Source organism: Massilia agrisoli (genome assembly GCF_020831365.1).
Classification (GTDB): domain Bacteria; phylum Pseudomonadota; class Gammaproteobacteria; order Burkholderiales; family Burkholderiaceae_D; genus Telluria_A; species Telluria_A agrisoli.
Genome location: NZ_JAJHPV010000014.1, coordinates 1 through 57,100, shown reverse-complemented (window position 1 = coordinate 57,100; position 57,100 = coordinate 1). Strand labels below are relative to the sequence as shown.

The window sequence follows — 57,100 nt, the reverse complement described above, 5'->3', positions numbered from 1 at the left end:
CTACACCGGCGCGCGCCACTGCATCACGGTAGCCTCCGGCACGGAAGCGCTGCTGATTTCGTTGATGGCAATCGGCATCAAGCCGGGCGACGAGGTGATCACCACGCCGTTCTCCTTCATCGCCACCGCCGAGGCCATCGTGCTGCTGGGCGCGCGTCCGGTCTTCGCCGACATCGATCCGGCCACCTGCAACATCGACCCTGGCCTGGTCGAAGCGAAGATCACTGCGCGCACCCGGGCCATCATGCCGGTGTCGCTGTACGGGCAGCCGGCCGACATGGACGAGATCAACGGCATCGCCAGCCGCCACGGGCTGACCGTCATCGAGGACGCGGCCCAGAGTTTTGGCGCGACCTACCGCGGCAAGAAAAGCTGCAACTTGTCGGCCATCGGCTGCACCAGTTTTTTCCCCAGCAAGCCACTGGGCTGCTACGGCGATGGCGGCGCCATCTTTACCAGCGACGATGATTTCGCCAGGGCGATGCGCGAAATCCGCGTGCATGGCCAGTCGCGCCGCTACGTCCACACGCGCATCGGCGTGGGCGGACGCATGGACACGCTGCAATGCGCGGTGGTGCTGGCCAAGCTCGAACGCTTTGAATGGGAGCTCGGGCAGCGCGCCAAAGTCGCCGCGCGTTACGACGCCCTGTTCTCGGGACGGCTCGGCAAAATCGGGCGCACCCGTGACCGCAGCAGCGTATACGCCCAGTACACGGTGGTGCTCGATGAACGCGAGCGCCTGCAGGCCGTACTGCACGCCGCCGGCATCCCGACCGCCGTCCACTACCCGGTCCCGATGCACATGCAGCCCGCTTACGCCAGCTACACCGAGCCTGATGCCTGCCCGGTCGCGCTCGACATGGCCGGCAAGGTCATGAGCCTGCCGATGGGGCCTTACCTCGATCCGGCTGCCACCACCCATGTTGCCGCCACCTTGCTGGCTGCGATCGGCGAACAGATGCCGTCGCGCGGCGACCTGCTGGCCTCGTCCCCATGAAAGTGGCGCTGCCGACATTCTGGAAGCACGTTATCACCGTGCTGTCCGGGGCGCTCGGCGCGCAGGCGCTGCCCCTGTTAATGGCGCCGCTAATCACCCGCATGTGCACGCCGGCACAGCTGGGCGCGTTCAGCGTGTGGTTCGGTATTGTGGCGGTGGCCGCCATTGGCGCCACCCTGCGGCTGGAAGCGGCAATGGTGCTCGATCACGGCGAGCGGCAACAGCGCACCTGTTTCCGCGTCGTGGCCTGGTCTGCGACCTTGCTGGCAATTGCCATTACCGCGGCCGCCGCCGGTGGCCGCGCGCTCGACCTGCCCTTCCTGCGCCAGCTGTCCTGGCTGGCCGTCCTCACGATCGGCCTGGGTGCATGGCTGACGGCGACAATGCAAACCACCCTCGCCTACGCCACTTCGCACAACGCATTCGGGAAAGCGGCGCGCGCCAAGGTCTGGGGCGCCAGCACCATCGCCCTCGGCCAGGTCGGCCTGCTGTATGGCGGCGCAGGCGGCGCCGCCCTGATTACCGGGCACCTGATCGGGCTGTGCGCCGGGCTGGCTGCGGCACGCCTGCTGCTGTCCCCGCCTGACGCGGCGACCGGCTGGCGGCTCGACGACGAGCAGCGCCGCTACCTTCGCCGGCACGAGAAATTCTGGCGCTTTTCGCTGCCGTCCAACCTGCTCAACGTCATGGTCGGACAGCTGCCGCTGTTCCTGATCGGCCTGCGCCACGGCGCAGTCGCCGCCGGCCTGTTTGCCCTGACCCAGCGCGTGCTCGCCGCCCCCGTCGCCCTGCTGGCGGCATCGGTGCTGGAAGTGTTCAAACGCCAGTCGGTGCACGACTTCCAGACGCTGGGCAACTGCAAGCAGGCCTATCGTTACACCTTCAAGGCCCTGCTGCTGCTCGGTCTTGGGCCGTCGGTGGTACTGTTCCTGTTCTCGCCGTCGCTGTTTGCCTGGGTCTTCGGCGAGCCGTGGCGCGCGGCCGGCGAACTGGCGCGCATCCTGGCGCCGCTGTACTTCCTGAACTTTATCGCCAGCCCGCTCAGCTACGTATTCTTCGTGGCGGGCAAGCAGAAGATGGACCTGGCATGGCAAGTGGCGCTATTCATGATGACGGTCAGCGTCTTCCTGCTGCCCTTGCCGCTGCACCAGAGCGTGCTCTGGTACGCAATCGGGTATTCGCTGCTGTACCTGGTGTACCTGCACATGTCTTACCAGTGCGCGCAAAACCGGTTGGAGGCGGCATGAACCATGCCGGCATGGTGCGTGGGCCCAGGGGCGAACAGGCAGTGGCTATCCTCGCGTTCTTCCTGCTGTTCCCAGGCTTTTTCTTTTATCACACGCTGCTCGGGCTCGGCGTCATGGGCGCATTCCTCGGCGGCTTCTTTGCCCCTGCATCGCTGCTGGTGGTGCTGCCGCTGATCTACATGTACCTGATGCGCATCCGGCGCGAGCCGAACCGCCTGGCCAAACCCGATATCGCGTTCGGCATTTACCTGGCGTATTTTTCCATGGTGGTGGCGGCGAACGCCGCGCTGGGCGGCAAGATGGTCCACGTGGTCCACCACATCCTGGGCATCCTGTTCCTGCTGAACGTGTTCCTGATCTACAAGGCCATCGATTTCAGCGGGCGACAGTTCCGCCGCATCGCGCTGCTGAGCTTGCTGGCGATGTCGGCCATCGTTTTCTGGTTCTCGATCGACGGCGTGTTCTACCTGGGCGCCCTTGGCATTGCCAAGGATGCGGACAGCCTGGCGACCTACCAGGGTTTCTCGCGCTCGTACCTGTTTACTTTTGTGCCCGTCATCGCCTATACCCGCTCACCCTGGCTGCGGATACTGTTGTATTGCATCGGCGCCCCTACCCTGTTCTTCAATACCGCGCGCAGCGAATTTATTGCCTTGCTATTCCTCATTCCGATTATCGAGTTCTATCATTCGAAGAACAAGCTGGTAGTCGCCTTTATCTTCCTCGTGCTCGCCGTTGCGGTAAAGATCTATCTCGAAGACATAATTGCCCTGTTACCCCACAACCGGATCCTTGAGCTGCTTGACCTATCACAATCAACCTCTGCCAACAAACGGCACCATTTAACCGTATATGCGATCCAAACGATTAACGAACACCCTTTCCTTGGGGATTTCGGAAGCTATCCGCCCGGGCTATATGCACATAACGTGCTATCCGCCTGGGTGGACCTGGGCATCGTGGGCATCGTGTTTTTGCTGGGAATGATTACGATCCCTGCGATCATGATGTTTATCCGGGAATATTTTAGCAGCCGCAACTATTACGAATTCTTGCTGCCGTTCTCACTTGCCAGCATCACTTTACTGCTGTTACTGACATCGCATTTTTTTACTGACATGTTAATCGGCGCCACGTTGGGGTGCTATTCAACGTATTGGTACGGGCGCAAGCATGACAAGCGGCAGCCATGGCCGGCAGGCATTGCATTGCAACGCGAAAAGCCCGTGCACCAAGCGTTATTTACCCCAGCGCGCCCGGCGCCACCGGGTTAGCCTTTCGTGACAAGGCCGCCTTGGTGACTGTTCCTGCCAAGTCAACCTCAACGATAGGCAACCATGAAATTAACGGATATTGCAAAGGAAATCGTGCGGCTAATACGGGCCGGCGCAGAAATACCCCGACTGCCCCGCGCACAGCTCGAATTCCATTCAAAAATACATCCAGAAAATATCGGCGAGACGCACCAGGTATTTACCAAGCCTCATCCGCGTTATCGACTGATCAAAAACAAGACGGTAGGAATAGCATTGATCGATTTACGCAAATTCAAAACCGCTGAAGATTATCTCGATACAGTAAGAAAAAAGGATTACGCCGCATATCATGCGCGTCGTGCAACAACGCGCGGTTACCAAGTGCGGAAAATCGAGCGCAATCTTTTTATCGACGATATTCACGATATTAATAATTCGGCGGAAATCCGCCAGGGGCGCCCGATGGACGACGCCTACCGCATCAAGGAGACATCGTTCGAGGATCACCCGCATTTCGCCTATTTCGGGGTCCTGGACAAACAGGGAAAGCTGGCCGGTTATTGCAACGTGGCCGTTCTCGGCAATTTCGCCGCCACCCAACGCCTGCTTGGCTATAAAAATAACGACGGCTTCATGTACCTACTTCTGACGGAGATCGTATGCAGTCTGATCGAGCAAAAAACAGTGAGCTTCCTGATGTACGACACCTATCTGGGCGCCCAGCCGGGACTGCGGGAATTCAAGCGCAAGGTGGGTTTCACGCCTTATCTCGTCCGCTACTCGCTGGCATGAGCACCGTGGCCAGCCTGCACAAATACTGCAGCACGCTGGCAGAGCTTATCCGCCTGCCGGTGGCGCCCCTGCGTTTCAACGCCAGCCTGGAGCCACGCCATGTTCCCCAGGTCTATGCCCAGTTCACCAGGCGCCATCCGCGCTACAAGTTCATCCGCAGCAAAACCGTGGGCGCGGCCCTGATCGATATCGGCACCCTGGGCACGCGCGAAAAATATCTCGACGACATCAAGGGAAAGAACAATGGCGCCTACCACGCCGCCCGCGCGCGCAAGCGCGGCTATGTGTGCAGGGAGATCGACCGCAACGCCTATGTCGACGACATCCACGACATCAATATCTCGCAGGACTCACGCCAGGGCCGGCCGATGGACAAGGCCTACACCGAAAAGCGCGAGCATTTCGACGTGCTGGAGAACTTCCGCTATTACGGCGTGCTTAACCCGGCGGGCAAGCTGGTGGCCTACGCCACCTTTGGCGTGTACGGTAATTTTGGCGCCTTCTCCCAGCTGATGGGACACCGCAACAACGACGGCATCATGCACCTGCTGATCGTTGACGTGGTGTGCCGGCAAATCGACGAAGGCACACTGCAGTACATCATGTACGACACCTACTTCGGCGCCCAGCCCGGGCTGCGGCAGTTCAAGACCATCCTCGGCTTCCGGCCGTACCGCGCGAAGTACAGCCTGCAATGAAAACGACACCCACCCTGGCCGGCCGAGCGAGGCCGGCGCTCCGCACAAAAGGCCTGCAAGGCATCTCCGTGCCTTGCGCCATGCTGAGCTGCCGAGGGATGCCCCGATGAACATCCTGCTGATCAACCACTACGCGGGCTCGCTCCAGCACGGAATGGAATACCGGCCCTACTACCTGGCGCGCGAATGGGTGCGGCTTGGCCACCGCGTCCGTATCGCCGCCTCCTCGCGCTCGCACATCCGCGCCCAGGCGCCGCAGATGCGCGGCCAGGCACGGCTCGATGAAACCATCGACGGCATCGAATACACCTGGTTCGATACGCCAGCCTATGCCGGCAACGGCAGCGCGCGGGCGCTGAACATGGCGGCCTTCATCATGCGGCTCACGCGCGACGCCCGCCAGCTGGCACAGTCGTTCAGGCCCGACGTGGTGATCGCGTCAAGCACCTACCCGCTCGATATCTGGCCGGCCCGCCGCATCGCCCGGCTGGCGCGCGCCCGCCTGCTGTTCGAGGTGCACGACCTGTGGCCGCTGTCGCCCATGGAACTGGGCAACTACTCGCGCTGGCACCCGTTCATCATGCTGCTGCAGGCGGCCGAAAACTACGCCTGCCGCCACGCCGACGCGGTGGTGTCGATCCTGCCGAAGGTGCGCGACCACCTGGAAGCGCACGGCATGGCGCGCCACAAGCTGCACATTGTGCCCAACGGCGCCGACCCGGCCGAATGGCTGGCCGACCCGCCCCAGCTGCAGGGCGAGGTGGCCGCCGCACTGGCCGACCTGCGCGACCGGGGCAAGTTTATTGTCGGCTACGCGGGCACCCACGGGATGGCCAATTCGCTCGGCACCCTGCTTGGCGCGGCCGCGCAGCTGGCCGGCGAACGGGTTGCATTCGTGCTGGTTGGCGGCGGCCCGGACAAAGCAAGGCTGCAAGCCCGCGCGCGTGACATGGGCCTGTCCAACGTCTACTTCTTCGACCCGGTCGCCAAGCAGCAGGTTCCGGCATTACTGCAGTGCTTTGACGTGGCGTATATCGGCTGGCCGCGCCAGCCTTTGTACCGCTTCGGCATCTCGCCCAACAAGCTGATCGACTACATGATGGCGGCGCGCCCGATCCTGCATGCTGTCGATGCCGGCAACGACCCGGTCGCCGACGCCGGCTGCGGCCTGACGGTGGCGCCGGAGGATCCCTCGGCCGTCGCGCGCGGCGTGCTCAGCCTGATGTCGATGCCCGCCGCCGAGCGCGCGGCCCTCGGGCAGCGCGGAAAGCTCTACGCATTGCGCAACCTGAGCTATCCGGTGCTGGGCGAGCGCTTCCTCAACATCCTGGCCGGCTTGCGCCCCACCACATTCTGACTCTGCCCTAAAGGTTACGATCATGGCCGAACACACCACCAATGAGAACGGCGCCCAGGTGCAGCCGCAAGCCCCCTTCCTGCCGTTCGCGTTGCCCGACATCGGCGAGGAAGAAATCAGCGAGGTGGTCGAGTGCCTGCGCTCCGGGTGGGTGACCACGGGCCCCAAGACGCGCCAGTTCGAACAGGCATTTTGCGCTTACCTCGGCGGCGGCGTCGAGGCCATCTCGGTCAATTCGGCGACGGCGGGGCTGCACCTGGCGCTTGAAGCGCTCGGCATCGGGCCCGGCGACGAAGTGATCGTGCCGACCCTGACCTTCACCGCGACCGCTGAAGTGGTGCGCTACCTGGGCGCGCAGCCCGTGTTCGCCGATTCCGACCCGCGCACCTTGTGCATCGACCCCGCGGCCGTTGAAGCGGCCATTACCGCGCGCACCCGCGCCATCGTACCGGTCCATTATGCGGGACTGGCCTGCGACATGGAGGCGATCCTGGCGCTGGCCGCACGCCATGGCCTGCGCGTGGTGGAAGACGCGGCGCACGCCTTCCCCACCCTCTACCAGGGCCAGCTGGTCGGAACGCTGGGCAGCGACATCACTGTGTTCAGCTTCTACGCCAACAAGACAATGACGACAGGCGAAGGCGGCATGGTGGTCACGCGCGACGCGGCGCTGGCCAAACGGGTGCGGCTGATGCGCATCCATGGCATCAGCCAGGATGCGTTTGCACGCTACACCTCGCGCACGCCGGCCTGGTTCTACGAGGTGGTTGCAGCAGGCTACAAATACAACCTGACCGACATCGCCTCGGCGATCGGACTGGGCCAGCTGCGCAAGATCGACCGCTTCCTGGCCCGGCGCCAGCAGCTGGCGGCCCGCTACACCAGCGCGCTCGCGGGCCTGCCCTTGCAGCTGCCCGCCGACGCCGCGCCCGGCAGCACCCACGCCTGGCACCTGTACGTGGTGCGCCTGACCGACGGCGCCCACATCGGCCGCGACGAGCTGATCGGCGAATTGTCGGCGCGCGGCATCGGCACCAGCGTGCACTTCATTCCGCTGCACCGCCAGCCCTACTGGCGCGATACCTGCGCCCTGGCGCCGCAGCAGTTTCCGGTGGCCGAGGCCAGCTACCACGCGATGGTGACCTTGCCCCTGTACACCAAGATGACCGACGCCGACCAGTTGCGCGTCATCGACGCCGTTCGCGAGCTGGTGTCATGAGCAAGCGCGCCTTCGACCTGGCTGCGTCGCTGTGCGGCTTGCTGATGCTGGCGCCGCTGCTGGGCTTGATCGCGCTGTGGATCCGCCTCGACTCCGGGGGCCCGGTGTTCTACCGCCAGTTGCGCATTGGCCGCTACGGGGTGCCGTTCAGCATTTTCAAGTTCCGTACGATGCGTGTGCAGGCGGGCGCAGGCGGTCAGCTCACCGTCGGCCAGGATGCCCGCATCACGCGCGCCGGGCGCTTTTTGCGGCACTACAAGCTCGACGAGCTGCCGCAGCTGATCAACGTGCTGCAAGGATCGATGAGCCTGGTCGGGCCGCGGCCTGAAGTGCCGCGCTACGTGGCCTGTTATCCGCCCGACGTACGCCGCATCGTGCTGTCGGTCGCGCCGGGCATCACCGACTGGGCGTCGATCCATTACAAGGATGAAAACGCCATCCTCGGCCATGCCGCCGATCCGGAGCAGGCCTACATCGACACCATCCTGCCTGTAAAGCTCGAGTATTACGTGCGCTATGTGCAGGAGCGCAGTTTCTGGACCGACCTGCGGATCATTGCTAACACCCTCACCGCGATCGCGCGCTAGCCATGGACCCGGGCATGACGCTGGTGCGCCTGGGCGACCTAGATATGACCTTGCCGCTGGCGGCGGCGGCGTTTTGCTGGATGGCCGCCGCGCGCGCCTGGCGCACAGCGATGCTGTGGGGTTTGCTGTTCGGTGGCGGCGTGATGCTGGTCGGCGCCAGCAAGATCGCGTTCATGGCCTGGGGTTCCGGGTTGCCCGCGCTCGGTTTCAAGGCAGTCAGCGGCCACGCAACAGGCGTGACGGCCGTGTTCCCGACCGTGTTCTATCTCATGCTGCAGGGCGGCGGCCCCGCCTTGCGCCGCAGCGCGGTGGTGGCCGGCGTCGGCCTGGGCCTGCTGGTCGGGGTGCTGCTGGTGGTGTATGGCTTCCATACCGCTGCCGAAGCGATGGCCGGGTGCCTGCTGGGCGCGGCCATCAGCCTGGCATGGATCCGCCTGGCGGGCGCCAGCGCCGTGGCGCCGTCGCTGGCCAGGCTCGGCTGGTTCGCCCTGGCCTTCCTGGCAGGCGCCTGGCTGATGAGCTTTGCCCATGTCGGCTGGTGGATGATCCGGGTCGCCACCTTCTTGTCCGGTAACGACAGGCCCTTTCCGCTGGGCGGCGCCGACAGTCTTTGCTGACCTTTATCCCGTCTGAAAAGGAGTAACCATCATGGCTTCCATCGCCAAGCCTGGCATCCGGCTCCGTGAGCCCGAACTGGGGGAAGATTCATGCCAGTCGCTGCTCATCGCGCTGCTGCGCGGGCTGTGCGCCGTCGAGGTCGCGGCCGCGCACCTGCGCGCCGAGTTCTTTCCCGGCTTGCGCGCGATGGCCGACCCGCCGCTGGCCTACCAGGCGCTGGCCTTCTTCACCGGCTTTGCGCACCAGGCCGTCGTGCTGTTCTTCCTGATCAGCGGATGGCTGGTCGGCGGCAGCCTGCTGGGCAAGATCGGGCGTCCGCAAGCGCTGCAAGCCTACGCCATCGACCGCCTGTCGCGCCTGTGGACGGTGCTGGTTCCAACCTTCCTCCTGATGCTGCTGTTCGGCGTGCTGGCCGGTCAACTGATTCCCAACACCATCGATTACTCGCGCTCGAACAGCTATTCGCTGCTGTCCTTCGCGGGCAACCTGGTCGGCCTGCAGACGGTAACGCTGGAACCGTTCGGCGGCAACTTCCCCCTGTGGAGCCTGGCGAACGAAACCTGGTACTACCTGATGTTCCCGCTACTCCTGGTGCTGGTCACCGGGTCGACGCCGGCGCGCCGTTTGCTGGCGATGCTGACCCTGGTCGCCATCGCCCTCGCGCTCCCGTATGACATGACCCTGTATTTCCTGGTCTGGCTGCTGGGCGCGATCTTCTCGCGCGTACGGGTCGATTGCAGTAACACGGTGCGCTGGCTGATGCTGGCGATGTTCGGCGTGCTGGCCGTGTATTTACGCCTGACCGGCTACAACGACGACATGACCGCCGCGTCCTTCGTCCAGGACCTGGTCTACAGCCTGGCGTTCCTGCTCTTCCTGTGCAGCATGCACATCAAGGCCGATCCGGCATCGCGCCCGATAGCCCGCCTGCGTAGCGGCGCCACCTTCTTTGCCGAGTTTTCGTTCACCCTGTATGTCTTCCATATTCCGCTGATCCGGCTGATGCAGCACGTCGGACTGAACTTCGGGGGCACGTACCGCCTGTCGCCAGCCAACTGGATCGACTATGGAATCTACTTCTCGCTGCTGGGCGTAGTGCTGGTGCTGTCCTACGGCTCTTACCTGCTGTTTGAATCGCACACGCCGAAGGTACGCCGGTGGCTCAAGGAACTGCTGCTGTCGAGCCCGCCTGTGCATGCCGCCGCCAAGCGCTGACGGGGATGCGTGCCGCCGTGGCCGCGGCACGTTTCAGGGCTTTTGCGCCATGTAGATGAAGTGCGAGCGCAGGGGTGGGACGAAGGTCGCGAGCAGGTCGCTGAGCAGCCGGGGAGCGCGCGACAGGCGGCGCGCGATGGGCGGCGCCAGCAGCAGGGTCTGGTAATGATGGCCGGCAGCCGCTGGCCAGTACTGGCGAACCTGGGGCCGGCTGACCCGGCGCACGTTGGGGTTGGCGGGATTGTTGTAGCGGAAGTCGAACACCATGCACCAGGCGCCTGGCTTGAGGACACGCCACATTTCATCGGCCAGCTGGTGGCGCATCTGCTCGTCGAGGATGGATGAAAACACGGTATTGGCAACGGCGAGGTCAAGGCTGCCATCGTCAAAGATGTCGAGGTCGCCAAGATGCCAGTGAACCCCACGGGCGGTGGCCGCCCTGGCCTGGTCGAGGCGGTCTTCCTGGTATTCGGTACCGATCAGGTTGCCCGGTCGCGCGCCCCAGCTGATCAGCTGGCGCAAAAAGCCACCGCTGCCGCAGCCGACATCGACAATGCGCAGCCTGGACAGGTCGTGGCCGACCGTTGCCGCCAGCAGGCCGCCAGCGGCACGGCAGCGCGCGGCATCCTGCTCCATGACCTCGGGCCGATGCCAGGCGTAGGGTGCAAGTTCCTTTCCGCCATGCCATTCACGGTAGACGGCGCGAATGCGCGCCTGTTCGTCGGATTCGGTGTTCGGGGAGTCCATACCGTCCATGGTAAGCAGGCGGAGGTGCTGGACATTTGATAATTGTTGAGACGAACGAAAAGATCGCCGGCGTTTTCGCGCCGGCGATCATACCGGTGAAGCGCTTAGTGCTGGTAGGCGCCGATGTCGTAACCCGTGGTGGCGTTACGTGGATAACCATCGAAGTCGTACGGCAACACGTAGCTCGAATTCAAACCCTTACCGATCGCTGGCGAGTCGCTGTTCAGGTGGAAATCGTTGGTGGTGGCGGTGCGTGCGTAGCTGGCAAACCGGGGCGCCGCGGCCACAGTGCCGCTGTGGGTCAGGCCGTTTTTCAGGGTCCAGTTGTACGTGTTCTGGTACACCAGGTTGTTGCGGTAGGTGTTCTTCAAACCCGTCTTGCCCTGCTCCGAAATGCCGTACTTGTTGTCGTACACAATGTTGTTGTGTACGTGCACGTTATCCGCGCCTGCTGTGGTGAAGTAGTAGTCGCCGCCGCCCACGATGATGCCGGTGCCCGAGGTCGTCACCGTGTTGTTGGTGATGATCACGTTGTTGGCGTCGTGCCACAGGTGGATTGCTGCTTCCGCCACGCGGTAGACCACGTTGTTCTTCACGGTACCGGAGGTGCTGACGTAGATGCCCTGCACGAAGTGGCAGCCGGCAGGTCCGATGTCATGTACCAGGTTGCCGATCACATCCGACTTGACGCCCTTGTAATAGCTGTCGACGCCGATCGCCGAGCCGCCGCCGCTGGTGCAGGCGATGGTATTGGCGATGTGGTGCACATAGTTATTACGGATCATGTCGTAGGAACCGCCGTTGTAGATGCCGTAGGCCCACTTGGTGCCGCTCTGGATCTTGCGGCCATCGACTTCGAAGCCGATGATGTCGACGTAACTGCCACGGTTATCCCATGCCACGTTATTCGACGAGTTTGCAGGCGGAACAATCTTGGCGCCCCACTTCGTTGTCGAGACGAAGTAGATGCGGCCAGTTGAAGTACCGCTGACGCTGGTGCGGAAACCGCCCGAGTAGTTACCCGGCGCCACATGGACCGTGGTGCTCGGCTTGGCTACCTGGGCTGCGCGCGCGATCGTCCGGAACGGCGAGGCCTTGGTGCCCGGGTTGCTGTCGGAACCGGTTGGCGACACGTAGTAGTTATACGTCGTGGCCGGGATCGGTTGCGGAACCGGTGTCGGCGTTGGCTCCGGCGTTGGCTCCGGGGTTGGTTCCGGCGTTGGCTCCGGAGTCGGGGCTGGCGCAGTCGATGTGCCCGCGTGCTGGTAAGCGCCGATGTCGAAGCCGGTCGTGGTCGAACGCACGTTGCCTTCGATGTCGGTCGATGGCGAGGCTGCTGGCAGCGCCGCGCCTACCGCAGGCGAAGTTGCCGACGGATGATAATCGCCGCCGCCGGTACGGATGTAGTTGACGAACTGCGGCTCGGCGTTGACCGTCCCGAGTGCCTGCAGCCCGTTGTTCAGCATAAAGTTGTAACTCCCGTTCTTATAGACGAGGTTGAACGGATAGCTGTTGTGGGTTCCGGTCGAACCGACTTCCTGGATACCGTAGCTGGCGTTGTCGTAGATGATGTTGTTGGCGACGCGCGTGTAATCATTCGGCGCGGTGCCGAGGTAGCCACCATTGCCGCTGACCACCACGCCAATTCCTGAGTTGAACACGGTGTTGTTCGTCACCAGGTTGTTGGTCGCGTCATGCCACAGGCGGATGCCCGCGTTGCTGATGTTGTAGACCAGGTTGTTGATGACCTTGCTCTGCGCCGAATTGATGTAGATGCCGAGGTAGTAAGCGCAGCCGGTCGGGCCGACGTCGTGGACGATGTTGCCAACCACATCGTTGGCGATGCCCTTGTAATAGCTGTCGGAACCGATGCCGCCGCCGCTGCTGGCGCATGCGACGTTCTTCGCAATGTGGTGGACGTAGTTGCCGCGCACCGTAGAATATGAACCCGCGGTGTAGATGCCGTTCAGCCACTGCGTGCCTGCCTGGCCTTTGGTGCCGTCCACTTCAAAGCCTTCGATGTCGACATAGCTGCCGCGGTTATCCCATGCGCGCGTGTTGGTCGACGACGCAGGCGGCACGATCTTGGCGCCGAAACGCGATTGCGACACGTAGCGGATGCGCGCCTCCGCGGTACCGCTGGCCGTGGTCTGGAAGCCGCCGGCGTAAACACCGGGAGCGACGCGGATCGTGACGCCTGGCGTGGCTGCGCGCGACGCCCGCAAAATCGTTCTGAATGGCGCGGACTGTGTTCCCGCATTGGTGTCCGATCCGCTTGGTGAAACATAGAGATCAGCTGGTGCCGCCACACCGTTGTAGGTCACGGCCGCGAACTGCGGGGCCTGGAATGGGGCATCGCTGCTGCCCGAGTCAGAGCCGCCGCAGGCTGCGAGCAACAGTGGAAGGCTGCTGCACAGCATGGCGCGCACACGGTTTTCAGACGCTAGACTGACAAGTTTGTTCATCAAAGATTCCTCGCTAAAACAGGGTGATTGAGCAAGGTTTGACGCACGGCACTTGATTCAGTTCAACGTTTTTGAAAATAAATTTCTCTGCAGTATCAGATAAACAAAAACCATTTCGCCAGCGAAATTGACGGATTCGTCAGGAGTATGGATGTTCCATTACTGCGCGTGCTGCGACTTCGGATGCGCCGGCTGCAGTGGAATCGGCCTCAAAGCGAGGCGTAAGGTTTCCAAAATCGGGGTCAGACCACCGTTTTTGGGAACATTCCAAAAGCCAGGTGGTCTGACCCCGATTTTGGCAATTTTTTTGAGAACCTGGGCCGGCGCTGAAGGGATGTTCACGAAACCGACGGAGGACGGGCGTTTGTCTTCTCCCCCTCAACCTTGGCTCGGCGTTAGTTGGCGCGGCCATCGCGAACGGGTGCGTAGACTCTGCCCGCCCGAAAGCTTCCCCAATCGGGGTCAGACCACCGCTTTTTTGGAACATTCCAAAAAACGGTGGTCTGACCCCGATTTTGGAAATTCAAAAAACGGTGGTCTGACCCCGATTTTGGAAATTTTTCAAAAAACGGTGGTCTGACCCCGATCTTGGAAATTTTTTAAAAACATTGAAGTTTGGATTGCGGGCGGGCGCTGAAGGGATCTTTACGAACCCGGCGGATGACGGGCGTTCGCCCTTTTCCGCCGATCCGGCACGCGGTCGATTGAAACGGCATCGCGAACGCGTGCCTTGACTTTGCCCCCCTGGGTGGGCGTACGCGCCGGGGCAGGCTAGCGGCTGTAGCCGATCTGCGCGTCCTGTTCGTAGTGGAATTGGTAGCGGTAGCCGGACAGGCGTAGCGACAGGTCGTTGAACAGCACGCCCTGCGGCGAGATGCCGGCGTGGTTGAGGCGCTTGATGGATTCGTTGATTTCTTCCTCCGTCGTGCGCCCCGCGCGCGCCAGGATGAAGACGGCGCCGGCATGCGCGCCGATGATCAGCGCGTCCGCAACGGCCAGGATGGGCGGCGGGTCGAGCAGCACCAGGTCGTACTGGGCACTGACCGACTCCAGCAGGGTGCCGAAATTCAGGTGCAGCAGGAACTCGGAGCGGTTGGGCGGCAACGCGCCGGTGGGTATGAAGTCGAGGTTCTCGAGCACGCCGCGGTGGATGATGTCGCCCACCGGGGTTCCGCCAGCAATCACGTTCGACAGGCCGAACTCGCGGCTGACGCCGAAGTAACGGTGCAGGTGGCCGTTGCGCAGGTCGGCGTCGATCAGCAGCACGCGCTTGCCGCTGGCGGCCATCACCGCGGCAAGGTTGACCGTCACGAAGGACTTGCCAAGGTTGCGCGCAGGCCCGGTGATCATCACGATGTTGTTGCGGAAGTGCGGCATCGCAAACAGCAGCGCCGCGCGGAAGCCGCGCAGGCTTTCAACGGCAATGTCCTCCGGCTCCGCCTGCGCGAGCAGCGGCAGGTTGGCGCCGTCGTCGCGCGCCTTGCGGCTGAGCTTTTCTTCGTTGGGGCTGTGCGGGATGCTGGCGTACACCACCCGGGCACCGAGCAGGCGTTCGATCTTCTGCGGGTCGTCGATGCCGCCGTTGAGCGCGCGGCGGACGAAGGCGATCATGGTGCCGAGGAACATGCCGGTGATGGCGGCCAGCACGACGATCAGCGGACGGTTCGGTTTGATCGGACGTTCCGGCGCCATCGGCGCATCGATCATGCGCACGTTGCTGACCCGGCCTACCGAGATCAGCCGAAGTTGCTGGGCGGTGTTCGACAGCGCGGTGTACAGGTCGGTGTTGACCTTGATCTCGCGCACCAGGCGCGCTTCGTCCTGTTCGAGCGCGGGCAGTGACTTGATGTGTTTTTGCACGTCGTCGATTTCGGCTTCGACTTCCCTGCTCTGGCGGTTCACGCCGCGCACGATCGGGTGGTCCTCGGTAAAGCGCGTCAGTAGTTCGGTCTTTTTCTGCTGCAGCGCGATGCGCCGGCTGCGCGCCTCGGCCGCTTGCTGCAGGCTCATGCGTGCTTCTTCGCGCATGTCGACGGTGCCGTGGCTGTTGCGGAAATGGTTGTAGCGCTCTTCGGATTGCTCGAGCTGGCGTTTCAGCGCCGGCAGCTGCAGGTTGAGGAAGGCGAGCGATTTTTCCGCTTCCTCGGTTTTGCGCGCGAGGTTCTGGCGCATGTACTCGCGGCCGATTTCGCTCAGCACGTTGTTGATCCGTTGCGGATCGTCGCCTTGCAGCCGCACCTCGATGATGCCGGACTGCTTGCCCTGCTCGCTGATGACCATCGCGGTCTGGATGCCTTCGATGGTGCCGAGCCGCGACAGGCGCCGCAGGTAGAACTCGGCGCCCGGCTTCGCGTCGAGCCTGTCGATACGCAGTTCAAGGTTGCCGCCGCTGGTCTGGGTCTTGAGCGTGGTGCCCACCCGGCCTTCGTAGACGATCGGCTGCCCGCCTCCGCTGAGGCGGTAAACGCCGTCGCCCATGGCGGTGATGAGGAAGCGCCGGTTCTGCCAAGGCTCGGGCACGTCGAACACCGATACCACCGCTTTTTCGGCGCCCCACACATAGCCGCCGTGGCCGAAGATACCCGGTTCCGACAGCTCGCCGTCGCCGCGGCCGGCGAACCAGAAGCCGATGACGGGAAAATACTTGGGCCGCACTTCGATATACAGCTGCAGGTTGTCGACCGCATGCGAGATGACCATGCGCGAGCGCAGCAGCTCCATTTCCGCGATCGCGTCTTTTTTGGTTTCGAACAGCGATGACACTTCCGCCAAGATATTCTTCGAGGCGTTCGGGCTTTCTTCTTCGACGTGGATCAGCAGGTTGGCCTGGTATACCGGATTGGCCACCACCGCGTAGACAATCGCCACCGCGGTGATCAGGAAAGTAACCAGGCCGATCAGCCAGCGGCTGTCGTACAGGATGTTGAAGTAGCTGCGCAGGCCTGGCTCTTCCGGATCTAGCTGGTGCTCATAGCGCGCCTCGACCGGCATGCTGAGCATGGGCGGACTGGACAGCACGTTGGAGATCGGATGCTGGTCGGCGGGTCGGTTCATGGTGGTGGCCCTCGTGGCGATTTACGGCCGGGTGACGCCGACCGCCTGCGTCAGCGCTCCGGGGAACAGCAGCGACAGGCCGCGGTGCCAGTTGGCCAGCGGCGAGGCGGCGACATACACCAGGTCTTTCGGGTGCAGCTCGAACGCCTCCGCCATGGCCAGTGCGCCGCGCTGGCGTGCGTCGAGCTGGAAGATGCGCGTGCCTTCCGCCGCCTTGCGCACCACGAACACCTGGCGCGCATCGCCCGTCATGGGGCTGATGCCGCCCGATTCTCCCAGCGCTTCATTCAGGCTGAGGCGGCCGTTGTGCATCGTCAGCGCTTTCGGCGTGACCACTTCGCCGGAGACGAACACCTTGCTCTCGTCACGCGAGTGCACGCGCACCACGTCACCGTTCAGCAACAGGATGTTGCCGGGGTTGACGCCCTTCTGCACCAGGTCGCGCAGGTCGAGGTTGTAGCGCTTCTTGGCGCGTTCGAGGACGATGCGGCTCTGGTCCGCCGTCGGCTGCAGGCCACCCGCGCGGTTCAGCGCTTCGAGCAAGGTCATCGGAATGTCGTTGATCGCCTGCAGGCCGGGCAGCCGGACTTCTCCATCCATATAGATGCGTTTGCTGCGGTAGGACTGCACGCGCAAGGTGACGTTGGGCTGGGCGATGTAGCGCGCCAGCCGCGACACCAGCAGGTTGCGTGCCTGCTCTTCAGTGAGCCCCGACAGCTTGAGCGAGCCGGCAAACGGAAACTGCACCTTGCCGTCGTAATCGACAACGAAGCCCTGGGCCGGCGTGCTCGACGTGCCCGCCTCCGCCGAGCTGCTGGACGCGACCAGCCCGTGGCCCGCGAGTTCAGGGTGGTCCCAGACGACGATCGACAGGATATCGCCCGGACCGATTTTGTAGGGCGGCGGATCGGCCACGACGAGGTGATCGAGTGCCTGGTTGGCGCGCTGCTCGCGCTGCTGCTTTTCGGCGGCGATCAGCTGCTCGGTGATCAGCTGCGTGGGCGGCGCGTCCGGCGCCGGCCCGGCCTGGCCGGAGACGTCCGGCATTTCAATACGGCTGCTGGTGGCTGCACAGCCGCCGAGCGCCGCCGCCAGCAGCAGCGCGACGCAGACAATCCATTGGGCTCGTATCATATTTTTCATGTTGGTACCCATCCGCATTGCCAGCCGGGAAAGAGATAGTTGTGCCTCCGGCTATTACCTGTCTGATCCAGAGTAAGTGAGCTGGATGACAACGGCTTTGGCGCAAATCAAATGGCAGCCTCAGGCATATTTACCTAGTGAAATGATGTGCCTGGGTGGCCGAAAAACGGCCGGGATGGAGGGCTAGCGCACTTCGTCGACCAGCTTGAGGACCTGGTCGAAGGTCCAGATGCGGCGGATCTCGATGACGTCGTACCGTGAGGCGATGTTGGGCGGGAACCTCGAGTACAGCGCGTTGATGCGGACGATGCGGCGAACGGCGTCGTCGGTATCCTGGCGGCCGCTGGAGCGGACGATGGTCACGTCCTCGATGCTGCCGTCGCTGCGGACGGCCACGCTGACAAGCGGATCGATACGTGCGCGCTCGCCGATCAGCCTGGGGAAATTCATGCTGCCGTTGCGCTCGATCTTCTGGCGCCAGCTTTCGACGTACATACGCAGCGGCACGTCGCGGTCGGCGCTGTCGGCCACGACGCGGCGCGACGCGCGCGCCTCGTCCGGCCGCACCCGCGCCGGCGGGGCGCCGGCCAGCAGGTCCAGCCCCTTGCTGAGGTCGCGCACGCGGTTCGACAAGTCGCTGCCGTAGTTGCCGGCGCTACCCTTGGTCCGCCCGCTTGCGCCCTGCCCGTCGGCCGCGCCGAATGGATCGCCGGGCGGTGCTGCGCGGGCCAGCGCCGCCTCGCGTTCGCGCTCAGCATCCTGGCGGGCGCGCTCGCCTGCGAGCTTGCGCGCGGCGATTTCGTCAAGGCGCAGGCGTTCGGCAGCCTCCTCAGCCAGGCGCTGGCGGGCGCGCAGCGCGTCGGCCTCTTTGCGTTCGGCAAGCTCCATGTCGCGGCGCTGCTGCGCGAGACGCTCTTCCGATTTCTGGCGTTCTGCCAGTTCCTGTGCCCGGCGTTGCTGCGCAAGCAGTTCGTCGGCCTTCTGCCGCTCCAGCATTTCTTGCGCGCGACGCTCGGCAAGCTGCTCTTCCAGCCTGCGCCGCTCGGCCGTTTCTTGCGCAAGGCGCTCCTGCGCCAGTATTGCCTGCTCGCGTTCCGCAAGCGCCGCACTGCGCGCTTCGGCGGCATCCTTCTGCAGTTGCTCCCCTGCCGCATCGTTCACGGCGATCACAGGCTGCTGCAGCTCCGGCAGCGGCGCCTCCTCTTGCAGTGCCTGCGCCATATCGTCGCTGCCGTGCTGGGCCTCGGACGGGTCGATCGTCTTCTGTAGCGCCTCCTCCGGCTGCGGCAGCGGCACGATGAATTCGCTGTCCGGGTTGCTGGCCTGCGCAATGACGCGCACCGGCGCCTCGGCATCAGGTTTCGGAAGCGGCGTGCTGATGCGTGGCGCCTTGCGCGCCTTCGCCTTGCTGACCGCTTTTGGCGGCGGCGTGGGCGCTGGGATGGGCCTGGCTACCGGGTCCACCAGCTGCATTCCGGTGACGGGAGCTGGGCGCGGTGGCAGCGCAGGCCGGTCGGGCTCGGGGTCGGCAGCGACAGGCTCCGCCACGGGCGGCGGCGCAGGCGCCAGCACGATCTGGATGGCGGAACGCGCGCCCCGCAGGGCCATGCCGGGGACGCCGAACTGGAGCGACAGGATCAGCGCATGGAACAGCAGCGATGCCAGCAAACCCCAGGCGAGGCGCCGGTTGGCCGATGCGCGCGGCGGCGCAACGCCGGATGCGGAAGCTAGCGCGCCTGCCTGCAGCATGGAGCGGGCAAGAAGGAAACGCCTGGTTGACTACTGGCCAAAGCCATGACTGCCTCACGCAAGAGTTGGTAGGAAACTGTCGAGTTCGCACCATGACAGAATTCTAACTAAAAGGTGAGGCCGGCGATAGTATTGTCCGGTACATATCGAGGTAGCGGACGGCGATGCGTTCCCACATGAAGCGGTCGAAGCGCAACTCGCTGGTGGTGAAGGATGCATAGTTATCGATCATCTGTTCCAGGCCGCGGCGTATATCCGCCACCGACGACGGGTCGACCGCCACGCCCACCGGCTCGGTGAAGCTGCCATCGATGCCCTGCCCTCGGGTAAACAAGACTGGCAGGCCCTGCGACAGGGCCTCGACATACACAAGGCCGAAGGTTTCATGGTGCGACGCCATGGCAAACAGGTCGCTGGCGCGGCAGATGTCGACCAGTGCCGGACCGGCTTCGACTGGTCCGTGGAAGGTGATGCAATCGGGATGCCTGGCCGCCAGCGATTCAACCTTGTGTTGTTGCGGACCGTTGCTGCCGACCAGGCTCAGTTTCAGGTCGGGCCGCAATGCGTGCAATGCCAGGAAGGCCTGGATCAACCTCACCGCATTCTTGTTGCGGTCAAACCGCCCGATGAACAAGATCCTTTTCGCCTGGATACGCTGGCGGCGGTCGATGTTGTCCAGCCACAGCCGGTCAATGCCATTGTTGATGACAAGCGCCTTTTTCCAGTAGCGCAAGGCGAACAGGGTGACCAGCGGATGGCGGAAAAAATTATCGAAGTTGGATTGGCTGATGAATACCAGGCGTTGCGCATTGTCGAGTATTTTGCGCGCAAGGAAAATGAGGTGCGGTTTGTATTTCAGGAACATGTTGATGTCCGTATTCCGCACCGACACGATGTAGGGCTTGCCGTATTTCCGGAACAATTCATACGCCAGTGCGCCGTCGCTGAACAGCGTGGTGGCGTGGACCAGGTCGCACTGGCCGCCAATGCCGTGGGCGTCAAGGTCACGGAACAGCTTGCGGATCTTCTGCCTGAAAAAGAGCCGGTGATAGCCGCTCAGCACGCTGGAGAACCGTAGCGCCGAACCGGGTACGGTGAAGTCAATTCTGTTGTTGTCGGGATTGGAGTGCTTGCGCAAGGGCGTGAAGATGTCCTGGCGCACGCCCAGCCGGTCGAGCTGCGTGTACAAATTCTTGTGAACCTTGGTCCACAAGAAATCGTTGCTGATGTGAAGGATTCGAGGCTGGCCCATCCCCGCAAGCGTACGGGCTGGAGCCTGGGCCTTACTTGAGAACGCGCAATTGCCTTTGGCTTCAGGGCGCGCGCACGCCGACTGCCGCAAAGTGCAGCACCCAGTGGCGCCCTGGATCGGCCCCGATGAGGGCCGCAGCCTCGTCATCGTAGAACGCGCCGACCGGGCAGGCGCCCAGGCCCTGGGCGGTGGCGCCGAGCAGCCAGCGCTCGCCCACCAGTCCAGCCTCGATGAATACATGGCGGTAGCCGCGCGCACCTTGCGCGAGGACCTGGTCGCGGTCGGCGGACAGGATCAGTACCGCGGCAGCGTCGCCGATCACGTCCTGCGACAGCGCCGCCGACCTTGCCGCCGCCTGGAAGTCGCCTCCGCGCAGGCGTTGCAGCCCATGCTGCGACAGGTAGCGGTAGACGCCGGGCGCGAGGCCATCCACACGGTTGACGACGACGTTGAGCGTCACCGCATCGGATAGTTGCGCAGGCTGCGCGGCCGCGGCAAGCAGCGAGGACAATGCAGCCAGCGACACGGCCTGCGCGCTGTAGCGCCGTTCGCTGCGGCGGTTGACGATGGTCTCGTGCAGGTCGCGGGTGAAGCGCAATGGCGCGGGCAAGGCGATGGCCTCGGCCGCTGCAGGCGTCTCGCGGTGCAGCGATGTCGCGCGCTGGACCATGCCTGTGACGCCGATTGCCGATGCGCGCGGTTCGCTGACCGGTGCAAGGCGCGCCCGCACGTCGGTCGCAACCATCTGCGGCTGCGGTCCGTTCAACGCGACCACGGCAAGCACACCCTCTTCCACGCCGTCGGCCGCAATCGCGCGCGCCGCCGCATCATCGTCGAAGGACGCCAGCAACTGCGCACGCACGCCGGCGCCGTGCGCGCCGAGCCGCACGTTTTCCAGCAGGTGTCCGGCATCCGCGGCGGCGTAGCGGTAGGCGCGGTTGTGGTACTTGTAGCCGGTACGGCGGAACACCGCGCTCAGGATGATGGCGGCATCGGCCGCGTCGGCAGCGGGTGCGCCCAGCGTGGCCGGAAGCGGCCCAAGCGCGTCGAGCCGGTGGTGCGCGGGGTCGTAGTGGTACAGGCCCGGCGCCAGCCCATCGACCGAGCGCGCCGCCACATACAGCTCACTCGGGAACAGCGCACCGGAAGACGGCGCGGCGCGCAGCGCATGCCCGCCACGCTGCTGGGTAATGCCGGCCGCCAGGTGCAGCATCTGGCCAAGCCCTGCGAGGTCAAGGCGCGCGCTTGTTTGGGCAGGCGCGCGCAGCATATCGCCAAGGCTTGCGCCGCCTGCGGTCCCGCGTTCGAGTGCGATGGTTTTCACGCCATCGTAACGCTTGAATGGGGCTGGCGGCGATCCCCATTCGACGCCAGGGGCGCGTGCGAAGACGCCGCTGCGCGACGCCGACGAAAACGCGTGGTACTGGAGCACCGCCTGGATCGATGCGGGCATGTCACCGGCATTCGCGGCCGGCAGCGGATCGGCGGCCTGGCGGGTACCGACAAAGTAGGCCACGCCGAATGCCGCCGCCAGTGCCGCCGCCTGCAGCACCAGCCGTGGCCCGCCACGCTGCGGCGGCGCCGGCCTGGGCTGCTTGCGCGCGAACCAGCGCACGACGATCGGCAGGTTGAACACAAGATGCACGGACACCAGCGCCAGCGTGGCATAGCCAAACAGGTAGTGCCAGTCAAATACCGGAAGCTGCTGGTTGGCGACCCAGAATATCCCGAGCCCCGCCGTGGCCAGCAGGTAGGCCAGCAACAGCAGGCTGGTATGGACATTCAGTGCCAGGCGCGCGGGCGAGCGTCCGCGCCACGCCGTTACGGCGAGGACTGCGGCATATGCCGCAAGCGGTATCAGGACCCAGGCGAGCTTTGGCATCGGCGGCACCAGCGAAGGACGACGTATCGAATTCTATCGCTGTTTGCTGCTGTGCCCGCGCCCGCCGCGTCACCTGTCACAATATCGGCTTTATATCTGTGGGCGCCCGCCATGATGAACTTTAACCTCGGTCCCTTGAGCATCCAGGCCAGCCATGTGTTCATGCTTACCAGCTTGCTCATCGCGGCCGCTGTGGGACATTGGGTGGGACGGCGCGACAAGATCCGCATTGGCGGCGTGCTGGTCGATATGCTGGCGGTAGGCCTGGTCGCCGCGCGGATCGCCTTCGTCGCTACCTGGTTCGAACTTTACAGCGCGGCGCCGTTGTCGATCATCGATATTCGCGACGGCGGTTTTTCGCCGCTGGCGGGCATCGGCGCGGCGCTCGGCTACGGCGGCTATCGCGCTTACCGGCACAAGGCGCTGCGCAATCCGCTCATGGCAGGCGTGCTGGCCGGCGCGTTTGCCTGGTTCATGTCGGGCGCGCCGGCCCTGCTTGGAATGAATGATGGGAAGACGGTGCCCGAAGTGACCCTTGCGACGCTTGACGGCAAGCCGGTGGCGCTGTCCCGGCTGGGCGCCGGACAACCGATGGTCGTGAACCTGTGGGCGACCTGGTGCCCGCCATGCAGGCGCGAGATGCCGGTACTGGCGGCGGCGCAGCAGCGCGATCGCGGCATCACCTTTGTGTTTGCGAACCAGCGCGAAGACGCGGCGCCGGTGGCAGACTACCTGCGCGGAGGCGGCCTGGCGCTCGACAACGTGCTGCTCGACCAGGCCGGCGCGGTGGGGCGCGCGGTCGGCTCATCCGGCATGCCGACCACCCTGTTCTACGACGCGCGAGGACGGCTGGTGGACGCCCACCTCGGGCCTGTGTCCGCCGCGTCGCTGGAAGCCAAACTGGCGCAAATACGCACGGCGGGGCCTGCCGCGCGGTAGCGAACAGGACGGCGCAAAAACCGCATGCTATATTGGGCTTGTCCCGGCCGAGCAGCATGCGCGTGGCATGCGCACGGCCGGTTCTGGCATGCGAAAGGCGGGAACCCAGAATGCGACGATCAACCCGTACAGCGATCCGCGAGAACGCACCGGTATTCCTGCTGCTGATTATTGCGTGCGTGGTCACCCTGCTCGCCTTCCTGGCGCAGCAGCGCACGCAGCGCGAGAGGATCGCGATCCATGCGCGCGCCGATGCCACCGAATCGGTGCTGGCCTTGCAGAACGGCGTCGACGCCTATCTCAAGCTGACCAAGGCCTTCGCTGGATTTATCGCCGCGTCCGGGCCAACCAGCCTGAAGGATTACGACGCCTACCTGGCGACGGTCGATGCCCTGACCGAGCACCCCGGCTTGCGCTCCATCGGGTATGTCCCGCGCGTGCCGCGCGCCGCCAAAGGTCAGTTCGAAAGCAGGATGCAAGGCGAGGCCCCCGGCTTTTCGATCAACGGCCCCGGCGCCGATGCGGTCGATACTTTTCCCTACCTGTATGCGCTTCCGCGCGACGCGCATTTCAGGCCGATACGGGGGCGCGACTTTGCCGGCGTCCCCCAGCGCTGGGCTGCCATGCAGCAGGCGCGCGACTCGGGCCAGACCATCGCGACGGAGCGGCATCACAACCTGTCGGGCCCGCGCACCGAGCCGATCATCGGTGTGTTCACCCCCATCTACGACCTGGCGATGCCTTCGGCCACCGTCGAGGAACGGCGCGCGGCATTGCGCGGCTTCGTGTTCTCGATTTACCACGTGCCAGCGATGATCGATCGCGCCCTGGGAAACGCGTTTCGCACGGAGTTCGACCTCGACATCCTTGACGGGTCAACGCACCTCTACCGCAGTGGCAGGGGTTCCGGCGCCGTGCCGAACCAACGCGCTTTCGGCGTCGCGCACCGCCAATCGATGATGGTCGGCGGACGCCAGTGGGAGCTGGCCTTTTTCGCAAAACCGGAGTATCTCGCGCGGTACGAAAGCTCGATGGGCGCTGTGATCCTCGCGGGCGGCCTGTTATCGTCGCTGGGGATGTCGTGGGCGCTGGCGGCCTGGCTGGGGCGCAACCGAAGCAGGCTGCGCGGCGATCAGCAAACGCTGCGCTTCGACGAGGTTTTTGAAAGCCATCCGTCTGCCGTCTACCTGCTGGACGCGCAGCGCCGTTTTACGAATGCCAATTCGCGCGCGCTGATGGAGTTTAAGATGAGCAAGGAGGAGCTGATCGGCAAGTCGGTCGAGGACATGATCGTACCCGAGAAGCAAGACCTGGCGCGGGCGCAGTTCCAGGAGACGCTGCGCGGCAATTCGGTCACGTACAACTCAGCAATTGTCGATGGCGAGGGCAAGCTGATCCAGCTGAGCGTCATCATGATTCCGATTAAGACCGGGGACAAGGTCATCCATATCGTCGGCATCGCCGAAAACATCACCGCCCAGCGGCAGCGCGCCTGGGAACTCAAAGAATCCAAGCAGATGCTGCAGCTGGTGATTGATCATATCCCCCAACGTGTGTTCTGGAAGAACACAAAGCTGGAATATCTCGGCTGTAATAAGGCCTTCTGCCATGATGCGGGCCTGGAACAGCCCGAGCAGATTATCGGCAAGAACGACTTCGACCTTGCGTGGCGCGCCAGCGCCGAGCTGTATCGCGCGGATGACGCCGCCACGCTCCGCAGCGGCCATGCCAGGATCAATTACGAGGAACCGCAGTACCGCAACGACGGCAGCGTCAGCTGGCTGCGCACGAGCAAAATTCCGCTGACGAATATCGATGGGGAAACCGTCGCGCTGCTGGGCGTGTATGAGGACATTACCGAACGCAAACAGATGGAGAGCCAGTTGCGCGAGCTCGCGCATTACGACGGACTGACCAAGCTGGCGAACCGGACATTTTTCTACCAACACCTGGAACAGGCGATATCGCGCATCAAGCGCAAGGGCGGCATGTTCGCCCTCATGTATTTCGATATCGACCACTTCAAGAGCGTCAACGATACGCACGGGCACGATGTCGGTGACGCCCTGCTGACCGCGTTTTCCGCGCGGATCAAGGCCACCGTGCGCGACATGGACCTCGTTGCCCGGCTGGGCGGCGATGAATTCGCCTTGCTGCTCGACGATATCAGCGACCGCGCGGGGGCCGAGTACGTGGCCGGCAAGCTGGTCAACGCGATGCACCCGGCGTTCGAAGTTGGCGAACTGCGCCTCAAGGTAAGCACCAGCATCGGCGTGGCGTACTACGCGCGCGGCATGAGCGCCGACGACATCATCCGGCGGGCGGACGGCGCGATGTACATCGCCAAACGCGGCGGCCGGGATCGCTACGCGGTCGACGCCGAGCCCAACATCGAACCCTGACCATCCAGTTGAGCTACATCGCGCTATTCTGATCTGGTTTACTTCGATGATTCTAGTAATGTACAATTCCAGAATAGTCAAAGGATTCCCATGGATACGAAAACTGCCATCGCCGCCCTCGCCGCGCTAGCGCAAGACATGCGCCTGGCCGTGTTCCGTTACCTCGTCTCGGTCGGACCACAGGGTATCGCCGCCAGCAAGATCGCGGAACACCTGGCCGTGCCGCCCTCCACCCTCTCCTTCCACCTGAAGGAACTGGCGCACGCCGGCTTGATCGTTGCCCGCCAGGAGGGGCGCTTTGTCATTTATGCCGCCCGCTTCGAGACGATGAACGCGCTGGTCGGATTCCTGACCGAAAACTGCTGCGGCGGAAATCCGTGCTCCCCTACCTCAGGCGTGACCTGCGAACCCGCACGGGCCGCAGGCTGAATACTTCCCAACGCAACTCCTACCGCAACCACTTTTTCCGGACCAAACATGCATGTACTTTTCCTGTGCACGGGCAACTCGTGCCGCTCGATCCTCGGTGAAGCCACGTTCAACCATCTGGCGCCTGCTGGCTGGCGTGCCATGAGTGCAGGCAGCCAGCCGGCCGGCTACGTCCACCCGCGCTCGCTTGCCCTGCTTGCGCGCGAAGGCATTGCCACCGAAGGCTATTACAGCAAGTCGTGGGACAAGCTCCCGGCGACGCCGGACATCGTCATCACCGTGTGCGCCAGCGCGGCAGGCGAAACCTGCCCTGCTTACCTGGGGCCGGTACTGCGCACGCATTGGGGCGTCGAAGATCCGGCGCATGCAACCGGTACCGACGAGGAAATCGACGCCGCCTTCATGAAGGCATACCGCATCCTGCGCGCCCGCATCGAGGCTTTCCTGGCATTGCCCCTGGACACGCTCAAGGACGATCCTGCCAAACTGAAAGCTGAGATGGACCGGATCGGCAACCTGATGCCAGCCTGACAGGGATACCAGACATGACTTTTGCACGACGTATCGTCTCGGAAGGACTCGGCACGGCATTCCTGCTGGCGGTTGTCGTTGGCTCCGGGATCATGGCCGAACGGCTTGCCGGCGGCAATGTCGCGCTCGCCCTGCTGGCCAACGCAATTGCCACCGGCGCGGGACTGGTGGCGCTGATCCTGATGTTCGGCACCATCTCCGGCGCGCATTTCAATCCGGTCGTGACCCTGTCCGAAGCCTGGCAGAAGAATATGCCGCGCGCCGAGGTGCTGCCCTATATCGCGGTCCAGGTGGCCGGCGCGTTCGCCGGGGTGGCTGCCGCCCACCTGATGTTCGGCGACCCGGTATTCTTCGCGTCCGAGCATGTCCGTACCGGCCCGGCCCAGTGGTGGAGCGAGTTTGTCGCGACCTTCGGCCTGATCGCAGTCATCATCGGCTGCTCGCGGAGCCGGCCGAGCGTCACGCCATTTGCCGTTGCCGCCTATATCACGGCGGCCTACTGGTTCACCTCGTCGACCTCATTCGCCAACCCGGCCGTGACGCTGGCGCGCAGCGCAACGAATACCTTCGCGGGTATCCGCCCGCTCGACGCGCCCGGCTTTATCGCCGCGCAGTTGCTGGGCGCGGCCGTGGCCACCCTGGTGTTCTGCTGGCTGTACCCTGCCGCGCCGGTAGGCGCGACTGTTGCCGGTACCGTGGCGCCGGGCGACTTTGCCGCGCCATCCACTAACAAAACGGAACACTCACATGGCTGAGAATCTGCACGACCTCCCGAACATCAAGGCGGAGCAACTCGACCTCCCGACGATGGAAAAACTCGCCCAGGTTGGCGAACTGGACCATCCGCCCCGCATCCTGATGCTGTATGGCTCGCTGCGCGAGCGTTCGTTCAGCCGCTTCCTGACCGAGGAAGCGGCGCGCATCCTCGAACATTTAGGTGCGGACGTCAAGATCTTTGATCCAACGGAACTGCCGATGGTCGGGAGCGTTCCCGAGACCCACCCCAAAGTTGTCGAACTGCGCGAGCTATGCCTGTGGTCGGAGGGCCAGGTGTGGTGCAGCCCGGAACGGCATGGCGCGATCACCGCCGTGATGAAAAACCAGATCGACTGGATTCCGCTCGAGCAAGGAGCAATCCGCCCGAGCCAGGGCCGCACCCTGGCGGTGATGCAGGTGTGCGGCGGCTCGCAATCGTTCAACGTGGTAAACACGCTGCGCCTGCTGGGACGCTGGATGCGGATGGTGACAATTCCAAACCAGTCGTCGGTGCCGAAGGCGTACATGGAGTTTGACGAGGCGGGCCGGATGAAGCCGTCAGGCTATTACGACCGGGTTGTCGACGTCATGGAAGAGCTGTTCAAATTCACGCTGCTGCTGCGCGGACGGACCGATTACCTGACGGATCGTTACAGCGAGCGCAACGAGCGGCAAATGAAGCTGATTAGTCAGGTCGTCAGCAAGATTTAGGGTCCTTTAAAGGTTGCGCTAGCGAATTATTTAGCCTCCGCACGTGTGCGGGGGGCTGTTTCCCCAAGAGGCTGGCATACTTGCTCATGTGCCCGTAACGGGATGATCAACCTGCCTTTTCGGACCCATTCAGTAATGCAATTCGCCATCATCGCAACCTCGGTTGCCTTTCTCGTCATTGCGACCCTGATGCCGCTGTCGCACCGCGCAGTCTGGTGGATACGCGACTTTGATTTTCCACGCCTTCAGCTGGCGGTGTTGGCCTCCGGCCTGCTCGCCGTGGAACTGGTGTTCCTCGATTTATCGGACATCGCCTCGCACGGGCTGATTACGGTCACGGCAGCGTGCCTGCTTTACCAGTTCTGGTGGATCTTCCCTTACACCAGGGTCTATCGAAACGAAGTGAAAGCGTCCCTCGGCGCCCAGGAAGGCGATACGATTCGCATCATGACGGCGAATGTGTTGACCACCAACCGTAATACCGATGGGCTGATCGCCCTGATCCGCAAGCATGAGCCCCACGTCTTCGTGACGCTTGAAACCGACTCATGGTGGCAGGAAAGGCTGGATGTCCTGGAAGGCGACTACCCGTTCTCGATGAAATGTCCGCTGGATAATCTGTACGGCATGCACGTGTATTCGCGCCTGCCGCTGGAAGACGGGGCGATCCAGTTCCTGGTTGAGGATGACATTCCGTCGATGCATGCGATGGCGGTCCTGCCATCGGGCCGCAAGGTGCGGATGCATTTCCTGCACCCGGCGCCGCCCAGCCCGACAGAGCACGACGAGTCGACCGAGCGCGATGCGGAGCTGCTGGTGGTGGCCAAGAGCGTGGTCGGGCTCGATACGCCGGTGATCGTTGCAGGCGACCTGAACGACGTCGCATGGTCCACCACGACCCGGCTGTTCCGCAAGATCAGCGGCTTGCTTGACCCACGCATTGGCCGGGGGATGTTCAACACCTTCCATGCCGATTACTGGTTCCTGCGCTGGCCGCTCGATCACCTGTTCCACAGCCAGCATTTCACGCTGTCCTTCATCACGCGGCTGCCTTCGTTTGGGTCGGACCATTTCCCGGTGCTGGTGGAGCTGACCTACGACCGGGTACGCGGCGCCGAGCAGCAGGGTTTGGTGCCGGATGCGGACGACAAGGCTTTAGCGGAAGAAAAGATCGCGGCCGAGCCGGTGAGCGAGGCGGATGTGCATGAGCCGCAGGCTTGACACGCCTCGCCGTGCGAAAAGCGCCCGCTTAAGCGTGAGAAATGTAGCTTAACGATTATCACAAATTTTCACCCGGAAATTATTTTCTTGCCTTTCGACATTTCCTCGCGCACCATTGCGCAAACTTTAGGGAATGTCATGACAACAATAAAGACTGAGAACGTCCCGTATCTCGACGGCTGGCGTGGATTAGCGATTGCCTCACTGCTTGTCGGGCACTTCTTCCCGATACCGGGGATGAATCTCGGCGCGTTCGGCGTCAATCTTTTCTTCGTGCTGTCGGGCCTGCTGATGACGCGAATCTTGTTCATCAAAAAGGTGGACTTTCCGACCTTTTATCGCAGGCGAATATCGCGCATTGTGCCGTCAGTGCTCGTGTTCATAACAGCCATGCTCATCTGGTTCGGCCTCACTGGCAAGGCGATCAACTGGACCCAGGTTTTCGCCGCGCTCAGCTTCACAAATAATTACGTCCAGGCGGCGCCAGACCTGCATGGCATTCCGCTGGGCCATATCTGGTCCCTCAGTGTCGAAGAGCATAGCTATGTGGCGCTGTCCTTGCTCGCCCTGTTGAGCCGCAAGCGCATTGTCGATGCCGGTTATGCTGTCGGCGTTTCCGCGCTCGTCATGGCAGGTTGCGCCTTCGCTTACTGGGGCATGTTCTCGGAGGCCAGGCTCGCCTCCGCTTTGCGGATGCACTCTGAAGTCGCAGCCCTTGGCGTCTTCGCCTCTGCCTTCCTGACAATTCTTTGGCGCTCAGCCAAGCCGCCAGCGCATTTCCTGATGGTGCCATCGTTTGTGATGTTGAGCATCGCGGCGAGCTGGTGGTCGGTGCCTGCGGCGATCAAAGTCGTGGTCGGCTGCTCGGCACTCGCGCTGGCAATCAACCTGCTTGACCAGTCGCCCCGCTGGATTCACGCCATGCTCGAAATTGAACCACTGCGCAAGCTTGGTACATGGTCGTTCTCGCTGTACCTCTGGCAGCAACCGTTCTACCTGATGGCCCACCGCGGCGACATGCATCCCCTGGTCGCCATCGGATGCGCGCTCGCTACCGGGATTGCGGCGTATTACCTGATCGAGAATCCTGCTCGACTGTATCTCAATCGCGTGTGGACGGGAAATCGTGCCGGGGCGGATACCGGAACCCAGGCGGCGCCACTCGTCTCATAAGCCGCGCGATAAACGAAACCAGCCTCGTTCGCGAGGCTGACTCTGCTTGTATTCTTTGAGTATTCTGGCCTGCCCAGCAGGAATCGAACCTGCGACCCTCAGCTTAGAAGGCTGATGCTCTATCCAACTGAGCTATGGGCAGTGTGTGTTGCGGAGAAGAATTCTCTGCGGAAATGAAAAACGGGCCGCCAACTAAATGACAGCCCGTCTTTTTAACTTGGTCGGAGTACAAGGATTCGAACCTTGGACCCCCTGGTCCCAAACCAGGTGCGCTACCGGACTGCGCCACACTCCGAAGACTCAATTATACTGCGCCGGCCGAAAGTGGTCAATGTGCGCAGGTAAAGTATTTGGAACGCTTATTGCGGGGTGGGAAAGCATTTCACGGCGCAACTAGCGGTCTGTTTGCACGCTCACCATGGATCCCCGCCTTCGCGGGGACGACGGGCTGAGGAATTAGGCAGAGACCTTGTCCGCGATACGGCGTGCGGTGCTTTCGGCCAGTTCTTGCGTCTTGGCTTCGACCATCACGCGGATCAGCGGTTCAGTGCCGGATGCGCGGATCAGGACGCGGCCCGCATCGCCCAGTTCCTTCTCGGCCTTTTCTTTCTCGGCAACCATGGCGGCGTTCTTGGTCCAGTCGAAGCCAGGCGCAACCTTTACGTTGATCAGGCTTTGCGGATACAAGGTCAGCTCGCCGCAGCATTCATCCAGGCCTTTGCCGCTGCGCTTCAGTGCGGACAGCACTTGCAGCGCGGATACGATACCGTCGCCGGTGGTGTGCTTGTCGAGCGCCAGCAGGTGGCCCGAACCTTCGCCGCCGAACAGCCAGCCCTTCTCCTGCATCACTTCCAGCACGTAACGGTCGCCGACCTTGGCGCGCGCGAAGCCGACGCCGAGTTCCTTGAACGCTACTTCCAGCGCCATGTTCGTCATCAGGGTGCCCACCGCGCCCGAAACCGGGCCAACCGTCATGCGGTCGCGCACCATCACGTAGAGCAGTTCGTCGCCGTTGTACAGCCGCCCTTTCGAGTCGCACATGATCAGGCGGTCGGCGTCGCCGTCGAGCGCGATGCCCAGGTCGGCCTTGTGCTCGACAACAGCGGCAGCCATCGCCTGCGGCGCGGTCGCGCCAAAGCCGGCGTTGATGTTAAAGCCGCTTGGCTGATTGCCGATCGAGATGACCTTGGCGCCCAGTTCGTGGAACACATGCGGGGCAATGTGGTAAGCCGCGCCGTGCGCGCTGTCGACGACGATTTTCATGCCGCGCAGGTCCAGTTCGTTCGGGAACGTGCTCTTGCAGAATTCGATGTAGCGGCCCTGGGAGTCGTCGAGGCGCTTGGCGCGGCCGAGTTGTTCGGCAGGTACGCATTCCATCGGCATGTCGATGCCCGCTTCGATTTCCAGCTCGACCGCGTCCGGCAGCTTGGTGCCGAACTGGGAGAAGAACTTGATGCCGTTGTCCTGGAACGGGTTGTGCGAGGCCGAGATGACGACGCCGGCCGACAGGCGCAGCGCGCGCGTCAGGTAGGCGATCGCCGGGGTCGGCATCGGGCCGGCCAGCTGCACGTCCACGCCAGCTGCCGTAAAGCCTGCTTCCAGCGCGGCTTCGAGCATGTAGCCTGAAATGCGGGTGTCTTTGCCGATCAGTACGGTCGGGCGGCCAGATGCGGAGCCGTTGCGAGCCAGTACTTTACCGGCGGCGTAGCCCAGGCGCATGACGAAGTCAGGGGTAATTGGCGCTACGCCTACCAGGCCACGCACACCGTCGGTACCGAAATATTTACGTCCCATGGTTTCTCTTATTTTCTATGAATTAATGAATCGCGGCTGCTTGCCACACTTTGAATGCATCTACTGTTTCGGCTACATCATGTACGCGGACGATTCTAGCGCCATGCGCTACCGCAGCCAATGCCCCGGCCAGGCTTCCGGCCAGGCGTTGCTCAAGCGGCTTGCCGGTCACCGCGCCGATCATCGACTTGCGCGACAACCCTGCCAGTACCGGCAGGCCAAGTTCCTGCTGCATCTTGCCGATATTGCGCAGCAAGGCAAAATTGTGTTCGACTGTTTTCCCAAACCCGAAGCCCGGGTCGACGCAAATGCGCTTGCGGTCGATTCCAGCAGCCTCCATCGCATCGATCCGCTCGCGCAGGAAGCCAAGGACCTCCTCCACCACGTCGGTGTACTCGGGATTTTGCTGCATTGTTTCCGGCGACCGCTGCATGTGCATCACGCATAGCCCGCAATCGCTGTCGGCCACCGCGGCCAGCGCGCCCGGCGAACGGAAGGCATTGATGTCGTTGATCATGTCGGCGCCCGCCAAAATGGCTTCGCGCATGACCTCCGGCTTGTAGGTGTCGATCGACAGCGGCTTGCCCAGGTCGCGCAGCGCGTAGACGGCAGGAATGACGCGGCGCAGCTCTTCATCCAGCGGCACCGCGGGCGATCCCGGCCGGGTCGATTCGCCGCCGATGTCGATCAGGTCGACACCTTCGGAAATCATTTCCTCGGCGCGCGAGACGGCGAATTCAAGTGATTGGAAACGGCCGCCATCCGAGAACGAATCCGGCGTGACGTTCAGGATGCCCATCACCAAAGGGCGTGCATCGAGGTCGAAGCCGTAACGGCCGCATTGCAAATATTGTCGCATTCAGTAAGGCGGTTTTCAGGGGACGATTTTGTCGCCACAAAGAAAAAATGCCGTTCAGTAATTATCTGAACGGCATTATATCTGTTGCTAGCGAAATGTGAGTTTTACGCTGGTGCGGTCGCGTTCGGCGACACATCGCCCGAGCCGCTGCCCGGCGGTTGGTTGCGCTTAGGCGGCACTTCGAACTTCGGTGGACGTGGCTCGTTGCCGGCCATGATGTCGTTGATTTGGTCCGCGTCGATGGTTTCCCAGTCGAGCAGCGCCTTGGTCATCGTTTCCACCTTGTCGCGGTTTTCTTCCAGCAAGCGGCGCGCCAGGGCGTACTGCTTGTCGAGGATGGCGCGGATTTCTGCGTCAACCTGTTGCTGGGTCGCTTCCGAAATGGTCTTGGTGGCGCCGCCGAAGAAGCCTTCGTTCTCGCTGTCCTCGTAGACCATCACGCCCATGCTGTCGCTCATGCCGAAGCGGGTGACCATCGAGCGCGCCAGCTTGGTTGCGCGGGCAAAGTCGTTCGATGCGCCGGTCGACATCTGTCCAACGAACAGTTCTTCAGCGATACGGCCACCGAAGAGGATCGAGATTTCCTCGAGCATCTTGTCCTTGTAACCGGACAGGCTGTCGTGTTCCGGCAGCTGCCAGGTCAGGCCGAGGGCATAGCCGCGCGGCATGATCGTTACCTTGTGCACCGGGTCAGCCTTCGGCAACAGCTTGGCGATCACCGCGTGGCCCGACTCGTGGTAAGCCGTGTTGCGGCGCTCTTCTTCGCGCATGACCATCGACTTGCGCTCGGGACCCATGAAGATCTTGTCCTTGGCGTCCTCGAAGTCGCTCATCTCGACCAGGCGCTTGCTGCGGCGGGCCGCAAACAGCGCCGCTTCGTTGACCAGGTTGGCCAGGTCCGCGCCCGAGAAACCAGGGGTGCCGCGGGCCAGGATGTCGGCCTTGACGTCGGTGCCGATAGGCACTTTGCGCATGTGCACGTTGAGGATCTGCTCGCGGCCGCGGATGTCCGGCAGGCCAACCATGACCTGGCGGTCGAAACGGCCTGGACGCAGCAGCGCCTTATCGAGCACGTCGGCGCGGTTGGTGGCAGCCACGACGATGACGCCGGAGCTCGCTTCAAAACCGTCCATCTCGACCAGCAGCTGGTTCAAGGTCTGTTCGCGTTCGTCGTTACCGCCGCCCATGCCCGCGCCGCGGTGACGGCCGACAGCGTCGATCTCGTCGATGAAGATGATGCAAGGCGAATGCTTTTTGGCGTTCTCGAACATGTCGCGGACGCGGCTTGCGCCGACACCGACGAACATTTCAACGAAGTCGGAACCCGAGATCGAGAAGAACGGCACCTTCGCTTCGCCGGCAATGGCGCGCGCCAGCAGGGTTTTACCCGTGCCCGGAGGGCCGACCATCAGCACGCCGCGCGGAATGCGTCCGCCCAGTTTCTGGAACTTGGTCGGGTCTTTCAGGAAGTCGACGATCTCAGTGACTTCTTCCTTGGCTTCGTCGCAGCCTGCGACGTCGGCGAAGGTGACGGTATTGTTGGTCTCATCCATCATGCGTGCTTTGGACTTGCCAAAGGAGAACGCGCCTCCCTTGCCGCCGCCCTGCATCTGGCGCATGAAGAACACCCAGACGCCGATCAGGAGCAGCATCGGGAACCAGGAAATGAAGACTTGCTGCAGGAACGAAGGTTCCTCAGGCGGTTTGATGTCGAAGCGCACGCCATTCTCGCGCAGGTCGCCGATCAGGCCGCGGTCGAGCATGGTCGCGGTCGAGCGCACCTTGGTGTCGTCGACCCGGGTCGCGGTAATGTTTGCGCCTTCGATCACGACGTCCTTGATGCGGCGCGCCTTGACCTCATCGAGCAGTTCGGAATAAGCGATGGACTTACTGCCGCCGGCAACGCTATGGGTGTCGAACTGCTTGAACAGCATGAACAACAGCAGCGCGACGACCACCCAGATGGCGGATTTGGAAAACATATTATTCACGAAAACTCCTTCGATGCCGGGGGCATCTTTTTTACCGAATATAAGGGCCGATTCTACTCTCAATCAGCAGGCTATGCCACGCACGCCCGCGATCCTGGCCAAAAAAGCGCCGGAAACCCCACTCGCATGCGGGTTTCCTGCGCAAGATGTGCGGCTGTGCGGTCAAATATCAAGGGCAGATTCATCATCCGCAGCGTGATTCTTTTCGGTAGGATTTTTCAGCCCGCGGCCAACCAGGAAAATTTCCGACGACTTATCCCGGCTTGCCTTTGGCTTAACTTGTTTGACAACTTTAAATTCGGAACGGAATTTCTCGACGATTTGGCTAAAACCCATGTCCTTAAAACATTTCACCACGAGCGCACCGGATGGTTTCAGGTGCAACTGCGAGAATTCAATTGCCAAATCGATAAGATGCTCCATGCGTGCGGCATCAGCCGTCGGGATGCCCGACAGGTTGGGCGCCATGTCCGACAGCACCAGGTCGCAGCGCTTGTTTTCCAGGATGGCGTTAAGCGCGCGCAGGCTGCGCGATTCGCGGAAGTCGCCCAGGATGAAGTGGACGTCGGCGATCGGCTCCATCGGCAGCATGTCGAGGCCGATGATGGTGCCGTTGATGCCCCCGCCCTCCCTGCCCGACAGCTTTTTGCGCGCGTACTGGCTCCAGCTGCCCGGCGTCGAGCCGAGGTCGACAATGACCTGGCCCGGTTTGATCAGCTTTTCCTGTTCGTCGATTTCCTTGAGCTTGTAAGCGGCGCGTGCACGGTATCCCTCTTTTTGTGCCAATTTGACATAGGGATCGTTTATGTGGTCGTGCAACCAGTTTTTGTTTAATTTGTTCTTTGCCATTCGCGTAGAATACTGCTTTTAAAGGATTATCTTAAAATATTATGCAAAAACTTACCCCCGTCGAGCGCAGCGCACTGCGCGCCGAAGCCCACGGACTGAAGCCTGTTGTGATCATCGGCGAAGCCGGCCTGACTCCGGCAGTCATGAAGGAAATCGCGGCCAGCCTCGATTCGCACGGCCTGATCAAGGTACGTGTATTCGGCGACGACCGTGAAGCGCGCGTCGCCATGTATGAAACCATCTGCGAAGAACTCGACGCGGCGCCGGTCCAGCACATCGGCAAGCTGCTGGTGATCTACCGTCCGAAGAAGGAAACCGTCAAAGAGCGCAGCGCCAAGGCAGGCAAAGGCATGCGCGAAGTAACCATCGTCAAGGCCAGCGCCAGCGGCACCAAGCGCCCTAGCGTGACCAAGGTGATGATCAAGGGTAACGAGCGGGTCACCGCCGGCGGCAACATCAAGCGCGCCAAGCCGCGCCAGACCAGCACCAAGAAGAGCCTCGGCTAAGAGGTTTTTCGTAGGGCGGATAAGGCCGAAGGCTCGGCGCCCCCGGCCGCATCCGCCGGGTTTGAGTCAACGCGGCGCCAATTCGGCGGATGCGCTTCGCTTATCCGCCCTACGTGGTGATTTTCGTAGGGCGGATAAGCGCAGCGTCATCCGCCGAATTGGCGTTAAGTGCGGCTTTTTAGCACCAGCGCCACACCCAGCACGCTCTGCACCAGGTAAATCAGCGCGGCCACGCCGTGCACGATCCCGAACTTCATCTTCAGGCTTGAATCCATCACGCCCTGCGCACCCGCCGCTTCACGCAGCATCCCCATCACCGGCTGCATGCCGAAGTACCCGATCACCGTACAGGCCAGCATTCCGCCTACGATAAAGTTAAGCGTGCGCTTGCGCTTTGCGTCGAGATCCGTGGCCAGCATCACCAGCACAAACATCGCCAGCGCGCACGCCACCGTCAGCCACGCCTCGCCGCGGAAGATCCCGGCGGCGATATTGCCGAACATTTTGCGGTCGGGCAGCGTGTTCGACAAAATCGGCGCCACCAGGTAACCAACCGTCCACAGGCTGCCCGCCCACAGCGCGGCCACCAGCAGGCGCAGGCGCGTCGGCATCAGATGTACTTAACTTCGAGGATTTCGTATTCGCGCGGGCCCGATGGCGCCTGCACTTCCACCACGTCGCCCGCGTACTTGCCGATCAGCGCGCGCGAGATCGGCGAGGTTACCGAGATCTTGTTCAGCTTCAGGTCCGCTTCGTCGAGGCCGACGATCTGGTAGGTCACCTTCTGGCCGTTTTCCAGGTCTTCCAGGAAGACGGTCGAGGCGAACACCACGCGCCCTTCAGCGTCGAGGGTGGCAGGGTCGATGATCTGGGCCGAGCTCAGTTTGCCTTCCAGTTCCGCGATGCGGCCTTCGACAAACGCCTGGCGCTCCTTGGCGGCGTCGTACTCGGCGTTCTCGGACAGGTCGCCGTGCGAGCGCGCTTCGGCGATCGCATCGATCACAATGCGGCGCTCTTTGGTCTTGAGGTGATGCAGCTCTTCCTTGAGCAGCTCGGCGCCGTATTTGGTAAGTGGAACAGTATTGTTCATGTCGTATTCGGGTATCAACTAGAAAGTGAAAACCACAGAGCCCGCGAGACAAAAGCCTCACGAGCTCTGTGGTTAGTGGTACTGCTTGCCGCTTAGTTTAAGGTTTTATGCAGGCCTTGTAAATCGTACACGCGCAACTCGTCGAGGTGACGCATGCCTTCGACCGCAGCCTCAGCACCCGCTATTGTAGTGTATGTCGTCACTCCTGCCGCCAAAGCCGAAATACGGATCGCGCGCGAGTCCACAATCGCACTGCGCTTCTCTTCCACCGTGTTGATCACCAGCGAAATCTCGTGGTTCTTGATGATGTCGACCACGTGCGGACGGCCTTCAATCACCTTGTTGATGGCCTGGCACGGAATGCCCGCGGTGTTGATCACTGCCGCGGTGCCCTTGGTCGCCACGATCTGGAAGCCCATCTCGTGCAGGTCGCGCGCCACCTTGACGGCGCGCGGCTTGTCGGATGACTTCACCGACAGGAACACCTTGCCCGATTCCGGCAGCTTGACGCCGGCGCCCATCTGCGACTTGACGAACGCCTCGCCGAAGGTCATGCCGACGCCCATGACTTCACCGGTCGACTTCATCTCAGGTCCGAGGATGGTGTCGACGCCCGGGAATTTCACGAACGGGAACACGGCTTCCTTGACGCTGAAGTAAGGCGGGATCACTTCCTTCGTGATGCCCTGCTGCTCCAGGGTCTGGCCGACCATGCAGCGCGCCGCGATCTTCGCCAGCTGCAGCCCGGTCGCCTTCGACACGAACGGCACCGTGCGCGATGCGCGCGGGTTCACTTCGAGCACATACACGGTGTCGCGCATTTCGCCGTCGCGTTCCTGCTTCTGGATCGCGAACTGCACGTTCATCAGGCCGACCACGTTCAGGCCCTTGGCCATCAGCGAGGTCTGGCGCTTGAGTTCATCGATGGTCTCCGGCGACAGCGAGTACGGTGGCAGTGAGCATGCCGAGTCGCCCGAGTGCACGCCGGCCTGCTCGATGTGCTCCATCACGCCGCCGATGAAGGTGGTGACGCCATCCGAGATGCAGTCGACGTCGCACTCGATCGCGTCGTTCAGGAAGCGGTCCAGCAGCACCGGCGAATCGTTCGACACCTTGACCGCTTCGCGCATGTAGCGCTCGAGGTCACGCTGCTCATGGACGATTTCCATCGCGCGGCCGCCCAGCACGTACGAAGGACGCACCACCAGCGGGTAGCCGATTTCCTGGGCCAGCGACAGCGCTTCGGCTTCGGTGCGCGCGGTGCGGTTAGGCGGCTGGCGCAGGTTCAGCTTCTGCAGCATCTGCTGGAAGCGCTCGCGGTCTTCGGCCGCGTCGATCATGTCCGGCGAGGTGCCGACGATAGGCACGCCGTTCGCTTCCAGGTCGAGCGCAAGCTTCAGCGGGGTCTGGCCGCCGTACTGCACGATCACGCCGACCGGCTTTTCCAGCGCGACGATTTCCAGCACGTCTTCCAGCGTCAGCGATTCGAAGTACAGGCGGTCGGAGGTGTCGTAGTCGGTCGACACGGTCTCCGGGTTACAGTTGACCATGATGGTCTCGTAGCCGTCTTCGCGCATCGCCAGCGCCGCGTGGACGCAGCAGTAATCGAATTCGATACCCTGGCCGATACGGTTCGGGCCACCGCCCAGCACCATGATCTTCTTCTTGTCGGTCGGGTTCGACTCGCACTCTTCGTCGTAAGTCGAATACATGTACGCGGTGTTGGTCGAGAACTCGGCCGCGCAGGTGTCGACGCGCTTGTACACCGGACGGATGTTCAGCGCATGGCGCTTCTCGCGCACTGCGGCGGCGGTGGTCTGCAGCAGGAAGGCCAGGCGGCGGTCCGAGAAGCCCTTTTGCTTCAGCTTGTACAGCATCGGCTTGTCGAGGTTCTCCAGCTTCTGCGTGTCGAGCCACAGTTCGATGTCGACGATTTCCTTGATCTGGACGAGGAACCACGGATCGATGCGGGTCAGCTGGTGCACTTCTTCCAGCGTGAAGCCCTGCGCGAACGCGTCGCCCACGTACCAGATGCGGTCCGGACCCGGCTCGCCCAGTTCTTCTTCGATCTTCTCGCGGTCCTTGGTCTTCTCGTTCAGGCCATCGACGCCCACTTCAAGGCCGCGCAGCGCCTTCTGGAACGACTCCTGGAAGGTGCGGCCGATCGCCATGACTTCACCGACGGACTTCATCTGAGTGGTCAGGTGCTGGTCGGCTGCCGGGAACTTCTCGAACGTGAAGCGCGGGATCTTGGTGACGACGTAGTCGATCGACGGCTCGAACGACGCCGGGGTCGCGCCGCCGGTGATCTCGTTGCGCAGCTCATCGAGCGTGAAGCCCACTGCCAGCTTGGCCGCCACTTTGGCGATCGGGAAGCCGGTCGCTTTCGACGCCAGTGCCGACGAACGCGACACGCGCGGGTTCATCTCGATAACGATCATGCGGCCGTCGGCCGGGTTGATCGAGAACTGCACGTTGGAACCGCCGGTGTCCACCCCGATCTCGCGCAGCACTGCCAGCGAGGCATTGCGCATGATCTGGTATTCCTTGTCCGTCAGCGTCTGCGCCGGCGCCACGGTGATCGAGTCGCCGGTGTGCACGCCCATCGGGTCGAGGTTCTCGATCGAGCAGATGATGATGCAGTTGTCCGCCTTGTCGCGCACCACTTCCATCTCATACTCTTTCCAGCCGATGAGGGACTCTTCGATCAGGAGTTCCTTGGTCGGCGAGGCTTCCAGTCCGCGCTTGCAGATGGTCTCGAATTCTTCTTCGTTGTAAGCGATGCCGCCGCCGGTGCCGCCCATGGTGAACGACGGACGGATGATGGTCGGGAAGCCCAGCTCGCGCTGCACTGCCCACGACTCTTCCATCGAGTGCGCCACGCCGGAGCGCGCCGAACCGAGGCCGATCTTGGTCATCGCTTCCTTGAACTTGGAACGGTCCTCGGCCTTGTCGATCGCCTCGGGGGTCGCGCCGATCAGCTCCACCTTGTACTGCTCAAGCACGCCGTGGCGGTGCAGGTCGAGCGCGCAGTTCAGCGCGGTCTGGCCGCCCATCGTCGGCAGGATCGCGTCAGGACGCTCCTTGGCGATGATGCGCTCGACGACTTTCCACGTGATCGGCTCGATGTACGTGACATCGGCCATCTCGGGGTCGGTCATGATGGTCGCAGGGTTGCTGTTGACGAGGATGACCTTGTAGCCCTCTTCGCGCAGCGCCTTGCACGCCTGTGCGCCGGAATAATCGAACTCGCAAGCCTGGCCGATGATGATCGGGCCTGCGCCAATAATCAGAATACTTTTAATGTCACTACGCTTTGGCATCTTATTTTTTCTCCGCTGCTTGCATCAGGCTGATGAAGCGGTCAAACAGGTAACTTACGTCGTTCGGTCCAGGCGATGCTTCAGGATGGCCCTGGAAGCAGAACGCCGGCTTGTCGGTGCGGGCAAAGCCCTGCAGCGAACCGTCGAACAGCGACACGTGCGTGACGCGGCAGTTGGCTGGCAAGGTGCCGGCATCGACCGCGAAGCCGTGGTTCTGCGAGGTGATCATCACCTTCTTCGAATCGAGGTCCTGCACCGGATGGTTGGCGCCGTGGTGGCCGAACTTCATCTTCATTGTCTTGGCGCCTGACGCGAGCGCCATGATCTGGTGGCCGAGGCAGATGCCGAAGGTCGGGATGCCGCGCTCGATCAGCTCTTTCGACGCTGCGATCGCGTAATCGCACGGTTCCGGGTCGCCCGGGCCGTTGGCCAGGAAGATACCGTCCGGGTTCAGCGCCAGCGCATCGGCGGCGGTGGCCTGGGCCGGCAGCACCGTCACCTTGCAACCGCGTTCGGTCAGCATGCGCAGGATGTTTTTCTTGACGCCGTAGTCGAAGGCGACCACGTGGAATTGAGGATCCGTCAGCTTGCCGTAACCCTCGCCGAGCTTCCACTCGGTTTCGGTGAACTCGTAGGCTTTCGTGGTCGAGACCACTTTGGCCAGGTCCATGCCGGCCAGGCCAGGGAAGGAACGCGCCAGCTCCAGCGCCTGCGACTCTTTCGGCTCCACGCCCTGGGTACCGACCAGGATGGCGCCGCCCTGCGCGCCTTTTTCGCGCAGGATGCGCGTCAGCTTGCGGGTGTCGATGCCGGCGATGGCGACGATGCCTTCGGCCTTGAGGTAGTCGGACAGCGACTGGGTAGTACGGAAATTGGACGCCATCAGCGGCAGGTCGCGGATGATCAGGCCAGCCGCGTGCACCTTGGTGGCCTCGACGTCTTCAAGGTTGACGCCGGTATTTCCGATATGAGGATAAGTCAGGGTGACGATCTGTCGCGAGTAGCTAGGATCGGTGAGGATTTCCTGGTAGCCGGTCATTGCGGTATTGAAAACCACTTCCCCGGTGGTATGACCGGCGGCGCCGATGGAAAAACCTTTAAATATTGTCCCGTCTGCGAGGGCCAGGATGGCTGGAACGGCGGGGCCAGAAAAAAATGGCGGCAAGGGCAACTCCTGATAAAGTTACCGTAGCTGCGCCACGTCAGACCGACGACCCTGCGATCCCGAGCATTTCAGCTCGAGGGATGGGGTCATGTTGAATGAGGGATGTGTGGTAGTCGCTACGGTAGGTGTATTGAATGGCTAAACCTCCGAATTATAGCGCAAGCAGCCTCTTTCGGCAATCGCCGGCGGCCCACTTAATGCCGATTTTTTCCGCCTCTGGACAGCCGCGGCGCGCTTCTCTACATTAGCTCACTCAGCGCAAAGCGCAACTCACTGTAGGAAAAAAATGGCAACGACAGTATTTGGCATGGACACGCCGATGGAGCGTCCCGACCCGGGCGGGCGCGCGGGCGTATTCGTCCCCGGCCCCGAGGCCAGCGAGCCGGTGCGGGCGGCAATGAAGAACGGATCGGGGATGTGCGGCTTCGGCAACCTCGACGGCACCGTCATGATTTACTTCGAGAACAACAGGTTCAACGACAGCGGCCTGCACAAGTGGGAAAACAAGGTCTACAAGGCATACGACCGGATGGTCAACCTGGCGCCGACCGTCAACAAGCTCAACTGCGACGCCGCCAGCCTGATCCAGGTCGGCTTCGTCAAGGGCCGCGAGATCCTGGTGACGGACATGGACGCGCTGATGGACTGGCTGAGGCGCTGCGACGCCCTCGACACCGCGCCAGAAACCGCCGAAATCCACGACTAAGCCATCCGCAGTTCCCAGCAACATTTCCCAAAATCGGGGTCAGACCACAGTCATTTTGGAATATTCCAAAATGACTGTGGTCTGACCCCGATTTTGGAAAGACATCGGGAAAGCCATCCGGTCTGCCCCCGGGGACGGACCCCGAAGTTGCCGGCGATTTTTTCTAGCGTTATTTAGGCTGTCAGCGCGGCAATGCCGGCCTTGGCGATCTGCGCGTCTTCCGGCGATTTCACGCCCGATACGCCGACCGCGCCGATGACGTGGCCGTCAACAACCACCGGCACGCCACCTTCCAGCATCCCTTCGCTGAACGGCGCGCTGCCGAACGCTACGCGGCCGTTGTTGATCATGTCTTCGTAGACCTTGGTGTCGCGGCGGCCCAGCGCCGATACCTTGGCCTTGGCAGGCGCAATGTGCGACGACAGCGGCGCGGCGCCGTCCAGTCGCTGCAGCCACAGCAGGTGGCCGCCGTCGTCGGCAATCGCAATGGTGACCGCCCAGTTGTTGGCGATCGCTTCGGCTTCCGCAGCTGCTGCAATCTTCTTGGCGTCGGCGAGGGTCAGGTAGGGTTTGGTTTGCATGTGCTGTCCTTGTCTAATTGAAAGTGCGCCGATTGTAAGGCTGGCGCCCTGCCCTGCGATACGCGTTGCCGTATAGCCCTTATTGCTGTTGCTTCGCCTTGAGCTTGGCTTTGATCTGGGGCATCACCGCGGCCGCGGCCTGCTCGCCCGCGAGGATCGCGAGATTGCGGCCGTTGAAGTCGGCGCCGCCCATCTTGCCGAGCGCCGGCTGGATCACGATGTCAGCATCCTTGAGCTCGTAATGGTTCAGGCGCTGGCCCATGATCGTAAAGGTCTGCATCAGCACGTCGAGCGAGCTGACCGTTGCTTGCACGTCGGTCTGGGTCGAGATGTTGACGGCGATGATGAAGTCGGCGCCCATCTCCCGCACAAAGCGCACCGGCACCGGCGCGACCAGCCCGCCGTCAACGAACGAGCGCGTGCCGATCTTGACCGGCTGGAATACGCTCGGCACCGCCGACGAGGCCCGCACCGCCTGGCCGGTGTTCCCGCGCTGGAACAGGATCGGCTGGCCTGTTTTCAAATCGGTCGCCACCGCGCCGAAACGCAGCTTGAGTTTTTCCATCGGCTGGTTCTTGACCGCCTTGTTGACGTAGCTCTGCAGCGCCTCGCCCTTCAGTACGCCGGTCGAGGAGCCGAACAGCGGCAGCGCCCAGTCCGAAATCGTCGCTTCGTCCATTTCCATCGCGGTCTTTTGCAGCGCGAAGCCGCCCAGCCCCGATGCGTACAGCGCGCCGACCACGCTGCCGGCACTGGTACCCACCACGATTTCCGGATGAATTCCCTGCGCTTCGAGCGCCTTGATCACGCCGATGTGGGCGAAGCCGCGCGCGGCGCCGCCGCCCAGCGCCAGGCCGATCCGGACTTTCTTGGGTGGCGCCACGACCACCGGCGGCGGCACGATGGCCGCCGGTTGCTGGACCGGCGCCGGCGGCGTACTGCCGCAACCGGCCAGGATCAGTGCGAGGGCAATCAGGGAGCTGCGTTTGGAATACATATGTGGGGAGGAAGGAACAGAGACTGCGATTGTAACTGTTCTGAGCGGCTCGGGCGACCAGCCGATGTGGCTTCAAAGTTATTGCAAAGACAACATGGCAATGGCAGAATGGCCTTCACCCTACAACTCGCGGCCCATCATGAGACCTGCCCCGCTCAGCGCAACGCCCATCACCATCGCCGACGCCCAGCTGGACATGCGCACCGCGTATTACGGCGGCGCCCCCGGCGTCCTGTGCTCCGGCCTGGTGTGGCTCGCCGCCGGCATGGTCGCCTTGCAGCTGTCGGCAGCGCAAGCCGTGTGGACCTTGCTGGTCGGCGGGATGTTCATTCATCCGGCCGCGGTCATGCTCAACAAGGTGCTCGGCCGCAGCGGCAAGCACAATCCTTCCAACCCGTTCGGTTCGCTCGCCATGGCGTCGACCTTCTGGATGATCATGTGCCTGCTGCTGGCGTACGGGGTGTCGATGATACGGATCGAGTGGTTCTTCCCGGCCGTGCTGTTGATTATCGGCGGGCGCTACATGACGTTCGCCACCGTGTATGGAATGCGCGTCTACTGGGTCATGGGCGCGGCGCTCGCGCTGGCCGCGTACCCGTTGTTTGTCTATGGCGCCTCCCCCGCTACCGGCGCACTTGCCGGCGGGGGAATCGAAGTGGCGTTTGCCGTCGCAATATTTCTGATGTCGGGCCGCACAGCGCGCGACGCAGCAGGCGCCGCCCGGATTTAGGCCTACGCACAGAAATCAATTTTTTCGGAGAATGGAACGATGACGAAGTATCTGATTTCCTTCCCTGGACCGGCGATGGACGCCCCGCAGGAAGACATGGCAGCCGTCAGCGAGGCAGCTCACAGCGTCATCCGCGAGGCAAAGAAAGCCGGCGTCTATGTGTTCGGTGGGGGCATCAATGACAAAGTCGCGCCACTCATGGTCGCCGCCAACGGCACAGCCACGAACGAGACCTACACACAGACCAAGGAGCTCGACGGCGGATTCTGTGTCCTGGAACTCCCGTCCCGGGAAGCAGCGGTCCAATGGGCTGCGAAAATCGCGCAAGCTTGCCGTTGCTCCCAGGAACTCCGCGAGTTCTATTTTGACCCAGAAAGTTGACCGAATCCCGTGAGATTCTGCCAGGGCCTGTTAAGCCTTCGGCCCCGGCAGCGACACGATAAAGCTGCTGCCCTTCCCCGCCTCCGACTTGATCGACAGGCTGCCGCCATGGCGCAGCAGCACGTGCTTGACGATCGCCAGGCCTAGTCCCGTGCCCTGGGTTTCGCGCGAGCGGCTCTTGTCGACCCGGTAGAAGCGCTCGGTCAGCCGCGCGATGTGCTGCTGGTCGATGCCGATGCCGGTGTCGGTCACGGCAAACTGCGGGCCGCCGCCGTTGTTGGTCCACGAGATGTGGATGCTGCCGCCTTCCGGTGTGTAGCGCACCGCGTTTGAAGCCAGGTTGCCGAACGCCGAGCGCAGTTCTTCCGCGCTGCCCATCACATCGGGCCCGTCCACGCTGCTGGTAATGGTGTGCTTGCCGCCAGACAGCGCGCGCGCTTCCTCGGCCACCACATTCACCAGCGCCTTCACGTCGACCTGCTCGCTGCGCAGCGGGTAGTCGATCGATTCAAGCCGCGACAGGGTCAGCATGTCTTCGATCAGGCGCTGCATCCGGTGCGCCTGGTCGGTCATCAGCTTGAGGTGCGCTTCACGCGTGGCGGCGTCGAGCGGCATGCCGCTGGACGCAATTTCGAGGAAGCCGACAATCACCGTCAGCGGCGTGCGCAGCTCGTGCGAGGCGTTGGCGATGAAGTCGCGCCGCATCTCCTCGATGCGGTCGGTCTCGGTGGCGTCGTGCGTCACCAGGATCTGGCGCCGGTTCTCGAACGGGATCAGCTGCACGATCAGCTTGCGGTCGCGCAGGCTGAGCGTCAGCGGCTGGTCGTAGCGTCCGAGGATGATGTAGTCGATGAAGTCCGGGTGGCGGATCAGGTTGGTCACCCGCATGCCCTTGTCGCGCTCCAGCGTCAGGCCAAGGTGCTTCTCGGCGGCCGGGTTGCACCACTCGAGGAACAGCACGTCGTCCATGATGGCGACGCCTTCCGGCAGCAGGTGCATGGCCTGGCGGAAGCGCGCCAGCCATTCGGTCAGCTCGGCCTGGTGGCGCTCGTCGTCGCGGCGCAGCCGGTACAGGCGCGAAAAGATTTCGGTCCACGAGCCCCAGCCATCCGGCAACCGCGAGCTGTGCGGGTTGTCCAGCCACACGCTCAGCTGGCTGAGGTAGGTCAGCTGGGTGAACAGCAGCGCCAGCACGGCAACCAGGGCGACCGCCAGGCCGTACACCGCGCCGAACAGCCACCAGACGATGCTGGCGCCGGCCAGGATGAAGGTCATGCGCAGCAGCGCAGGTATCCAGAACAGCAGCTTTGGATTCATTTGTTATTTTTCGGAGAGCATGTATCCGACGCTGCGGACAGTTTTAATCAGGTGTTCCGATTCCTTCAGGGCCTTGCGCAGCCGAAGCACGTGGACATCGACGGTGCGTTCTTCGATGGCGACATGGTCGCCCCAGACCTTGTCGAGCAGCTGGCTGCGCGAGAACACCCTTTCGCGGTGCGCCATCAGGAACTTCAACAGCTTGAACTCGGCATGGCCGATGTCGATTTTCTGGTCGCCGATCGACACCGTGAAGCTGGCCGGGTCGAGCGTCACGGCGCCCGCCTTCATGGCTTCCTGCGCGTGCTCCGGGCTCTTGCGGCGCAGCAGCGCGCGCGCCCGCGCCAGCAGCTCCTTCGGCGAGAACGGCTTGGTGACGTAGTCGTCGGCGCCGGTATCCAGGCCCGCCAGCTTGTCTTCTTCCATGCTCTTGGCCGTCAGCATGATCACCGGGATGTCCTTGAAGTCGCGGTCCGAGCGGATCCGCGACAGCAGGCGCAGCCCGGTCTGGTCGGGCAGCATCCAGTCCAGGAAGATCAGCTGCGGCGTGCGCTTCTGGATGAATTCCCAGGCCGCCGCGCAGTTCTGCACCGAGCACACGTTCCACCCGGCTTCGCGCAAGGAAAAGGTGACCAGTTCGATGATTGCCGGTTCGTCTTCAACGATCAGTACAGTTGTCTTGTCGGCTGCCATCAGGGTGTCACGCTGGTTGGTCGGCGCTTGGCGCGGCGGGCTTGGTGTGGCGGATGTCGCGGCCCTCGACCACGTAGATCACGTATTCCGCGATGTTCTTGGCGTGGTCGCCAATGCGCTCGATCGCCTTGGCCACCCACAAGGTGTCCAGCGCGGACGAGATCGTGCGCGGGTCTTCCATCATGAAGGTGATCAGGTTGCGCATGATCGAGCGGAACTCGTGGTCGATGACTTCGTCCTGGGCGATCAGCTGCAGCGCCTGCTTGCCGTCGAGGCGGGCGAAGGCGTCGAGCGAATCGTGCAGCAGGTCGCCGGTGGCGGTCGCAATGGTGCGGATCATGTCGTAGTGGTTCAGCGCGATCGCGCCGCGCGCGTGCAGGCTTTTCGAGGTGCGCGCGATCTTGGTGGCTTCGTCGCCGATGCGCTCGAGGTCGGTGATGACCTTGATCGTCGCCATGACCGTGCGCAGGTCGTTGGCAGTCGGCTGGCGGCGCACGATCAGGTGGCTGCAGGCGTCGTCGAGCGACACTTCCAGCTGGTTGACCGTGTTGTCTTCCGCGATCACGCGGTCTGCCTGCTCGACATTGCTGACCCGGAAGCAGCCCATCGCTTCCTGGAACTGGGTCTCCACGATGCCGCCCATCAGCAACACCTTGGAGCGGATGGTTTCAAGTTCGTGGTCGTACTGTTTGGATGAATGCTCGCCAATCATGCTGCTCTCCGTCTTCTGTTTTTATAGGGAATAGCTTCGGATCAACCGAAACGCCCGGTAATGTAGTCCTGCGTCTCTTTCCGTGCAGGGTTCATGAATATCTGGTCAGTTTCGCCGAATTCCATCAACTCGCCAAGGTACATGTACGCAGTGTAGTCAGAGCAACGGGCTGCCTGTTGCATATTGTGGGTCACGATGGTGATCGTGTAATCCTGCTTCAGTTCGCTGATCAGCTCTTCGACCTTGGCCGTCGAGATCGGGTCCAGCGCCGAGGTCGGCTCGTCGAGCAGCAGCACGTCGGGCTTGACGGCGACGCCGCGCGCGATGCACAGGCGCTGCTGCTGGCCGCCCGACAGCGACAGGCCGCTCTTGGTCAGCTTGTCCTTGACCTCGCCCCACAGCGCGGCCTTCTTCAGCGCCCATTCGACGCGCTCGTCCATCTCGCCCTTGGACAGGTCTTCATACAGGCGCACGCCGAAGGCGATGTTGTCGTAGACCGACATCGGGAACGGGGTCGGCTTCTGGAACACCATGCCGACCTTGGCGCGCAGCATGTTGACGTCCTGGTCGGCGTCGAGGATGTTCTTGCCGCGGTACATGATCTGCCCCTCGGCGCGCTGGCCCGGGTACAGGTCGTACATGCGGTTCAGCGTGCGCAGCAGGGTCGATTTGCCGCAGCCGGAAGGGCCGATGAAAGCGGTGACCTGCTTTTCATGGATGTCCAGGCTGACATTGGTCAGGCTCTGCGTCTTCCCGTAGAAGAAGTTCAGGCCAGAGATCTCGATGGTTTTGTTCTTCGGCGTCACGGTCGGAATCGGTGTCGGAATTGGGTTGATCATATCTTGGCTTTTTTAATTGGGAGTTTTCTGGCTGAACACGGTGCGCGACAGGATGTTCAGGAACAGCACGCTGAACGTCACAATCAGTGCGCCACCCCATGCAAGGGCGCGCCAGTCGTCGTACGGGCTCATCGCGAACTGGTAGATCACAACCGGCAGGTTGGCCAGCGGCGCGTTCATGTCGGTGCTGAAGAACTGGTTGTTCAGCGCGGTGAACAGCAATGGCGCGGTCTCGCCCGAAATGCGGGCCAGCGCCAGCAGTACGCCGGTGATCACGCCAGCTTTCACGGCGCGCAGGCGCACCATCGTCGCCACTTTCCAGCGCGGGGCGCCGAGCGCGAACGCGGCTTCGAGCAGGCTGTTAGGCACCAGGCGCAGCATGTTGTCGGTGGTGCGCACGACCACCGGCACGGCGATCAGCGACAGCGCGATGGTGCCCGCGTAGCCGGAGAAATGCTTGGCGTTGGCAACATAGATCGCATACACGAACAGGCCGATGACAATCGATGGCGCCGACAGCATGATGTCGGTCACAAAGCGGGTCACCTGGGCGAACCAGTTGCGGTCGCCGTATTCGGCCAGGTAGACGCCGGCCAAAATGCCGATCGGGGTGCTGATGGCCGTCGACAGGCCGACCATCATGATGCTGCCGACGATCGCGTTGCGCAGGCCGCCGCCTTCGCTGCCAGGGGCCGGGGTGTCGCCGGAGAACAAGGTCAGCGACAGCGCGCCGAAGCCATTGACCAGCAAGGTCCACAGGATCCACGCCAGCGCCAGCAGGCCGATGGACATGGCCAGCACCGACAGCACGATGCCGATGCGGTGCACGCGCAGGCGTTTGCGATAAACAGGATTCATGGCGGTCATTTCACGCCCTCCTTCCGGGACATGCCAGCAAGCATAAGCTTGGCGGCGGACAGGACGATGAAAGTAATGATGAACAGGATCAGGGCGAGCGCGAACAGCGAGGACACGTGCAGCGGCGACGCGGCTTCGGCAAATTCGTTGGCGAGGGTCGACGAGATACTGTTACCCGCCGCGAACAGCGACCACGACAGCGAGTGCGCGTTGCCGATCACGAAGGTGACGGCCATGGTCTCGCCCAGCGCGCGGCCGAGGCCCAGCATGACGCCGCCGACGACACCGGTCTTGGTGTAAGGCAGCACGACCTTGCGCACCACTTCCCACTGCGTGCAGCCGAGGCCGTATGCCGACTCTTTCAGCACCGCGGGAACGATCTCGAACACATCGCGCATCACGGACGAAATGAAGGGGATGATCATCACCGCCAAAATCAGGCCGGCGGTCAGGATGCCGATACCCATGGTCGGGCCGCTGAACATCTGTCCAATGACAGGCAGCTGGCCAAGCGTGCTTTTCAGCAGCGGCTGGACGTGGTCGGCAAACAGCGGCGCAAACACGAACAGGCCCCACATGCCGTAGATAATCGACGGCACGCCGGCCAGCAGTTCGACGGCGGTACCGAGGGGACGGCGCAGCCAGACGGGGCAGATTTCGGTAAGGAACAGTGCGATGCCGAAGCTCACCGGGAAGGCGATCAGCAAGGCGATGAAGGATGTGGCCAGGGTGCCGACGATGGCGATCATGGCGCCATATTTATCGTTGACCGGGTCCCATTCGACCGTGGTAACGAACGAAGCGCCGAACTCCTTGAAAGCCGGCGCCGCGCCCATGATCAGCGACACGATGATGCCGATCAGGACCAGCAGCACGGAGGCTGCGAAGGTAAGTGTTAATTTGTGGAAGATGAAATCCTGGAAGCGCTGCTTGCGCATGGTGGAATGCATCGCCGCTGCGCTGCGCTGCTCCGCCGCACTTCCCTGCACATCCGTCATCGCTACGGGTGGGTGTACGCTCATGGTATGTTTTTTGTGTTAACCGTGCCTCTGACGGGCTTTGGTTGGGTAAGTCGGGAAGAATCACTCGTAGGGCGGAAGAGCGCGAAGCGCGTCATCCGCCGAATTCGCATGTTACAACGCAGCTCACACGATTCGGCGGATGACGCGCGTTGCGCTCTTCCGCCCTACGTACAACTATTTACCAGGCAGCCTTGCCCGATGCATCTTTCAAGTTCGCCTTCCAGGCGTCGTTGACCAGCTTGACAACCGACTCAGGCATTGGAACATAGTCGAGGTCGGTCGCGGCCTTGTCGCCGTTCTTGAATGCCCATTCGAAGAACTTCAGGGCTTCCTTGCCTTTGGCAGCGTCGGCCTGGGTCTTGTGCATCAGGATGTACGACACGCCGGTGATCGGCCAGCTGGCCTTGCCTGCCTGGTCGGTCAGCACCACGCCGAAGCCTGGGGCCTTGGTCCACTCGGCCGATGCGGCTGCCGCCTTGAACGCTTCGTCGTCAGGCTGCAGGAACACGCCGTCCTTGTTCTTCAGCTGGGTGTGCGAAATCTTGTTCTTTTTCGCGAATGCCCACTCGACGTAGCCGATCGCGCCCTTGATACGCTGCACGTTTGCCGCCACGCCTTCGTTACCCTTGCCGCCGACGCCGGTGGCCCACTTCACGGTCGCGCCTGCGCCGATTTTGCCCTTGAAGTCCGGGCTGGCCTTCGACAGGTAGTCGGTGAACAGGAACGAGGTGCCCGAACCGTCAGCGCGGTACACCACGGTGATGTCTTCCGCCGGCAGGGCCACGCCTGGGTTCAGCGCGGCGATTTGCGGCGCGTTCCATTTGGTGATCTTGCCCAGGTAGATGTCGGCGACAACCGGGCCGGTCAGCTTCAGCTGGCCCGGGGTAATGCCTGGCAGGTTGACGACGGTGACAACGCCGCCCATGATCATCGGGAACTGGAACAGGCCCGATGCATCCAGGTCTTCCGCCTTCAGCGGCATGTCCGAGGCGCCGAAGTCGACGGTCTTTGCCTTGATCTGCTTGATACCGGCGCTGGAACCGACCGACTGGTAGTTCACGCTGTTGCCGGTTGCCTTCTTGTAGTCTTCCGCCCACTTCGCATACACAGGATAAGGGAAGGTGGCGCCCGCGCCAGTCACGTTAGCGGCAATCGCCGACGACATTGCCATCACTGCAGTTGCGCCGATGACCAGGGAAGCCAACATCTTTTTCATTCGCATATCAAGTCCTTATAGGTGGAACTACGGGGTGAATGCTGCGCAGTGTACCGCCCCAATATGACACGTTTATGACATCGCAAAAACTGGCTGAACAGCACGTTTTGTCGCTGCATGATACTCTGAATCTGACACTAGTTTGATGTCACACAAACAATGCCAAGTCATCGCCTTGTCATATTTCCTAAACACACTATCGCGGGATAAGATCACTCCTATTAGATAGAAAAACATGAAAACTGTTGCACAAGCCGACACGTCGAAGCACACCACGTTTCTCGACCGGGAGCTGTCGCAGCTCACGTTCAACCGGCGCGTCCTTGCCCAGGCGGAAGACCCCGCCATTCCCCTGCTCGAGCGGCTGCGCTACTTGTGTATCGTCAGTAACAACCTCGATGAATTCTTCGAAGTGCGGGTCGCCAGCCTGCTGGCCCAGGGCAACCCTGCCGAAAACCCCGCGCTCAGCGCCACCCTCGCCCGCATCAACGTCGAATGCCATGACCTGGTACAGCGCCAGTACGCCATCCTGAACACCGAGGTCTTGCCTCAATTGCAAGAAAAAGGCGTGCAACTGGTGCGCCACACCGACCGCAACGAAGCGCAGCGCGCCTGGGTGAAGGAATATTTCGAGCGCGAAGTGCGCCCCCTGCTGACGCCGATCGGCCTCGACCCGGCCCACCCCTTCCCCCAGGTGGTCAACAAAAGCCTGAATTTCATCATCGCGCTGACCGGCAAGGATGCTTTCGGACGCGGCACCGGCATCGCCATCGTCAAGGCGCCGCGGGTGCTGCCGCGCGTCATCAAGCTGCCGGACCACCTGTCGCGCAACGGCGGCGCCTCGTTCTGCCTGCTGTCCTCCGTGATCCACTCGCATATAGAAGACCTGTTCCCCGGCCGCGAAGTTGCAGCTTATTCGCAGTTCCGCGTCACCCGCGACTCCGACCTGTGGGTGGACGAGGAAGAGGTCAAGAACCTGCGCCAGGCGCTCAAGGGCGAACTGCAGGGCCGCCAGTTCGGCACCTCGGTGCGGCTGGAAGTGGCCAAGAACTGCCCGCCGGAGCTGTCGCAGTTCCTGCTCAACCAGTTCAGCCTCGATCCGTCGCGCCTGTACGCAGTCGACGGCCCGGTCAACCTGGTGCGCCTGAACGAGCTGATCGACCACGTGCAGACCCCAAGCCTGCGTTTTCCGCCATTTGTTCCCGGGCAACTGCCCAAACTGGGCGGTACCGGCATTTTCGAGCAATTGAAAAAGCACGAGATCTTGCTGCACCACCCTTTCCAGTCCTTCCAGCCGGTGGTCGACTTCATCTGCGCCGCGGCGCGCGACCCCGATGTGGTGGCCATCAAGCAGACCATTTACCGCACCGGCGCCCATTCCGAGCTGATGGAAGCGCTGGTGGCAGCCGCCCGCGCCGGCAAGGAAGTGACGGTAATCCTCGAACTGATGGCGCGCTTCGACGAGGAAGCCAACATCAACTGGGCCGACAAGCTCGAAACCGCAGGCGCCCAGGTGGTCTACGGCGTGGTCGGCCTGAAGACGCACGCCAAGATCGCGCTGGCGATCCGGCGCGAAGATGGCGGCCTGAAGTTCTATTCCCACCTCGGCACCGGCAACTACCACCTGACCACCACCCGCCTGTACACCGACTTTGGCCTGCTGACGGCGCACCAGGAAGTAGGCCAGGAGGTCAACGAGGTGTTCATCCACCTGACCAGCCTGTCCAAGCCGCAAAAGCTGCGCCACCTGTGGCTGGCGCCGTTCACCTTGCAAAACGAGATCATCCGCGCGATCCGCAACGAGGCGCGGCTCGCCCGTTCGGGCCGCCCGGGGCGCATCATCGCCAAGGTCAACGCGCTGGTCGATGAATCGGTGATCCGCGCCTTGTATGCGGCTTCGCAGGACGGCGTGAAAATCGACCTGATCGTGCGCGGCGCGTGCACGCTGAACCCGGGCGTGCCGGGACTGTCGGAAAACATCAAGGTGCGCTCGATCATCGGCCGCTTCCTCGAACACAGCCGCATCTATTATTTCCGCAACGACCTGGCGCACGACGTCTACCTTGCCAGTGCCGACTGGATGAGCCGCAACCTGTTCCGCCGCATCGAAGTCGCCTTCCCCGTGCTGGACAAGGCGCTCAAGCGGCGCGTCATCACGGAAGGACTGAACCCCTACCTGAAGGACAACTCGAATGCGTGGGAGCTGGAACCTGGCGGGCAATACCAGCGCCGCCGCGCGCGCAGCAAGCAGGCCGGTTTCTCGGCCCAGGAATACCTGATGAAACTGCTCGGCACGCCGACGGCCGAGGACAGCGAATGAGCAACCCGCAGCATAACAACAAGGAGGATGGCATGGACCTGATCTTGTGGCGTCATGCGGAAGCAGCAGACCCCGAACCCGGGCAGCTCGACATGCAGCGCGCCCTGACCCCGAAAGGCCAGAAGCAGGCGCGGCGCATGGCCGAATGGCTTACCTCGCAGCTGCCGGAAAGCTGCAAGGTGCTGGTCAGCCCGGCCGTGCGCACCTTGCAGACGGTCGAACCATTGGGGCGCAAGTTCAAGGTCCAGCCGGAAATCGGCCCTGGCGCCGACCCGCGCGAAGTGCTGCGCGTGGCCAACTGGCCGAATGCGCGCGACCCGGTGCTGATCGTCGGCCACCAGCCGACGCTGGGCCAGGTCGCCGCGCTGCTGTTGTCGGGCGAGGCGCAATACTGGGAGATGAAAAAGGCCAGTGCCTGGTGGTTCGTGCAGCGCGAGCCCTCCGACCCGGGCAGCCTGTACCTGAAAGCCGTGATGGCGCCGGACCTGATTGTCAAATGACATGCGGCTCCCCTTGTAAAGACCCTGCTGTCTGCTAAAGTTTAGATGTATCAATTCCAAGGGGGGACGCCGGAAACGACGTTGGATCATATGTTGAGCTTGCTCGTCATCGGTATTCTTAGCGGCATGGCCGGGCTGGTTATCTACGAACTGGTGGAAGAGGTTCGCGGAGGTTCGCACCAACTGCACGATCGCTATCATGAATAGCACAGCGGCCCGGATTATCCGGCCGATTAAAAAGCGGCAAGGCCCTTGAAGGCGCTTGCCGCTTTTGTTTTGTAACGACGGATGCTGGTTCAGACGTGCAGCAGCAGGTGTTCCCGCTCCCACGGACTAATCACGGTCATGAACTCCAGGTGCTCCTGCTCCTTGATCGCCGAATACACATCGACGAAACGCTGGCCCAGCACTTCGGCCAGCTTGTCTTCGGCGCGCAGCATGCGCAGCGCTTCAGGCAGGCCCTGCGGCAGTTCAAAATCGAGGTGCTGGGCGCTGCTGCCGGTGGGCTCAAGCGGTTCAAGCTGCTCGGTCATGCCCAGGTAGCCGCACGCCAGCGTGACGGCAAACGCCAGGTAGGGGTTGGCGTCGGCGCCAATAACCCGGTTTTCGACCCGGCGGTCGGCCGGCCGCGACGCCGGCACCCGGAAGCCGACCGTGCGGTTGTCGATCCCCCACTGCACATTGACCGGCGCATAGGTATGCCGCACGATGCGGCGGTACGAATTGACGTAAGGCGCGGCCAGCGCCATCGCCGACGGCATGTAGCGCTGCAAGCCGCCGATGTAGTGATAAAACGCTTTGGACGGCGAGCCATCCGGATTGCTGAACAGGTTCTGCCCGGATTGCACATCGAGCACGCTCTGGTGCACGTGCATCGCCGAACCCGGTTCGTTGGCCATCGGCTTGGCCATGAAGGTCGCATACATATCGTGCTTGAGCGCGGCCTCGCGCAGGGTGCGCTTGAAATAGAACACGTTGTCGGCCATGCCGAGCGGGTCGCCGTGCAGGAAGTCAATGCCCATCTGCCCTGCCCCGATCTCGTGGATCAGGGTGTCGACGTCCAGCTGCATCAGGTCGCAGTAGTCGTAGATGTCCTCGAACAGCGGGTCGAACTCGTTGACCGCGTCGATGCTGTAGATCTGGCGGCTGGTTTCGGCGCGGCCGCTGCGCCCGATCGGCGACTTGAGCGGCTGGTTCGGGTCCATGTTCTGGGCCGTCAGGTAGAACTCCAGCTCGGGGCCGACGACGGGCGACCAGCCGCGGTCGGCGTACAGCTTGAGCACGCGGCGCAGCACCGAGCGCGGCGCGAAGTCGACCAGGGTGCCATCGGCGAAGAAGCAATCGTGGATCACCTGCCCGGTCGGGTCGGCGGCCCACGGCACGATGGTGATCGTGGCCGGGTCGGCCCGGAGGATCATGTCGCGGTCGGTGGCCGAAATCGCGCGCTCGTAGGCCGCGTCGCCGGTCGGATAGTTGCCGGTAACTGTCATCCCGAGCACGGCTTCGGGAATGCGCATGCCGCGTTCTTCGGTGAATTTGGTGCGCGGCAGGATTTTGCCGCGGGCAACGCCGGTCAGGTCCGGCACCAGGCACTCAATTTCAGTGACCCGTTTCTCATTGAGATACAGGTCCATATCGCTATAGGTAAAATTCTGGCGCAGCGCCATTATTCCTCCTGTTCCGGCGAGGACTGTTATCGATATTGAATTATATCGCGCCGCGCTAACGAAGGAATTTCGTCAGTGCGCTGCTTGCGGATGGATCGAGCCCGGTGAACTGGAGGGCGATCTTGAACTCGCCGCTGCTGAAGACGCAGGAGTTGACTTTGATGCCGGTGGCGATCGGCGTCGGCTTGCCGTCGATCAGCAGGTCGAAGCTGATCCGGCCGTTCAGGCCCATCGGCAAGGGGTCGGAGACCGATACCGACATGCCGGTGCTGCCGATGTCGGCCGTGCGCACCAGGATGGGGTCAAGCGTCGGCAGGGAAAGGACGGCTTTTACCTTGAAAATTTTGCGGCTTTGTCTTGGTTCTGCTAACACGTGAGTCTACTCTTTACTGGATGTTCAAATTCGGCGGAGGCGGCCCTTCGGACCTTTGTATAGCCGGGGGACATGGTGAACACTTGTCGGGAGACATCGTGAACACATGAATGGCATTTTATTCCTCTTTTCTTAGATCGAGAGAACCGAAATTTCGATCGCAAAAATAGA

50 protein-coding genes and 2 tRNA genes (1 of these 52 cut by a window edge) are annotated in these 57,100 nt (G+C 62.6%); 24 read left to right on the top strand and 28 right to left on the bottom strand.

Annotated elements, in window-relative coordinates; genetic code table 11:
* The 10 genes from LMJ30_RS14610 to LMJ30_RS14565 form a co-directional block, all read left to right on the top strand.
* Positions 1–997, top strand: the 3' portion of a protein-coding gene (locus LMJ30_RS14610; protein WP_229433076.1) for a DegT/DnrJ/EryC1/StrS family aminotransferase. It extends 134 nt beyond the left edge of the window; the window shows 997 of its 1,131 coding nt (coding positions 135–1,131); its start codon lies beyond the left edge, outside the window; it ends in the stop codon at positions 995–997.
* Positions 994–2,244, top strand: coding sequence for a lipopolysaccharide biosynthesis protein (locus LMJ30_RS14605; protein ID WP_229433075.1), 1,251 nt, complete (start codon positions 994–996; stop codon positions 2,242–2,244). The genes LMJ30_RS14610 and LMJ30_RS14605 overlap by 4 nt, the downstream gene beginning before the upstream one ends.
* Entirely contained in the window at positions 2,241–3,518 is a 1,278-nt protein-coding gene (locus LMJ30_RS14600) for an O-antigen ligase family protein (RefSeq protein WP_229433074.1), read from the top strand. Before LMJ30_RS14605 ends, LMJ30_RS14600 begins: the two co-directional genes overlap by 4 nt.
* A gap of 63 nt (positions 3,519–3,581) precedes the next feature.
* Positions 3,582–4,292, top strand: coding sequence for a hypothetical protein (locus LMJ30_RS14595; protein ID WP_229433073.1), 711 nt, complete (start codon positions 3,582–3,584; stop codon positions 4,290–4,292).
* Positions 4,289–4,990 carry a hypothetical protein gene (locus LMJ30_RS14590; RefSeq protein ID WP_229433072.1) on the top strand — a complete coding sequence of 234 codons (702 nt, stop codon included), beginning with the start codon at positions 4,289–4,291 and terminating at the stop codon, positions 4,988–4,990. The genes LMJ30_RS14595 and LMJ30_RS14590 overlap by 4 nt, the downstream gene beginning before the upstream one ends.
* Before the next feature lie 106 nt (positions 4,991–5,096).
* Positions 5,097–6,347: a glycosyltransferase family 4 protein gene (locus LMJ30_RS14585; RefSeq protein ID WP_229433071.1), complete on the top strand. Its 1,251-nt coding sequence runs from the start codon at positions 5,097–5,099 to the stop codon at positions 6,345–6,347.
* A 22-nt stretch (positions 6,348–6,369) separates the two neighbouring features.
* Positions 6,370–7,566, top strand: a complete 1,197-nt coding sequence (locus LMJ30_RS14580) for a DegT/DnrJ/EryC1/StrS family aminotransferase (protein ID WP_229433070.1) — start codon at positions 6,370–6,372, stop codon at positions 7,564–7,566.
* Positions 7,563–8,153: a sugar transferase gene (locus tag LMJ30_RS14575; RefSeq protein ID WP_229433069.1), complete on the top strand. Its 591-nt coding sequence runs from the start codon at positions 7,563–7,565 to the stop codon at positions 8,151–8,153. Before LMJ30_RS14580 ends, LMJ30_RS14575 begins: the two co-directional genes overlap by 4 nt.
* A gap of 14 nt (positions 8,154–8,167) precedes the next feature.
* Positions 8,168–8,770, top strand: a complete 603-nt coding sequence (locus LMJ30_RS14570; RefSeq protein ID WP_229433068.1) for a membrane-associated phospholipid phosphatase — start codon at positions 8,168–8,170, stop codon at positions 8,768–8,770.
* A 31-nt stretch (positions 8,771–8,801) separates the two neighbouring features.
* Entirely contained in the window at positions 8,802–9,986 is a 1,185-nt protein-coding gene (locus LMJ30_RS14565; protein WP_229433067.1) for an acyltransferase family protein, read from the top strand.
* 33 nt (positions 9,987–10,019) lie between these two features.
* Here LMJ30_RS14565 and LMJ30_RS14560 read toward each other — a convergent pair whose 3' ends face one another.
* The 7 genes from LMJ30_RS14560 to LMJ30_RS14530 form a co-directional block, all read right to left on the bottom strand.
* Positions 10,020–10,733, bottom strand: a complete 714-nt coding sequence (locus LMJ30_RS14560; protein ID WP_229433066.1) for a class I SAM-dependent methyltransferase — start codon at positions 10,731–10,733, stop codon at positions 10,020–10,022.
* A gap of 104 nt (positions 10,734–10,837) precedes the next feature.
* Complete coding sequence (locus tag LMJ30_RS14555; protein ID WP_229433065.1) at positions 10,838–13,198, bottom strand: right-handed parallel beta-helix repeat-containing protein; 2,361 nt, start codon at positions 13,196–13,198, stop codon at positions 10,838–10,840.
* A gap of 771 nt (positions 13,199–13,969) precedes the next feature.
* Complete coding sequence (locus tag LMJ30_RS14550; RefSeq protein WP_229433064.1) at positions 13,970–16,252, bottom strand: polysaccharide biosynthesis tyrosine autokinase; 2,283 nt, start codon at positions 16,250–16,252, stop codon at positions 13,970–13,972.
* A 21-nt stretch (positions 16,253–16,273) separates the two neighbouring features.
* Positions 16,274–17,395, bottom strand: a complete 1,122-nt coding sequence (locus LMJ30_RS14545; protein ID WP_229433063.1) for a polysaccharide biosynthesis/export family protein — start codon at positions 17,393–17,395, stop codon at positions 16,274–16,276.
* Positions 17,396–17,578: 183 nt separating this feature from the next.
* Entirely contained in the window at positions 17,579–19,144 is a 1,566-nt protein-coding gene (locus LMJ30_RS14540; protein WP_229433062.1) for a TonB C-terminal domain-containing protein, read from the bottom strand.
* Positions 19,145–19,247: 103 nt separating this feature from the next.
* Positions 19,248–20,357: a glycosyltransferase family 4 protein gene (locus LMJ30_RS14535; RefSeq protein WP_229433061.1), complete on the bottom strand. Its 1,110-nt coding sequence runs from the start codon at positions 20,355–20,357 to the stop codon at positions 19,248–19,250.
* A gap of 100 nt (positions 20,358–20,457) precedes the next feature.
* A complete protein-coding gene (locus LMJ30_RS14530) occupies positions 20,458–22,278 on the bottom strand; it encodes a SagB/ThcOx family dehydrogenase (RefSeq protein WP_229433060.1) in 1,821 nt (606 codons plus the stop codon).
* 111 nt (positions 22,279–22,389) lie between these two features.
* Here LMJ30_RS14530 and LMJ30_RS14525 point away from each other — a divergent pair, with 111 nt between their 5' ends.
* The 8 genes from LMJ30_RS14525 (at position 22,390) to LMJ30_RS14490 (ending at position 30,440) form a co-directional block, all read left to right on the top strand.
* A complete protein-coding gene (locus LMJ30_RS14525; protein ID WP_229433059.1) occupies positions 22,390–23,217 on the top strand; it encodes a TlpA disulfide reductase family protein in 828 nt (275 codons plus the stop codon).
* A gap of 56 nt (positions 23,218–23,273) precedes the next feature.
* On the top strand, positions 23,274–25,619 hold the full coding sequence (locus LMJ30_RS14520) for a sensor domain-containing diguanylate cyclase (RefSeq protein ID WP_229433058.1): 2,346 nt from the start codon (positions 23,274–23,276) through the stop codon (positions 25,617–25,619).
* 90 nt (positions 25,620–25,709) lie between these two features.
* Positions 25,710–26,048 (top strand): ArsR/SmtB family transcription factor, encoded by a 339-nt coding sequence (locus LMJ30_RS14515; RefSeq protein WP_229433057.1) that lies wholly within the window; start codon positions 25,710–25,712, stop codon positions 26,046–26,048.
* Between the two features lie 48 nt (positions 26,049–26,096).
* Positions 26,097–26,579: an arsenate reductase ArsC gene (locus tag LMJ30_RS14510; RefSeq protein WP_229433056.1), complete on the top strand. Its 483-nt coding sequence runs from the start codon at positions 26,097–26,099 to the stop codon at positions 26,577–26,579.
* 14 nt (positions 26,580–26,593) lie between these two features.
* On the top strand, positions 26,594–27,334 hold the full coding sequence (locus LMJ30_RS14505) for an aquaporin (RefSeq protein ID WP_229433055.1): 741 nt from the start codon (positions 26,594–26,596) through the stop codon (positions 27,332–27,334).
* Positions 27,327–28,046: an arsenical resistance protein ArsH gene (arsH, locus tag LMJ30_RS14500; RefSeq protein ID WP_267869671.1), complete on the top strand. Its 720-nt coding sequence runs from the start codon at positions 27,327–27,329 to the stop codon at positions 28,044–28,046. Before LMJ30_RS14505 ends, arsH begins: the two co-directional genes overlap by 8 nt.
* A gap of 135 nt (positions 28,047–28,181) precedes the next feature.
* On the top strand, positions 28,182–29,267 hold the full coding sequence (locus tag LMJ30_RS14495; RefSeq protein ID WP_229433054.1) for an endonuclease/exonuclease/phosphatase family protein: 1,086 nt from the start codon (positions 28,182–28,184) through the stop codon (positions 29,265–29,267).
* An 87-nt stretch (positions 29,268–29,354) separates the two neighbouring features.
* A complete protein-coding gene (locus LMJ30_RS14490) occupies positions 29,355–30,440 on the top strand; it encodes an acyltransferase family protein (protein ID WP_229433053.1) in 1,086 nt (361 codons plus the stop codon).
* Positions 30,441–30,505: 65 nt separating this feature from the next.
* On the opposite strand, the gene LMJ30_RS14485 is transcribed toward LMJ30_RS14490, so the two are convergent.
* From LMJ30_RS14485 to LMJ30_RS14460, 6 genes are all read right to left on the bottom strand, one after another.
* Positions 30,506–30,582: transfer RNA gene (locus tag LMJ30_RS14485), tRNA-Arg, on the bottom strand.
* A 76-nt stretch (positions 30,583–30,658) separates the two neighbouring features.
* Positions 30,659–30,735 (bottom strand) — tRNA-Pro (locus LMJ30_RS14480).
* Between the two features lie 161 nt (positions 30,736–30,896).
* Complete coding sequence (gene glmM, locus LMJ30_RS14475; RefSeq protein WP_229433052.1) at positions 30,897–32,234, bottom strand: phosphoglucosamine mutase; 1,338 nt, start codon at positions 32,232–32,234, stop codon at positions 30,897–30,899.
* A gap of 22 nt (positions 32,235–32,256) precedes the next feature.
* The gene (folP, locus tag LMJ30_RS14470) at positions 32,257–33,093 is read right to left on the bottom strand and encodes a dihydropteroate synthase (RefSeq protein WP_229433051.1); all 837 of its coding nucleotides are present in this window, start codon (positions 33,091–33,093) and stop codon (positions 32,257–32,259) included.
* Between the two features lie 104 nt (positions 33,094–33,197).
* Positions 33,198–35,084 carry an ATP-dependent zinc metalloprotease FtsH gene (gene ftsH, locus LMJ30_RS14465; RefSeq protein WP_229433050.1) on the bottom strand — a complete coding sequence of 629 codons (1,887 nt, stop codon included), beginning with the start codon at positions 35,082–35,084 and terminating at the stop codon, positions 33,198–33,200.
* Between the two features lie 162 nt (positions 35,085–35,246).
* Entirely contained in the window at positions 35,247–35,933 is a 687-nt protein-coding gene (locus LMJ30_RS14460) for an RlmE family RNA methyltransferase (protein WP_229433049.1), read from the bottom strand.
* 41 nt (positions 35,934–35,974) lie between these two features.
* Here LMJ30_RS14460 and yhbY point away from each other — a divergent pair, with 41 nt between their 5' ends.
* Complete coding sequence (gene yhbY / locus LMJ30_RS14455; RefSeq protein WP_229433048.1) at positions 35,975–36,439, top strand: ribosome assembly RNA-binding protein YhbY; 465 nt, start codon at positions 35,975–35,977, stop codon at positions 36,437–36,439.
* Between the two features lie 164 nt (positions 36,440–36,603).
* Here yhbY and LMJ30_RS14450 read toward each other — a convergent pair whose 3' ends face one another.
* The 4 genes from LMJ30_RS14450 to carA form a co-directional block, all read right to left on the bottom strand.
* Positions 36,604–37,050, bottom strand: a complete 447-nt coding sequence (locus tag LMJ30_RS14450) for a DUF4149 domain-containing protein (RefSeq protein ID WP_229433047.1) — start codon at positions 37,048–37,050, stop codon at positions 36,604–36,606.
* On the bottom strand, positions 37,050–37,529 hold the full coding sequence (greA, locus tag LMJ30_RS14445) for a transcription elongation factor GreA (RefSeq protein WP_229433046.1): 480 nt from the start codon (positions 37,527–37,529) through the stop codon (positions 37,050–37,052). Before greA ends, LMJ30_RS14450 begins: the two co-directional genes overlap by 1 nt.
* 92 nt (positions 37,530–37,621) lie before the next feature.
* Positions 37,622–40,852 (bottom strand): carbamoyl-phosphate synthase large subunit, encoded by a 3,231-nt coding sequence (gene carB, locus LMJ30_RS14440; protein ID WP_229433045.1) that lies wholly within the window; start codon positions 40,850–40,852, stop codon positions 37,622–37,624.
* A 1-nt stretch (position 40,853) separates the two neighbouring features.
* Positions 40,854–42,017, bottom strand: coding sequence for a glutamine-hydrolyzing carbamoyl-phosphate synthase small subunit (carA, locus tag LMJ30_RS14435; protein WP_229433044.1), 1,164 nt, complete (start codon positions 42,015–42,017; stop codon positions 40,854–40,856).
* A gap of 286 nt (positions 42,018–42,303) precedes the next feature.
* Between carA and LMJ30_RS14430 the strand changes: the two genes are divergently transcribed.
* Positions 42,304–42,723, top strand: coding sequence for a hypothetical protein (locus LMJ30_RS14430; protein ID WP_229433043.1), 420 nt, complete (start codon positions 42,304–42,306; stop codon positions 42,721–42,723).
* A 173-nt stretch (positions 42,724–42,896) separates the two neighbouring features.
* Here the strand turns inward: LMJ30_RS14430 and LMJ30_RS14425 are convergent, their stop codons facing one another.
* Together LMJ30_RS14425 and LMJ30_RS14420 are read right to left on the bottom strand one after the other, a co-directional pair.
* Positions 42,897–43,304, bottom strand: a complete 408-nt coding sequence (locus LMJ30_RS14425) for a GlcG/HbpS family heme-binding protein (RefSeq protein WP_229433042.1) — start codon at positions 43,302–43,304, stop codon at positions 42,897–42,899.
* A gap of 79 nt (positions 43,305–43,383) precedes the next feature.
* Complete coding sequence (locus tag LMJ30_RS14420; RefSeq protein WP_229433041.1) at positions 43,384–44,301, bottom strand: patatin-like phospholipase family protein; 918 nt, start codon at positions 44,299–44,301, stop codon at positions 43,384–43,386.
* A 139-nt stretch (positions 44,302–44,440) separates the two neighbouring features.
* On the opposite strand from LMJ30_RS14420, the gene LMJ30_RS14415 reads away from it, so the two are divergent.
* Positions 44,441–45,031 carry a DUF7010 family protein gene (locus tag LMJ30_RS14415; RefSeq protein WP_229433040.1) on the top strand — a complete coding sequence of 197 codons (591 nt, stop codon included), beginning with the start codon at positions 44,441–44,443 and terminating at the stop codon, positions 45,029–45,031.
* 39 nt (positions 45,032–45,070) lie between these two features.
* Positions 45,071–45,412 (top strand): YciI family protein, encoded by a 342-nt coding sequence (locus LMJ30_RS14410; RefSeq protein ID WP_229433039.1) that lies wholly within the window; start codon positions 45,071–45,073, stop codon positions 45,410–45,412.
* 30 nt (positions 45,413–45,442) lie between these two features.
* On the opposite strand, the gene phoR is transcribed toward LMJ30_RS14410, so the two are convergent.
* The 7 genes from phoR to pstS all read right to left on the bottom strand — a co-directional run bounded on the left by phoR (position 45,443) and on the right by pstS (position 52,060).
* Positions 45,443–46,729, bottom strand: a complete 1,287-nt coding sequence (phoR, locus tag LMJ30_RS14405) for a phosphate regulon sensor histidine kinase PhoR (protein WP_229433038.1) — start codon at positions 46,727–46,729, stop codon at positions 45,443–45,445.
* Between the two features lie 3 nt (positions 46,730–46,732).
* A complete protein-coding gene (locus LMJ30_RS14400; protein WP_229433037.1) occupies positions 46,733–47,422 on the bottom strand; it encodes a response regulator in 690 nt (229 codons plus the stop codon).
* A gap of 7 nt (positions 47,423–47,429) precedes the next feature.
* Positions 47,430–48,134 (bottom strand): phosphate signaling complex protein PhoU, encoded by a 705-nt coding sequence (gene phoU, locus LMJ30_RS14395; protein WP_229433036.1) that lies wholly within the window; start codon positions 48,132–48,134, stop codon positions 47,430–47,432.
* 41 nt (positions 48,135–48,175) lie between these two features.
* Entirely contained in the window at positions 48,176–48,973 is a 798-nt protein-coding gene (pstB, locus tag LMJ30_RS14390; RefSeq protein ID WP_229433035.1) for a phosphate ABC transporter ATP-binding protein PstB, read from the bottom strand.
* A 12-nt stretch (positions 48,974–48,985) separates the two neighbouring features.
* Positions 48,986–49,840, bottom strand: a complete 855-nt coding sequence (gene pstA / locus LMJ30_RS14385) for a phosphate ABC transporter permease PstA (RefSeq protein ID WP_229433034.1) — start codon at positions 49,838–49,840, stop codon at positions 48,986–48,988.
* On the bottom strand, positions 49,837–50,829 hold the full coding sequence (gene pstC / locus LMJ30_RS14380; protein WP_229433419.1) for a phosphate ABC transporter permease subunit PstC: 993 nt from the start codon (positions 50,827–50,829) through the stop codon (positions 49,837–49,839). Before pstC ends, pstA begins: the two co-directional genes overlap by 4 nt.
* A 202-nt stretch (positions 50,830–51,031) precedes the next feature.
* A complete protein-coding gene (gene pstS / locus LMJ30_RS14375) occupies positions 51,032–52,060 on the bottom strand; it encodes a phosphate ABC transporter substrate-binding protein PstS (RefSeq protein ID WP_371873027.1) in 1,029 nt (342 codons plus the stop codon).
* A 244-nt stretch (positions 52,061–52,304) separates the two neighbouring features.
* Between pstS and ppk1 the strand changes: the two genes are divergently transcribed.
* The gene (gene ppk1 / locus LMJ30_RS14370) at positions 52,305–54,389 is read left to right on the top strand and encodes a polyphosphate kinase 1 (protein ID WP_229433032.1); all 2,085 of its coding nucleotides are present in this window, start codon (positions 52,305–52,307) and stop codon (positions 54,387–54,389) included.
* Positions 54,390–54,421: 32 nt separating this feature from the next.
* Positions 54,422–54,889, top strand: a complete 468-nt coding sequence (locus tag LMJ30_RS14365; protein WP_229433417.1) for a SixA phosphatase family protein — start codon at positions 54,422–54,424, stop codon at positions 54,887–54,889.
* Positions 54,890–55,185: 296 nt separating this feature from the next.
* On the opposite strand, the gene LMJ30_RS14360 is transcribed toward LMJ30_RS14365, so the two are convergent.
* Complete coding sequence (locus LMJ30_RS14360) at positions 55,186–56,556, bottom strand: glutamine synthetase family protein (RefSeq protein ID WP_229433031.1); 1,371 nt, start codon at positions 56,554–56,556, stop codon at positions 55,186–55,188.
* Positions 56,557–56,611: 55 nt separating this feature from the next.
* Positions 56,612–56,929 (bottom strand): PilZ domain-containing protein, encoded by a 318-nt coding sequence (locus tag LMJ30_RS14355; protein WP_229433030.1) that lies wholly within the window; start codon positions 56,927–56,929, stop codon positions 56,612–56,614.
* Positions 56,930–57,100 lie beyond the last annotated feature (171 nt).

Excerpts from the sequence above, each read along its gene's own strand:
- LMJ30_RS14605 (WP_229433075.1), top strand. The coding sequence starts at position 994 with ATGAAAGTGGCGCTGCCGACATTCTGGAAGCACGTTATCACCGTGCTG.
- LMJ30_RS14600 (WP_229433074.1), top strand. The coding sequence starts at position 2,241 with ATGAACCATGCCGGCATGGTGCGTGGGCCCAGGGGCGAACAGGCAGTG.
- LMJ30_RS14595 (WP_229433073.1), top strand. The coding sequence starts at position 3,582 with ATGAAATTAACGGATATTGCAAAGGAAATCGTGCGGCTAATACGGGCC.
- LMJ30_RS14590 (WP_229433072.1), top strand. The coding sequence starts at position 4,289 with ATGAGCACCGTGGCCAGCCTGCACAAATACTGCAGCACGCTGGCAGAG.
- LMJ30_RS14585 (WP_229433071.1), top strand. The coding sequence starts at position 5,097 with ATGAACATCCTGCTGATCAACCACTACGCGGGCTCGCTCCAGCACGGA.
- LMJ30_RS14580 (WP_229433070.1), top strand. The coding sequence starts at position 6,370 with ATGGCCGAACACACCACCAATGAGAACGGCGCCCAGGTGCAGCCGCAA.
- LMJ30_RS14575 (WP_229433069.1), top strand. The coding sequence starts at position 7,563 with ATGAGCAAGCGCGCCTTCGACCTGGCTGCGTCGCTGTGCGGCTTGCTG.
- LMJ30_RS14570 (WP_229433068.1), top strand. The coding sequence starts at position 8,168 with ATGACGCTGGTGCGCCTGGGCGACCTAGATATGACCTTGCCGCTGGCG.
- LMJ30_RS14565 (WP_229433067.1), top strand. The coding sequence starts at position 8,802 with ATGGCTTCCATCGCCAAGCCTGGCATCCGGCTCCGTGAGCCCGAACTG.
- LMJ30_RS14560 (WP_229433066.1), bottom strand. The coding sequence starts at position 10,733 with ATGGACTCCCCGAACACCGAATCCGACGAACAGGCGCGCATTCGCGCC.
- LMJ30_RS14555 (WP_229433065.1), bottom strand. The coding sequence starts at position 13,198 with ATGAACAAACTTGTCAGTCTAGCGTCTGAAAACCGTGTGCGCGCCATG.
- LMJ30_RS14550 (WP_229433064.1), bottom strand. The coding sequence starts at position 16,252 with ATGAACCGACCCGCCGACCAGCATCCGATCTCCAACGTGCTGTCCAGT.
- LMJ30_RS14545 (WP_229433063.1), bottom strand. The coding sequence starts at position 17,395 with ATGAAAAATATGATACGAGCCCAATGGATTGTCTGCGTCGCGCTGCTG.
- LMJ30_RS14540 (WP_229433062.1), bottom strand. The coding sequence starts at position 19,144 with ATGCTGCAGGCAGGCGCGCTAGCTTCCGCATCCGGCGTTGCGCCGCCG.
- LMJ30_RS14530 (WP_229433060.1), bottom strand. The coding sequence starts at position 22,278 with ATGCCAAAGCTCGCCTGGGTCCTGATACCGCTTGCGGCATATGCCGCA.
- LMJ30_RS14525 (WP_229433059.1), top strand. The coding sequence starts at position 22,390 with ATGATGAACTTTAACCTCGGTCCCTTGAGCATCCAGGCCAGCCATGTG.
- LMJ30_RS14520 (WP_229433058.1), top strand. The coding sequence starts at position 23,274 with ATGCGCGTGGCATGCGCACGGCCGGTTCTGGCATGCGAAAGGCGGGAA.
- LMJ30_RS14515 (WP_229433057.1), top strand. The coding sequence starts at position 25,710 with ATGGATACGAAAACTGCCATCGCCGCCCTCGCCGCGCTAGCGCAAGAC.
- LMJ30_RS14510 (WP_229433056.1), top strand. The coding sequence starts at position 26,097 with ATGCATGTACTTTTCCTGTGCACGGGCAACTCGTGCCGCTCGATCCTC.
- LMJ30_RS14505 (WP_229433055.1), top strand. The coding sequence starts at position 26,594 with ATGACTTTTGCACGACGTATCGTCTCGGAAGGACTCGGCACGGCATTC.
- arsH (WP_267869671.1), top strand. The coding sequence starts at position 27,327 with ATGGCTGAGAATCTGCACGACCTCCCGAACATCAAGGCGGAGCAACTC.
- LMJ30_RS14495 (WP_229433054.1), top strand. The coding sequence starts at position 28,182 with ATGCAATTCGCCATCATCGCAACCTCGGTTGCCTTTCTCGTCATTGCG.
- glmM (WP_229433052.1), bottom strand. The coding sequence starts at position 32,234 with ATGGGACGTAAATATTTCGGTACCGACGGTGTGCGTGGCCTGGTAGGC.
- folP (WP_229433051.1), bottom strand. The coding sequence starts at position 33,093 with ATGCGACAATATTTGCAATGCGGCCGTTACGGCTTCGACCTCGATGCA.
- LMJ30_RS14460 (WP_229433049.1), bottom strand. The coding sequence starts at position 35,933 with ATGGCAAAGAACAAATTAAACAAAAACTGGTTGCACGACCACATAAAC.
- yhbY (WP_229433048.1), top strand. The coding sequence starts at position 35,975 with ATGCAAAAACTTACCCCCGTCGAGCGCAGCGCACTGCGCGCCGAAGCC.
- LMJ30_RS14450 (WP_229433047.1), bottom strand. The coding sequence starts at position 37,050 with ATGCCGACGCGCCTGCGCCTGCTGGTGGCCGCGCTGTGGGCGGGCAGC.
- greA (WP_229433046.1), bottom strand. The coding sequence starts at position 37,529 with ATGAACAATACTGTTCCACTTACCAAATACGGCGCCGAGCTGCTCAAG.
- carB (WP_229433045.1), bottom strand. The coding sequence starts at position 40,852 with ATGCCAAAGCGTAGTGACATTAAAAGTATTCTGATTATTGGCGCAGGC.
- LMJ30_RS14430 (WP_229433043.1), top strand. The coding sequence starts at position 42,304 with ATGGCAACGACAGTATTTGGCATGGACACGCCGATGGAGCGTCCCGAC.
- LMJ30_RS14425 (WP_229433042.1), bottom strand. The coding sequence starts at position 43,304 with ATGCAAACCAAACCCTACCTGACCCTCGCCGACGCCAAGAAGATTGCA.
- LMJ30_RS14420 (WP_229433041.1), bottom strand. The coding sequence starts at position 44,301 with ATGTATTCCAAACGCAGCTCCCTGATTGCCCTCGCACTGATCCTGGCC.
- LMJ30_RS14415 (WP_229433040.1), top strand. The coding sequence starts at position 44,441 with ATGAGACCTGCCCCGCTCAGCGCAACGCCCATCACCATCGCCGACGCC.
- LMJ30_RS14410 (WP_229433039.1), top strand. The coding sequence starts at position 45,071 with ATGACGAAGTATCTGATTTCCTTCCCTGGACCGGCGATGGACGCCCCG.
- phoR (WP_229433038.1), bottom strand. The coding sequence starts at position 46,729 with ATGAATCCAAAGCTGCTGTTCTGGATACCTGCGCTGCTGCGCATGACC.
- LMJ30_RS14400 (WP_229433037.1), bottom strand. The coding sequence starts at position 47,422 with ATGGCAGCCGACAAGACAACTGTACTGATCGTTGAAGACGAACCGGCA.
- phoU (WP_229433036.1), bottom strand. The coding sequence starts at position 48,134 with ATGATTGGCGAGCATTCATCCAAACAGTACGACCACGAACTTGAAACC.
- pstB (WP_229433035.1), bottom strand. The coding sequence starts at position 48,973 with ATGATCAACCCAATTCCGACACCGATTCCGACCGTGACGCCGAAGAAC.
- pstA (WP_229433034.1), bottom strand. The coding sequence starts at position 49,840 with ATGACCGCCATGAATCCTGTTTATCGCAAACGCCTGCGCGTGCACCGC.
- pstC (WP_229433419.1), bottom strand. The coding sequence starts at position 50,829 with ATGACGGATGTGCAGGGAAGTGCGGCGGAGCAGCGCAGCGCAGCGGCG.
- pstS (WP_371873027.1), bottom strand. The coding sequence starts at position 52,060 with ATGTTGGCTTCCCTGGTCATCGGCGCAACTGCAGTGATGGCAATGTCG.
- ppk1 (WP_229433032.1), top strand. The coding sequence starts at position 52,305 with ATGAAAACTGTTGCACAAGCCGACACGTCGAAGCACACCACGTTTCTC.
- LMJ30_RS14365 (WP_229433417.1), top strand. The coding sequence starts at position 54,422 with ATGGACCTGATCTTGTGGCGTCATGCGGAAGCAGCAGACCCCGAACCC.
- LMJ30_RS14360 (WP_229433031.1), bottom strand. The coding sequence starts at position 56,556 with ATGGCGCTGCGCCAGAATTTTACCTATAGCGATATGGACCTGTATCTC.